The organism is Mesorhizobium sp. CNPSo 4684, from assembly GCF_057784315.1.
Genome location: NZ_JBWLUX010000015.1, coordinates 167,649 through 223,376 on the forward strand (window position 1 = coordinate 167,649; position 55,728 = coordinate 223,376).

A 55,728-nucleotide genomic window follows, 5' to 3' on the forward strand; every position below is an offset into this window, starting at 1 on the left:
TGGCGACCGCGGAGAACAGGCCGAGCGCCAAAAGTCTGCTTTGCATGACGTAATCCTTTCCCACATGCATCGGATGGCGGCAGGATAGGGGGGCTTTTTTTCCGCTTTGCTTCGGTGTGTTGCCGAAGGTTTCCAGCAAAGGGAGATTTGTTTCGGAATGTTTCTGCCGGATTGCCGGCAACATTCGGTTGCAATTATATCTGCTGTGCGCCGGCGGCTTGCCTATAATCGGCGAGGTAAATCGGCAAAGGGCATGTCGCAGGCAATGCAATCGCAACCCCATATCCTCGTCGTCGACGACGACCGCGAGATCAGGACGCTGCTCGGGCGCTACCTCGACGGCCAGGGCTTCCGCGTGTCGATGGCGGCGGACCGCCGCGAATGCGAGCAGAAGCTCGGCGCCGGCCAGTTCGACCTGATCGTGCTCGACGTCATGCTGCCCGACGGGTCCGGGCTCGATATCTGCCGGGGCTTGCGCGACCGCAAACCGCATATCCCGATCATCCTGCTGACGGCGCTGAAAGAGGATGTCGACCGCATCATCGGCCTGGAACTCGGCGCAGACGACTATATCGGCAAGCCGTTCAACCCGCGCGAACTCTCCGCCCGCATCCGCGCCGTGCTGCGGCGGGCGGTGCCGGAGGAGTTTGCCGCACCACGCGCGCGCATCTACCGCTTCGCCAGCTACACGCTGGAGCCCGACATCCGCAAAGTGACCGACGCTGAAGGTGCCCTTGTCGATCTCACCGGCGCCGAATTCGACTTGTTGCAGGTGTTTCTCGACCGGCCCGGCCGGCTGTTGTCGCGTGACCAGTTGCTCGATCTCACACAAGGGCGCGAGCGCGAACCGCTTGATCGCTCGGTCGACGTTTTGATGAGCCGGCTGCGCCGCAAGTTCGGCGAGACCGGCGAGGGGCCCTTGTTCAAGACAGTGCGCAATGGCGGCTACCAGCTGACCGCGCGCGTCGAGGCCGTGGAGGCCGAGATATGAACTCGCTGCGCCGGCGGCTCATTCTGTTGCTGGTTGCTTCGATCGTCGGCGTGGTCGGCCTGGCCACCGCCGCCGTGATCAGCGTGCGCGGCGGCGGGCCGCCGCCGGAACTGACCGTGCCCTGGATTGCGCAACAGATGGAACTCGTGGTGCGGCTGCAGCCCGGCCCTGTCCCTGATGTGCTGAACGTGCAGCTCACCGATCATCCCGCCGGCGGCAAGGTCGCCCGTGCCGAAACGGCGATGCTCAACGACATACTGCGCCGCCGGGGCTTCGACCTCAGGGCCATCGTCAACGACAAGGCGGACGAACCCGGACAAATCGCATCGGTGCAACTGCCCGACGGCCGCTGGGCGATCATGGAGGTGCCGCACGTCAAGCCGCCAAGGCGAGAATGGCTGGTTCTGGCCGGCTGGATTTCGCTGATCGTGGCCGGCGCCACGGCGGTCTCCGTCTATTTCACGTCGGTGTTGATCCGGCCGCTGGAAATGCTGGAGGCCGCTGTCTCCAAGATCGGCTCGGACGGTGTGCTGGCGTCGGTGCCGGAAGTGGGCTCGGCCGAGGTCAAGGCGACCGCGCATGCGCTGAACCAGCTTTCCGCCCGGCTGAAGACGGCGATGGAAAGTCGCATGCGGCTGGTCGCTGCCGCCGGTCATGATCTGCGCACGCCGATGACCCGCATGCGGCTGCGCGCCGAATTTCTGGACGACGACCGCGAAAAATGGCTGCACGACCTCGACGAGCTCGACCGCATCGCCGACAGCGCCATCCGGCTGGTGCGCGAGGAGGTCAACCAGGATGCGGTCGAACCGGTCGACCTGGAAAGGCTGGTGCGCGACATCGCCGCCGAGATGCGGTCGCTGGGACACCAGGTGTCGGCCGACCACCTCGACAAGGTCTCGGTGCGGGCAGGGGCGCTCGGTCTGCGCCGGGCCTTGCGCAATCTGATCGTCAATGCCGCCACGCACGGCAAGGGTTGCAGCGTTTCGCTCACCGCTGCCGACGGCCGCGCCGTCTTGGCAATCGCCGACCATGGCCCCGGCATCCCGCCGGAATTGCTAAACAAGGCGTTCGAACCATTCTTCCGCGTCAACCCCGCCCGCTGGCAATCCATCCCCGGCGCCGGTCTGGGCTTGGCCATCGCCAAGGAAATCGTCGAACGCTATGGCGGAACCATCACGCTGGAAAACCTGCCTGGGGGCGGGCTTTTGCAGACGGTTGGGTTTGAGGCGGTTTAGCGCGCGGCCAGACCCCTCGGCGATCCCGGTGCCGGCGCGGTCCGAATCGGCTATGCCTGCGCCATGCAGGAAACGTCTCTCTACGTCCCGGTGAAGCGGTTTCTCGAAAGCCTGGAATTCACGGTCAAGGGCGAAATCGGCAACTGCGATATCGTCGCGGTGCGCGATGGCGAGCCGCCAGTGCTGGTCATTTGCGAACTGAAGCTGCAGTTCAACCTCGAACTCGTCCTGCAAGGCGTCGATCGCGCTGCCGCTTGCGACGAGGTATGGCTGGCGGCGCGCATGTCGGCGCGTGGCAAGGGCCGCGAGCACGACCGCCGTTTTCGCGCGCTCTGCCGGCGGCTCGGCTTCGGGCTTCTGGCTGTCAGCAGCAAGGGCGAGGTCGAATTGCTGCTTAGCCCGGCCGCCTTGCCGCCGCGCCGCGACCCGAAGCGGCGCTCGCGGCTGATGGAGGAACACCGGCGCCGGCGCGGCGATCCGGTGGTCGGCGGCGGTTCGCGCGCGCCGATCATGACCGCCTACCGGCAGGATGCGCTGGCTTGCGCCGCCGCCATGACTGATGGCCCGAAGCGGCCGCGCGATCTGAAAACGATTTCGCCACGCGCGGCCAGCATCCTTTTGGACAATGTCTATGGATGGTTCGCCAGGGCCGAGCGCGGGGTCTATGCGCTGACCGAAGTCGGTCATGCCGCCCTGCAGCGCTGGCCGCAAGTGGCGCACGACCAGGGGTGAGGATTTTTCGCAGTGCCTGCAGCGTTACTCCTTGGCGGCGCTCAACCGCCGGTAGGAGACGCCATCGAAACTTGCCGTCACAAAGTCGGTGGCCGACATCTTTCGTTTGCGGCCGTCGCTGCAGCTGTAGAGCGGCCAACCGACATCGCTGCATTCGCTGGCGGCGCAAAAGCGGGCAAGGCAATTTCCGACGGTCACCCGGAAGCCGCCAGTGCCTGCAAAACCCTGCAGCAGGCTGCCGTCCGCCGCACGCCATGTCCGCGCCCGGAATTCCGCGCGCAACGACCATGGCTCGAGCGGGACCGCCAGATTGGTCTCACCGGTGCGCCCGGCAAGGTTCAGGCGGCTGCGCGCCATGCCCGACGTGTAGGCAGTTACAAGGTCCGATTCGGCCGCATAGGCCGAGGCTGTGCTGGTGCGATCAAGCACATGCGAGACACGGTCGCCTGCCTCTGCCGGCTGTACCAAGGCCGCCGTCAAGGCAAGGAAGGCAAAGCAGGCTTGCAGACCATTCCAGCCGCCGGCCTGCCACCGGTCCATATGCGATGTCTCCCAAGCCAGCATCCTGCCGATCCCGCCCGTGGCGCCCGCCACAATCTGCCATCATCGATGAAGGCACAATGACGGCTGGATCCTGACATCCGCCGGTAAAGATGGCGTTGCCATACGACCATGTCCTCGACGCCGGTCGCAGATGGTACGCGTTTTCCACACAGGATCGGCTTCGGGATGCCGATGTCAGGGGGAACGTGGAGTTGGTTGCGCGGGGAGGCATTGGGCCGCCCTGGAATCGTTCATGACCAATGCGGTCCTGGAGTGAACTTGATCCGCCTCGCCACCAAGACGGAGGCCTTAGCCTGTGCCAAAATCGAGGCGAGGTCGGCCTCGCTCGCCGCATCGTGACAGGCCGAAGGTTGCTGAACCCGGGCACAAGGTGCGAGTTTGGTGGCACGATTTTTTCCAGGATGCCACCATGCCCATACGCCAGATTATGTTTTGCTCGGCAGCGATCGTCATTGCCCACACAAATTTCGCCGACGCCCGGCCTGACACGCGCAAAATGACGTGCGCGCAGACCCAGGCGCTGATCCAGGGCCAGCACGCCGCGGTGCTGTCCACCGGACCAAACACCTATGACCGCTATGTCCGCCAATTCGGCAATGAGTGTGATGCTCCCTCCTTGCCAATGGTTGAGTATGTGCCGGCCAGTGACGGTCAGTGCGTGGTTTATCGGTGCGAAGAGGCGTCGCCAATGGTTCCGAACTGATAGGCGGCGCCGGTTTCGCTGGGGGGGATACCTGCCGATGCTGCTTACTTGACCTGTTCGACCTCAGGAGCAGGCGCCTGGTCGGTCGAGGGCACCGGCGTGCAATCTTGCCCCTTGCACTCCTCGACGTGGTCCTCGGCCGGCGGCACGCAATTTTGCCCCTCGCAATGAACCGGCGGCTGCTCTGGTACCGCTGCGGCGTTGGGCGAAACAGGCTGATCTTCGGCGCGAACGACCGATAGTCCTGTCAGGCCGATCATGGCCGCGCACAAAAGCGCTGTTCGCAGCAAGTTCATTCCCGACCTCCACGGCTGAGAGCATGCAGAACTTACACTTTCGGACCGGGGCCGACATACCGTCACCCGCGAACGACGTTAACAGCACGTTTCCACCGGGATGTGACGCGCCACTGCCGGCGGGTGTGGCTTGTGGGCCTCGTAACCTAAGCGGCGCGCCGTTGCGGGATATGGAGACCCGAACGGGCTCGACGAGGGTCCACTGTGGTCACAATGTTGTGGTGGTGGTCGCAGTAGACACGATCCGGCGAAGTTGGCCCGGCACAAAAACGGTAGCCGCCAGGTACTGACGGGTCTTCGCTCACCGGGAAGCGGCACTGATAGACGCCGAGCTGAATGAGGGGAATGTCTCTCGAAGTTGGTCTGACATTTTCAGGCATGATGGTTTTCAGGTTCCTTGGTTCATAGCCATTTCTGGTTCATAGCCATTTTTGGCTGACAGCCGCAGTGCGACCCGTCGGGCGAGCTTCTCTCGATTTGGAAGGCTTTGGATCACCATATGGTGCTGGTCGCACCGTCAATGAAGCCCGACGCCCTGCTTTTGAAGCCAATAGTTTGCGACTTAAGGCCACACCTGCGCCACTAGTTGTGCCGCTTTTGCGTTCGTTCGGAGCAAAAAGGAATGCTGGCTTAAATCGGACATTGGTCAACCGCGGGCGGCCGACGGGATGGTAAGCGGCGCTAAAACAGTCGTGACGGTCCAGCCATTCAAAATAATCGACCTGAACTAACGAGCCCCTGCTTCGCCAAGCCTACCTTGGTGCGGAGACTCACCGACGCGGAGATGCATTTCGGGCCCCTTATCGGGTCCGCAGACACCAGATCACAATCAAGTCCTTGAAATATCTGGTACGCCCAAGGGGAATCGAACCCCTGTTACCGCCGTGAAAGGGCGGTGTCCTAACCGCTAGACGATGGGCGCGCTCAGACGAAGCGGCTTATAATTGCGTTGTTGCCAACCGGCAACCCATCAGCCGCCAGATGCGACAACTTTTTTCAAGAGGGGCAAGAACGGCTGTTCGGTGAGGCAGGCGGGCTCTGTAGTCGCGCGGAGATCGCATGTCTGTGGAGATTGGCCGAAGCGTTCCGCACGGTCGTCATCCACGGGCGGAGCAAGGAGCGCAGCGACGCGGAGCAGACCCGAGGATCCATGCCGCGACGTCTGAGCGTTGCCACGGTGCAGATTCTGCTCAGCAGTATTCTGCGGCTTGAGCCCCGGCATGGATCCTTGGGTCTGCGCTCCGCTTCGCGTCGCTGCGCCCAAGGATGACGAAGTCGCCGAGGCTCCGGCTAATCTCCAACGTTGCTCGTAGCTAGCCGGAAGGAACGGTGGACTGCTGGCAGCTCCTCAACCCGACTGCCGTGTGGCGAGGCCTAACCGCGCCGGCGGCAGCGCCAGTTCCAGTCGCGCTCGGGGCCGACGTCGACGTGGACGGATTCGGTGTGGCAGTAGGTGCCGACGCCGCCGCGGCCGGGCATGGTCCTGATGTAGCTCGCCAGTTCCCATTTGGAGACGCCCGGCACCTGGATGTCGGCGGCGGCGCAATACATGTGCAGCGAATTCTTGGCGCCGTTCGCGCGGCGGTTGCGGGCCGGGTCGCGATAGCCGGAGGTGACCATCATCTTGCGGCCGTAGTGGCCTTCGATGGTCTTCAGCACGCGCACCAGCGACGGCTTCAGGCAGGCGACGTCGACGCTTTCGTTCTGCTTCAGCAGGCCGTTGGGCGCCAGCCGGGCTAGACCGGCGGCGGAGGCCACCTGATAGGCGCCGCCCGAGCCTTCGTCCTCGTTCAGATCGACGTCGCTTTCGTCGTCGATGCCGGATTTGCGCTTGATCTCGAACAGCGCCGTCTGGCGCACGCCGGGCAGCGCATCGGCGCCGGTGATGTGGTTGCTGCTGTCGTCGCCGAGCGAGGCCAACTGAACCGGCTTGTCGGCCGAGGTGGCAGAAGCCAGCGTGACAATGGGCTTGGCGGGCGCTTCCTTGGACTGGGCAGCAACCGCAGGCTGTTCGCCCGAGCGGGAGTTGATTAGCGGAGCGGGTGCAGCCGAGGCTGGTGCCGTGCTGAACAGCGAAGCGAAGAAACCCTTCTTCGGCGCATCGACCTGTTGGGGTGCGGCGGCCGTCACGTAGACTTCATTGGTCGCGGGGGTCACGGGTGCTGCGGCCATCGGCTTCGGTGCGGTCACGCCGGCATCGGCAGCGGCAATCTTCTGCGCCGCGTCGTCCGTTGCGGCCGCAGTCTGTGCCGGCTGCTGCAGCGGCTGCGGCGTCTGGCCGACAATGGCTTCGGCGCCCGCGGGAACAGTGACCGGGAAGCCGGCGCCGGGCTTGGCCATCGGCACATAGGCGACCTGCTCGGGCAGCGTCGCATCGCCCGCGGCCGTCATCATCATCTGTGGCCCCGTCGACGTGATCTGCGCGGTCGATGTGACCTGCACGGTCGAATCGCTCGGCGCCGCAGGGCTGGTGCCGGAAGCCGCGGCGATGTCAGAAGCACTGGCATTATAGCCGGGCATGCCGACCGACATTGTCGGGTCGCCGGCGGACGTGCAGGACGCCAGAAGCACGGAGAAAAGTGCCGCCGCTATTGTGCGACCCTCTCTCCCCGCGAGACGCGATCCTACTGATTTCAAAACTAAATTCCCCCTCGGTGTCCGGTCTGCCTGCTATTGGTGCGGCGTCGAAACGTTCACGTCCAATAACCTTGTGTTCCCAAACCGGAAACGAGACTTGTGTCAATTCTGCAAGCCTCTGAATTAATCGCTCGTTGGAGGCGAATTGAGGCTACTTGATGGTTGACGACACCATTTCGCCCCGTTTTGCCGGTCCGTCAACTCACCAGACATTACAGTCCGTTACACACGCACCTTGACATAGGTGCCGGGGGCATCACCCAGGGTTTTCATATGCTTGCCCGGTTTGCGGGCCGGAACGAGGGTGTCGTCCTGGGTCTCGATCCAGTGCTGCCAGTGCGTCCACCAGGAGCCGGGATGCTCCACCGCATTGGCGAACCACTGGCCAAAATCGCCCACCGGCTTGCCGCCGGTCCAGTACTGATACTTCTTGGCCGCCGGCGGATTGACGACACCGGCGATGTGGCCGGAGCCGGCCATTACATACTCGACGTCGCCGCCGAAATATTGCGAGCCGAGGAATACCGAAAGCGCCGGCGCGATGTGATCTTCCTTCGATGCCAGGTTGTAGACCGGGATGGTGACGTCGGCGAGCGAGACAATGCGGCCGGCGAGTTCCATCACGCCTCGCGTGAGATTGTTCTCGAGATAGCAGTTGCGCAGATAGAAGGAATGGTTGGCCGCCGCCATGCGGGTGGAATCGGCGTTCCAGTAGAGCAGGTCGAAGGGCAGGGGATCCTTGCCGCGCATGTAATTGTTGATGACATAGGGCCAGATCAGGTCGCCCGAGCGCAGCATGTTGAAGGCGGTCGCCATCTTGGTGCCGTCGAGATAGCCCTTTTCGTTCATCGACTTTTCGACCGCTGCCACCTGGTCCTCGTCGACGAACACTTTCAGGTCGCCGGCATGGGTGAAGTCGACCTGCGTGGTGAAGAAGGTCGCCGACTTGATGCGGTTGTCGCCTTCCTGCGCCAGGAGCGCGAGTGCGGCCGCCAAAAGCGTGCCGCCGACGCAATAGCCGATGGCGTTGACCTCCTTCTCGCCGGTCGCCTTCTCGATCGTGTCGAGCCCGTATTGCAGGCCTTCGCGGATATAGGCTTCCCAGCCCTTGGCGCCGTGGCGCTCGTCGGGATTGATCCAGGAAATGACGAAGACGGTGTGGCCCTGCTCGATCGCCCAGCGGATGAAGGATTTCTGCGGGTTGAGATCGAGGATGTAGTATTTGTTGATCCAGGGCGGGCAGATCAGCAGCGGCCGCTTGAGCACGGTCTCGGTCGTCGGATCGTACTGGATGATCTCGGCGACATCGCTGCGGCCGACCACCTTGCCGGGTGAGGTCGCGACGTTCTTGCCGATCTCGAAGGGCGAATAGTCGGCTTGTCTCAGCTTCAGGTCGCCCTTGCCGGCGGCGATGTCCTCGGCCAGCATCTTCATGCCGCGCACCAGGTTTTCGCCGTTGGAGGCAACGGTTTCGCGAAACAGCTCCGGATTGGTCAGGATGAAGTTCGACGGCGAGATGGCGTTGGACACCTGCTTGACGTAGAAGCTCGCCTTGTGGCGGGTGTGGTCGTCGAGGCCTTCGGCGTGCTCGACGAGGTCGGCCGCCCAGCGCGAGGTGACGAGATAGGCCTGTTTGAGGAAATCGAAGAACGCGTTGCGGCCCCATTCGGGGTCCTGGAAGCGCTTGTCGCCGCGCTCGGGCTTGACCGCATCGTCGGGCGCCTCGGCATTCGGGCTGATGCGCTGGATGGCGTTTCCCCAGACGGTCATATAGCCGGCGAACAGCCGCGTCTGCGCTTCCAGCGCGCGCTGCGGATCGGCAAGCCAGTATTCGCTGAGCTTGGAGAAGGTTTTTACCATGTCGACCACGGGCTCGGCGACGTGATCGCGCACCTCGCCCTTTTCGCGCGGCTCGGCCCAGGCGGAGGCCGCCTTGCCGGCCTGCTCGACCATGCGCGCCATGTTCAACGCGAAGCGTTCCGGGTCTTTCACCAGATATTGCTCGACGGTCGAAGATTGATCATCTTCCGCTTTGCTCGAATCAGGTGTTTTGGACATGGCTCGCGGGGTTCCTCCCGAGGCGTTTTCTTGACATATTATCATGGGACATCTGACCGGGTCCAATGCGCTGTACCCGGCTGCCAGGAAAACAATATGACGATTAACACCGGCAAGACCATTTTTTCGGGGGCAGGCCGCTTTTGCCGCATCGCTGTTGCGACAGCTTTTCTGGCGCCAGGGCTGTTGGCGGCAGGCGGCTGCACCAGCGCCAACACCGGCAACGGGATGAATGTCGGCCTGACACAGGGCGCGCAGGACACCGGCTCCTACCCCAATCTGAACATCCCGCCGCAGGTCGCGGCAAAGCAGCTCACGCCTGAGGAGACCCAGGCCAAGCTTGCTCTGCTGAAGGGCGAACAGCAGGCGCAGGCGGGCAAGGGCGGCGGCGGTGTTCCGTCCACCAGCCCGGCGGCGCTGAACTCGCTGGCAAAGAACCATGGCAAGGACACGCTGAAACAGATCGAGGCCAAATGCGATCCCGCCCTCGACCCTACCTGCAAATAGGGCTATATGGCGCGCCGAAAGCCCACCTTTGCCAAGGTCCGCTTTGCCAAACCAACTCTGCCAAAGCCAATTCTAATCGTCTGGAACTGACATGGAAGAATTTCACAAGGTCCGCCGGCTTCCGCCTTACGTGTTCGAGCAGGTCAACCGGCTGAAGGCCAGTGCCCGTTCGCGCGGCGCCGACATTATCGACCTTGGCATGGGCAATCCGGACCTGCCGACGCCGAAGGCGATCGTCGACAAATTGTGCGAAGTGGTGCGCGATCCGCGCACGCATCGCTATTCCTCATCGCGCGGCATTCCCGGCCTGCGGCGCGCCCAGGCCGCCTACTATCAGCGCCGCTTTGGCGTGAAGCTTAATCCCGACACGCAGGTGGTGGCCACGCTCGGCTCGAAGGAAGGCTTCGCCAACATGGCGCAGGCGATCACCGCGCCCGGCGACGTGATCCTGTGCCCCAACCCGACCTATCCGATCCACGCTTTCGGCTTCATCATGTCGGGTGGCGTCATCCGTTCGCTGCAGGTCGAGCCGGATGATGGCTTCATTCCGGCGCTTGAGCGCGGTGTCCGCCATTCGATCCCGAAGCCGCTGGCGCTGATCCTCAACTATCCGTCGAACCCGACAGCGCTGGTCGCCTCGCTCGATTTCTACAAGGACGTCGTCGCCTTCGCCAAGAAGAACGACATCATCATCCTCTCGGACCTTGCCTATTCGGAGATCTACTTCGACGGCAATCCGCCGCCTTCGGTGCTGCAGGTGCCGGGCGCCATCGATGTCTGCGTCGAGTTCACCTCGATGTCGAAGACCTTCTCCATGCCCGGCTGGCGGATGGGCTTTGCCGTCGGCAATGAGCGGCTGATCTCGGCGCTGACTCGGGTGAAGTCCTATCTCGACTACGGCGCGTTCACGCCGATCCAGGTGGCGGCGGCATATGCGCTCAATGGCGACGGCGCCGACATCGCCGAAGTGCGCGAGGTCTATCTGAAGCGCCGCGACGTCATGGTCGACGCCTTCAGCCGCGCCGGCTGGACCATTCCCGCACCAGCGGCCTCGATGTTTGCCTGGGCGCCGATCCCGGAGCCGTTCAAGCATCTCGGCTCGCTCGAATTCTCCAAGCTGCTGATCGAGCACGCCGACGTGGCTGTGGCGCCGGGCATCGGCTTCGGCGAGCATGGCGACGATCATGTGCGCATCGCACTGGTCGAAAACGAGCACCGGATCCGTCAGGCGGCGCGCAACATCAAGCGCTTTCTGGCGTCCAGCGCCAAGCAGCCGAACAATGTGGTGCCGCTCGCCGCGCATCGCTAAGGTCGTCGCACATCTTAATTGAGCAGAGTTTGAGGGGCGTCGCCGGACATGGCTGAAGCGTTGCGTGTTGGAATTGCGGGTCTCGGCACCGTCGGCGCTTCGGTGGCGCGCGTGCTGCGCGACAAGGCGGCCGAACTGACGCGCCAGTGCGGCCGTGACGTCGTTGTGTCAGCCGTTTCGGCCCGCGATTCGAAGCGTGACCGCGGCGTCGATCTCGGCGCCGCCAAATGGTTCGACGATCCGGTCAAGATGGCGCAGACCGACGACATCGACGTCTTCGTCGAACTGATCGGCGGCGATGAAGGAGTGGCGCGCGCGTCGGTCAAGGCAGCACTTGAGGCCGGACGCCATGTCGTCACCGCCAACAAGGCGCTGCTGGCCAAGCACGGCGTGGCGTTGGCCGAAATCGCCGAGAAGAAGGGCGTGCTGCTCAACTACGAGGCGGCGGTCGCCGGTGGCATCCCGGTCATCAAGACGATGCGCGAGGCGATGGCCGGCAATTCGGTGACCCGAGTCTTCGGCATCCTCAACGGCACCTGCAATTACATCCTGACCCGTATGGAGGCCGAGGGCATTTCGTTCGATGCCTGCCTGAAGGACGCGCAACGGCTGGGCTATGCCGAGGCCGATCCGACCTTCGACATCGAGGGCCATGACACCGCGCACAAACTGTCGATCCTGACCAGCCTGGCCTTCGGTACCAGGATCGCCGCCAACGACATCTACATGGAAGGCATTTCCAACATCAGCCAGGCCGATATCCGCGCCGCCGGCGATCTCGGCTACCGGATAAAACTGCTTGGCGTCGCGCAGCGCACCGACAGCGGCATCGAGCAGCGCGTGCACCCGACCATGGTGCCGACCGCCTCGGTGATCGCGCAGGTGCACGGCGTGACCAATGCGGTGGCGATCGAAACCGACATTCTGGGCGAACTCCTGCTCTCCGGCCCTGGCGCCGGCGGCAACGCCACCGCCTCGGCGGTGGTCGGCGACATCGCCGACATTGCCAAGAGCCGGCCGGGCTTCCAGCACGGTCCGGTTTTCGGTCTGCCGGCCAAGGAATTGCGCCCCTACAAGAAGGCGCAGATGCGTAGTCATGCCGGCGGCTATTTCATCCGGCTGACCGTGCATGACCGCATCGGCGTCTTTGCCGCAATCGCCAAGCGCATGGCCGACAATGATATTTCGCTGGAATCGATCGTCCAGCACGCGGCCGGGCCGGAAACCGATGCGCAGAAGACAGTGATCCTGGTCACCCACGAGACGACCGAAGCGGCGGTGCGCAAGGCCGTCGACGGCATCACTAAGGACGGCCATCTCACAGACAAGCCGCAGGTCATCCGCATCGAGCGGGCTGGGTAGCCTCTTTTTGTTTGACGCAATTCCCAAGGGAAAGCGCTACGCGCTTTTCCCGGGAAAACCGCCTTGCTCTTTTCCTGGAATTGCTTTTGAGGAAGTCATCTTTCCTCTTTAATCGATTGATATTGCTGCGATTTCGAAAAATTGACGCAGCAAGTCTTGCCCTTGTCATGGAGCTTTGACACAAGAAGCGCGCCCCTGGCGGAGGCGTGTGTGAACGAGGATTTCTCCCGATGAATGTGGCCCAGAATATTGTCGCCGGTCTCGACCGGATACTCACCATGGAAGTTGTGCGCGTCACCGAGCGCGCCGCGGTCGCGGCCGCCAGACTGCGCGGGCGCGGCGATGAAAAGGCCGCCGACCAGGCCGCCGTCGACGCCATGCGCCAGGAGCTCAATCGCCTCGCCATAAAGGGCACGGTGGTGATCGGCGAGGGCGAACGCGACGAGGCGCCGATGCTCTATATCGGCGAGGAGGTCGGCAGCGGCAAAGGTCCGGCGGTCGATATCGCGCTCGATCCGCTCGAAGGCACGACGATCTGCGCCAAGAACCTGCCCAACGCATTGGCCGTCATCGCCATTGCCGAAAAGGGCAGCCTGTTGTTTGCCCCCGATGTCTACATGGACAAGATCGCCATCGGCCCGGGCTATGCCGAAGGCGTCATCGACATCGATGCCTCGCCGGCCGAAAACATCGCCAGCCTGGCTAAGGCCAAGGGTGTCGCGGTCTCCGAAATCACTGCTTGCATCCTCGACCGGCCGCGCCATGAAAGGCTGATCGAAGCGGTGCGTGCCACGGGTGCTGCGATCCGGCTGATCGGCGACGGCGATGTCGCCGGCGTCATCCACACCACCGATCCGGAAGAGACCGGCATCGACATCTATCTCGGCACCGGCGGTGCGCCGGAAGGCGTGCTGGCGGCGGCAGCGCTGCGCTGCACCGGCGGCCAGATGCAGGGCCGGTTGATCCTCGAAACAGCGGAAAAAGTGGCGCGCGCGGCAAAAATGGGCATTGCCGATCCGAAGCGGGTCTATCGCGCCGAGGACATGGCGCGTGGCGACGTACTGTTTGCGGCGACCGGGGTCACCGACGGCAACATGTTGGCCGGTGTCAAGTTCGGCGGCAACTACATCACCACGCACACCATCGTGCTGCGCTCGTCTTCGCGTACCGTGCGCGAGATCAAGGCGCGTCACCAGGATCTGGAAAAGTTTTGAGACTTTCCTGTTTAGCCGTCGCATATTGCCGGAAATGACAATCTGCAGACGACCCCTCCTATGACGGGCGACAAACGCCTTTTCCTCGATGTCAGGCAGTCCGCGACCGGTGTTTCCTGGGAACACCGGTTGAGCGAGCGGCAGGACATGACGGCGCTTGCCATCGCGCAGGGCCACGGCGTGCCCGACATTGTCGCGCGCGTGCTGGCCGGGCGCGGCGTCACCGCCGACCATGCTGAGCGCTTCCTCGATCCGACGATCCGCGACCTGTTGCCGGATCCGGCCTCGCTGACCGACATGGACAAGGCCGCCGCTCGTATCGCCGAAGCGGTCATGGCCAAGGAAAAGGTGGCGATCTTCGGCGACTACGATGTCGACGGCGCCGCCTCGTCGGCGCTGCTCAAGCGCTTCCTGGCGCATTTCTCGGTGCCGTCTGAAATCTACATTCCGGACCGCATCTTCGAGGGATATGGCCCCAATCCGGAGGCCATGCGCGAACTGGTCTCGCGTGGCGCGACGCTGATAGTCACCGTCGATTGCGGCACCAACAGCGCCGTTTCCATCGACGCGGCCCAAGCCGCAGGCGCCGATGTCGTGGTGCTCGACCACCATCAGGTCGGTGGCGCGCTGCCGGAGGCGACCGCGGTCGTCAATCCCAATCGCGAGGACGATCTTTCCGGACAGGGCCATTTGTGCGCAGCCGGTGTCGTCTTCCTCGCCCTGGTGCAGACAGCCAGGATCCTGCGCAGCCGCTTGCCCGATGCCGCGCAGCCGGACCTGCTGTCGCTGCTTGATCTCGCGGCGCTGGCGACCGTCTGCGACGTCGTCCCGCTCGTCGGCGTCAACCGCGCCTTCGTCGTCAAAGGGCTGCAGATGGCGCGTCAGCAGAAGAATGAGGGGCTGGCCGCCCTGGCGCGGGTGTCGCGCATCGGCGAGCCGATCAGCACCTTTCATCTCGCCTATCTGATCGGGCCGCGCATCAATGCCGGCGGCCGCATCGGCGACGCAGCCCTTGGCAGCCGGCTGCTCGCCACCGACGATCCGGTCGAGGCAGGCACGATTGCCGAGACGCTCGACCGGCTCAACCAGGAACGCCAGCAGATGGAGCTGGAGATGCTGGCCGCGGCGCGCGCCGAGGCCGACGCCGAGCTTGCCGGCGGCAATGGCCCGGCCGTCATCGTCACCGCCAGCACCAATTGGCATCCCGGCATCGTCGGGCTCATTGCATCGCGGCTGAAGGATCATGCGCGCCGGCCGGCCTTTGCTATCGCCTTCAACGCCAATGGCATCGGCACCGGATCGGGCCGTTCGGTGTCGGGCTTCGACCTCGGACGGCTGGTGCGCGAAGCTGCCGATGCCGGGCTGATCGTCAAGGGCGGCGGCCATGGCATGGCGGCCGGCATCACGGTGGAGCGCGCAAAACTCGGTGAACTCAGAGCCTTCTTCGAGGAGCGCGCGGCGGCCGAGGTGTTCCGCCTGCAGGACGAGGAAAGCCTGGCCATTGACGGTGCGCTCGCCGCCGAAGGGGCGACATTGAGCCTGCTCGATGCACTGGAGAAGGCCGGTCCGTTCGGGGCCGGCCATGTCGCGCCGGTGTTCGCGCTACCACGCCACCGGCTGGCCGACGCGCGCGCAGTCGGCACCAACCACATCCGCGCCGACCTGCAGTCGGAGAGCGGCGGCCGCATCCAGGCGATCGCCTTTCGCGCGGTCGATACCGCGCTCGGCGAATTCCTGTTCAAGAACCGGGGCAAGACGATCCATGTCGCCGGTTCGTTGTCGGGCAATTACTGGAACGGCAACCGCTCGGTGCAGTTTCGCATCAGCGATGCGGCCAAGGCCTGAGATTACTGGATTGGTTTAGGCCAGAACCGTCTGCAGCCGCTTCAACTCGCCGATCTGCGCCATCGTCGCGTGGTAGCCGAGGCTGATGGCCTCGTCGGCGCGGTGGAATTCGGTCAGGCCGATATGGCTGAGCTTCGGCTGCAGCGACATGTCGGGCGGATCGCCGGCCAGCCTCGCGCGCGAAATCCGATCCTGGATGATGTTAAAGGCCTCGACCATGACGCCGGTGATGCCGAGGCGCGTCTGGTGCGCCTGGTGGTCGGGGTCGGCCTGGCCCGGCCGAGGCGCGTCCTTCTCGATGAGCAGTTCGCCGGCGCTGTGCTTGATGACGGCGGCGCGGCCGAACAGATCGTAGTGAAGGTTGACCGCGACGACCAACGGCTGCTCGTAGGCGCGGCAGACCGAGACCGGCACCGGGTTGACCAGTGCGCCGTCGACCAGCACGCGGCCGTTGCAATTCACCGGTTCGAACACGCCGGGCAACGCATAGGAGGCCCGCATGGCGGTGATCAGCGAGCCGCTCGACAGCCAGATCTCATGGCCGGTGCGGATTTCCGCGCCAACGGCGACGAAAGGCTTTGTCAGGTCCTCGAAGCGGATGCCGGCCATGTGTTCACGCAGCCTGGCGTCGAGTTTCATGCCGCCGAACAGGCCGCTGCCGCGCAGATTGAGATCGAGCAGGCCGAAGAGGCGGCGCTTGGTCAGGCTGCGGGCGAATTCCTCGAGCTCGTCCAGTTTGCCGGCAATGTAGCAGCCGCCAACCAGTGCACCGATCGAGGTGCCGGCGATCATCGAGACTTCGATGCCGGCCTCATCCAGCGCGCGCAGCACGCCGATATGCGCCCAGCCGCGTGCGCAGCCACCGCCCAGCGCGAGCGAAATGCCGGTCTTGCCCGCAGGTTGCGGGTCAGGCGCGCCGCCGGACGATGAGGGGCCATTAGCCTCCCGCACGTCTGGTCTGCTGCGCAATGACGCCCATTCGAGCATCATGATCTCCCATGTCCCATGTCCGTTCTAAAGGAAGGACGTTTGAAAATAGTGAATATGAGTGGTTTGTGACTGTTGAATGGTTCACTTTCGATACGTCTGGTCCGCATCGAACAGCGGTTCACTGCCATCGTCGGCAAGCGTCGCCTTGCCGTCGTTGAGCCCCACCGTCCGATAGAAGCATGAACGCCGGCCGGTGTGACAGGTTGCGTCGTGGCCCAACACTTTCACGCGAAGCCATATGGCGTCCTGATCACAATCCGTGAGCATCTCGACGACGGTCTGAAGATTGCCCGATGTTTCGCCCTTCTTCCACAGTGCGTTGCGCGAGCGCGACCAGTAATGGGCAATGCCGGTCTCCAGCGTCAGCGCCAGCGCCTCGGCATTCATATGCGCGACCATCAGCAACATGCCGTCAGCGGCGTCGGTGACTACGACCGTGACGAGACCGCTGGCGTCAAAGCGCGGTGAAAACACCGCGCCTTCTTCCAGAGCCTTCTTGTCCGATGGAGCTTTGGGGAATTCCAGTGCCGACATCGCCGGTCCTTGATCTAGCGATGCCGACGAGGGGCCCCGAGGCCGCGCACCATGGTGACGAAACGGACCTGTTCCTCGGGCGTGTCCTTGAACACGCCGGTGAAGGTCGAGGTCAGCGTGGTGGAGCCCTGCTTGCGGATACCGCGCATAGCCATGCACATATGCTCGGCCTCGATCATCACGGCGACGCCGCGCGGATTGAGCACGTCCTGGATGACGCCGGCGATCTGCGCGGTCATCGCTTCCTGCGTCTGCAGGCGGTGGGCAAAGATATCGACGACGCGGGCGATCTTGGACAGGCCGACGACCTTGCCGTCCGGCAGATAGCCGACATGCGCCTTGCCGATAATTGGCACCATGTGATGCTCGCAATGCGAATGGAACTGGATGTCCCTGACGATGACGAGATCGTCATAGCCGGCGACTTCCTCGAAGGTGCGGCCAAGTTCTTCGGCCGGGCACATGTCGTAGCCGTTGAACATTTCGAGGTAGGCCTTGGTAACGCGCTTGGGCGTGTCGATCAGGCCTTCGCGGGTCGGATTGTCGCCGGTCCAGCGCAACAGCGTGCGCACGGCGGCCTCGACCTCGGCTTCGCTCGGCCTGTCGGTGACGGGCTTGTCCAGGTAGTCGGAAGGGGGCATGATTTTCTTGATGACGGCATCCATAAAGGCGTCTCCCGTAGTTCCTCTCTCAGGAGGAACGAGTTGAACGGACCACGACCTTTCGGGTGCTGGAAATTCGCCCGGCTTCCAGCCCGCAAGCGGCGTGAACGAATGGGCAAGGACGGCGGCTTTGCGTTGCCTTGTCGATACCCGACTGCCAGCATTATATATGGTCGTGCCCAGCGAATGAAAGACGCCATAGCGGCAATCGCTGTTCGCTTGGCGGCGACGGATTGGAAAAATATGATTGACGACGTCTACAATGCGAAAATTCTGGGTTTTGCCGGAAACATCGCACGCATCGGCCGGCTCGATGATCCGGACGCGACGGCACGTGCCCATTCCAAATTGTGCGGCTCGACGGTGACTGTCGACCTCAAGATGGACGATGGCGTCGTCACCGATTTCGCCCATGACGTGAAGGCCTGCGCGCTTGGCCAGGCCTCGTCCTCGATCATGGCTCAGCATGTCATCGGCGCCAGCGCTGACGAATTGCGGGCCGTGCGCGACACCATGCTGAAGATGCTCAAGGAAAACGGGGCGCCGCCAGACGGTCGTTTCGCCGATCTGAAATATCTGGAGCCGGTGCGCGACTACAAGGCGCGCCATGCCTCGACCATGCTGACCTTCGATGCCGTAGTCGATGCCATCGGCCAGATCGAGAAGAAGAAACGCGCCGAAGAAGCCGCCTGACCTTGCCGTTTGACCGCCAGAGCCTGGTGTTTTTGCTTCGAGCCTTGCTGGCTCGCTAACTAGCCGGTGGCTCCAGCCTTCGTTTCCTGAGTCCTTCTGCTTTCGGCAAATTCGCTTCTCACCCAGTCGGCAAAAGCCTTGGCCGGTTCCGGCAGGTCATTCAAACTCCTGGCCACCAGCCAGTAGGCGCCGGATGCGACATCGATGTCGAACGGCTTGATCAGCGCGCCGGACGCGATCTCCTCACCGATCTGCAACAGGTCGCCGAGCGCCACGCCGTGTCCGAGCAGGGCCGCCTGCTTTGACAGCGACACATCCGCCAACATCGGGCCGCGCGCCGGAATGGCGTCGGCGGCCACGCCGGCTGCCTCGAACCAGCGCGCCCAGCCTTGACGGTTTTCCTCATGCAACAGCGTGTAGCCGGCGAGGTCGAGGGGCTTTTCGAGAGAAGGGCCCGACGCCAGCAAGGCCGGCGACAGGACCGGTGAATCGACGGTCGAAGCGAGCCATTCGGCTTCGCTGCGCGGCCATGATGTGGCGCGCGCACTGAAGCGCAAGGCAAGCTCGGGCTGATCGCTGCGGAACTCGATCGGCCTTGGGTCAACTTCGAGGGAAACGTCGATATCGGGCCGCAACTGGCTGAAGCGGTTGAGCCGCGGCAACAGCCATACCGAGGCCAGCGAAGGCTCGACGCTGACGCGAACCACGGACTGCGCCGGGGCCGCCACCAGGTCCGAAAGCAGCCTGTCGATGTCGTCGAAACTTCTGACCAGCTGATCGAGCAGGCGCTGGCCCGCCTCGGTGAGTTCGACCCGGCGATGATGACGGTGAAACAGGGGTTGCCGTAGGAACTGCTCGAGCTCGCGGATCTGCCGGCTGATCGCGGCCTGCGAGACGAACAGCTCCTCGGCGGCCCGGCTGAAACTCAATTGCCGGCCGGCTGCCTCGAAACTTCGCAACGCTGTCAGGGGCAGCCGGCCGCGCTTCATTCGCATAACCCAAAGTTATCCGAAGCGGAAATTATACTCGTTTGAAGGCGAAGACCAGTGGGCGTCTAATCCGTCTCAAAGGAGACACGGACATGATCCAGTTTCTGGAAATCTTTGGCGATGTGATGCGGATCGCGACGTTTCAATGGCGTGGCGACAGGCGGCATCACGCCCCGCGCATCGAGGAACGGCCGGCCACCCGCTGGGCGAGTCCAACGGAGCGGCATCCCTTTCGTCGCTCGCGACTCTGATGCCGACAGGGAAGCAAGAGCGTGAACGGGATTGCGTTTGCCTGCCGAAGCTCACATCTATCGGCTTGGAAGCGCAAGCCGATCCCGAAAAACGGGTTCGGATCACGTTCAGAAAGAGTTCGCCGTGGGCGACCAGCACCGGCATGTGCATGCCACCGGACAGACCCAGCGCGGGCGCAACTGGCCCGGTCCCTGGCGCAGGACGCCCGGCCGCATTTTCGGCACGTCGCTGGTGCGGCTGTACCAGCTGACGCTGTCCGGCTTTGTCGGCAACTCCTGCCGGCATCTGCCGACCTGTTCCGAATACGCGCATGAGGCGATTGCCCGGCACGGCTTGTGGGCCGGCGGCTGGATGGGGTTGTTTCGCGTGCTGCGCTGCGGGCCGTTCGGAACGCATGGCATAGACCGTGTTCCGGAGGTGCTCGCCCCACGCTATGTCTGGTTCATGCCCTGGCGGTACTGGCGGATCGGCAAGAAGCGCGGCGAGGCCTGACGGCGACGCTCTTGGCCCTTGATTCAGATCGCCAAGGCCGCATTTCTTTACGGTCCGGTAGGGTTAACAACGGCCTGCACAAAGACTGCGCATTTGAGTCAAAATCGAGCCAAGACAACTCGCTAAGCGCCTCTTGTCATTCCCAGGAGAGCTCACATGCGTCGGATCGAAACCCATCCCTTTATCATTGCCGCGGTCCTGTTCCTTCTGGCCTGGTTTTTGGGGTTTCCGATGCGGGCGCACTCGGCGCCGCTCGGCGATGTCGCATGCACGCTTATCCAGGACGCGGCGAGCGGCGAGACGCTCTATCAGAACGGCGTCTGCGACCAACGCGTCAGCCCGGCTTCCACGTTCAAGGTGCCGCTGGCGCTGATCGGTTACGACAGCGGCATCCTGAGTGACGCGCATACGCCGAGCTGGGTCTACAAGCCCGAGTTCAAGGCCGTGAAGCGCGACCACAAAACCGTCGACCCGACGATCTGGGAGCGCGACTCGATCGTGTGGTATTCGCGCGAGATCGTGCGCCGGCTCGGCGCGAAAAGCTTTGCCGGCTACGTCTCGAAATTCGGCTACGGCAACATGGATGTCTCGGGCGATCCCGGCAAGGACAACGGGCTCACGCAATCCTGGATAAATTCCTCGCTTGAGATATCACCGGTCGAACAGACAGCCTTCCTGCGCCAGCTGCTTGCCGGCAAGATGCCTGTTACGGCCAAGGCGCATGAGATGACCCAAGCCATCCTGCCGAGTTTTCAGGCCGGCGACTGGACGGTGCAGGGCAAGACCGGCAGCACAAGGCTCGGCAACAGCAAGGACAAGCGCTCGCTGGGCTGGTTCGTCGGCTGGGCCGAAAAGGGCGGACGCCGGATCGTCTTTGCCCGGCTGGTGGTCGATACCAAGCCGGTCGACACGCCGAAAGGCCCTGCGACGCGCACGGCGTTCCTGAAGGATTTGCCGCAGCTGGTGAAGTGACCTTGCGTGGCTTAAGCGCTCCGGCGGGCACGGATGAGGTGGCCGCCGGAATTCCTTGCCTCTGCCTTTGGCGCCTTGGAGAAGCGGGCGGCGATGTCGCCGCTTTCCAGATCTTCGATCTCATCGAAGCCGAGCTCGCGCAGTGATTGTGCCAGTGCGGCGGGTACGAAGAAGCTGATCCAGGGCTCGCCGACAGCGGCGACGCGCGCTGCATGGAAGGACAGGGCAGCCTGTCCCGCCGCATCGCGGTTCTCGGCCGGCTCGCTATAGTCGAAGACGACCTCCGAACCGGGCATGCCGGCAATCCAGGACAGGGTGCTGAAGATCGCTTCCTGGCTCAGATACGGAACGACGCCGAGCCAGATGAAGAAATTGGGCTCGGCTGGCCTCAAGCCGGCTAATGCCAGTTCGTCCGCCGGGTTCTGCCGCTCGAAATTGACTGGCACGAACGTGGTGGCCGGCGGTTCGGCAAGGCCAGCATCGGCGAGGCATTTGCGTTTCCAGGCCTGCGTTGCCGGATGATCGACTTCGAACACCGCGACATCCGGGTATGGATTGCGCAGCGAGAAAGTGTCGAGACGGCGCCGAGCACCACCAGTTGCCGAACGCCCCCGGCGCACCGCCGCAGCCAGCCAGTCCTCGGCGAGACGGGCACGCGAGGCCACGAACAGGCGCATGCGCCGGCTGCGCTCATCTTCCTGCTCGAGCTCCTTTGCCGTCGGTGCGGCATCGCCCAGAATCGCACTCGCATATGGGTCGCGAAACAGCGCCGCCTGCGGCGAGAACTGATGGAGAGCCCGCAGGCGCGCGACGCCCAGTGCGGTCCGGCTGGGTTTTGCGTCTTCCATGCCGGGGATTCCAACCTCGTGTCGGGGAAATTCGCAAGCCTGTGCGACTGGCCTGCGACATCTGTCCCGCCAATTCCTGACGGCTGCGCCAACGACGGCTCTTTACCTCTTACCGTGCTGCCTCTAAAACCCGCCCGCTGCCGGATGCCTCCGGCTTCACACCACGACCACCCGCGCTCGTTTGCGGGACTGGATAGGAGAATACCTGATGCTTAATTCCGTTTCCCTGACATTTCCCGATGGCTCCGTCCGCGACTACGACGCGGCGATGACCGGTGCTGGGCTGGCCGAATCGATCTCGAAGTCGCTGGCCAAGAAAGCCGTCGCCTATGCCATCGACGGCACTGTGCGTGATCTTTCCGACCCGCTCGGCAAGCCCGGCAAGGTCGAGATCATCACCCGCACCGATCCGCGCGCACTGGAGCTCATCCGCCACGATGCGGCGCACGTGCTGGCGGAGGCCGTGCAGGAGCTGTGGCCGGGAACGCAGGTGACCATCGGGCCGGTGATCGAGAACGGATTCTATTACGACTTCGCTCGCAACGAGCCGTTTACGCCGGACGATTTCCCGGTGATCGAAAAGAAGATGCGCGAGATCATCGCGCGCAACAAGCCGTTCACCAAGGAAGTCTGGTCGCGCGACAAAGCGAAAAAGGTCTTTGCCGAGAAGGGCGAGCGCTACAAGCTCGAGCTGATCGATGCCATTCCCGAGGACCAGGATCTCAAGATCTATGCCCAGGGCGACTGGTTCGACCTCTGCCGCGGGCCGCACATGGCCTCGACCGGGCAGATCGGCAACGCCTTCAAGCTGATGAAGGTGGCCGGTGCCTATTGGCGCGGCGATTCGAACAACCCGATGCTGACCCGCATCTACGGCACGGCGTGGGCCGACCAGGCTGAGCTCGATGCCTACCAGACGATGCTGGAGGAGGCGGAGAAGCGCGACCACCGCAAACTCGGCCGCGAAATGGATCTGTTCCATTTCCAGGAAGAGGGACCGGGCGTCGTCTTCTGGCACGCCAAGGGCTGGAAGATGTTCCAGAACCTGGTCAACTACATGCGCCGCCGCCTCGACGAACAGGGCTACCAGGAGGTCAACGCGCCCCAGGTTCTGGACAAGAGCCTGTGGGAGACGTCGGGTCACTGGGGCTGGTATCGCGACGCCATGTTCAAGGTGACGGTGGCCGGCGACGACACCGATGACGACCGCGTGTTCGCGCTGAAGCCGATGAACTGTCCGGGCCACGTGCAGATCTTCAAGCATGGGTTGAAATCCTATCGCGATCTGCCCGTAAAACTTGCAGAATTCGGCAATGTGCATCGCTACGAACCGTCCGGCGCGCTGCACGGGCTGATGCGCGTGCGCGGTTTCACGCAAGACGATGCGCATATCTTCTGCACCGAGGATCAACTCGCCGCCGAGTGCTTGCGCATCAATGACCTGATCCTGTCGACCTATGCCGATTTCGGGTTCGACGAGGTCTCCGTGAAGCTGTCGACGCGACCTGACAAGCGCGTCGGCACCGACGACGCCTGGGACCACGCCGAGGCGATCATGAACAGCGTGCTGGATACGATCAGGACGCGGTCGGGCAACCGCATCAAGACCTCGATCAATCCGGGCGAGGGCGCCTTCTATGGGCCGAAGTTCGAGTATGTGCTGAAGGACGCCATCGGCCGCGAATGGCAGTGCGGTACCACGCAGGTCGACTTCAACCTGCCGGAGCGTTTTGGCGCTTTTTACATCGGTTCGGATTCGGAAAAGAAGCAGCCGGTGATGGTGCATCGCGCCATCTGCGGCTCGATGGAGCGCTTCCTCGGCATTCTGACCGAGCACTATTCCGGCCATTTCCCGCTGTGGTTCGCGCCGCTGCAGGTGGTGGTGGCGACCATCACGTCCGATGCCGACGACTATGCCCGCAAGGTTGTCGCGCAATTGAAGGCGGCAGGGCTTTTGGCCGAAGTGGACCTGCGCAACGAGAAGATCAACTACAAGGTGCGCGAGCATTCGCTGGCCAAGGTCCCGGTGATCCTCGTCTGCGGCAAGCGCGAGGCGGAGGAGGAGACGGTCAACATCCGCCGGCTCGGCTCCCGCGACCAGGAATCGCTCAAGCTGGCCGATGCGCTCAAGCTGCTGTCCGACGAGGCCACTTCGCCCGACCGCAGACGGCGCGCGGCCTGAAACCATCGATCTCTCCAGGAAATGGCGGTGGAGCGATCCACCGCCATTTTCACATGCCTGTCACGCCAACCCTGTAACGAGCCCACATGCTCAAGCTGAAAATGCGGGAAAGACCGTTTCCCGAGCTGTCCTACGCCAATGCGAGCCAGCCGGCGCTGACGCGCTGGTTCATCCATTCCATTGAAGGCCTGTCGGGGCGCGACCGCTATGCCGCGCTCTACGATTTCTGGCGCCGCCAGGTGGCGCCGACCGGCGAGCGCGTGTTCAGCCGCATGTTGGAGCTGATCGACGTCAAGGTGCGCAGCGCCGATCAATGGCCTCCTGCCAAGCTGCCTGACACACCGTTGGTGATCGTCGCCAACCATCCGTTCGGCATCGGCGACGGCATTGCCGTGCTGTCGCTGGCCGAGCAGCTCGGGCGTCCGTTCCGCGTCATGATCCACAAGGATCTGCTCAAGATCCGCGAGATGGAACCGTACTCGCTGCCGATCGACTTTTCCGAGACCAAGGACGCGGTGAAGAACAACATGGCGGTGCGCCATGAGGCAGTGCGGCTGTTGAAAGAGGGCGTCACCATCGTCGTGTTTCCGGCCGGAGGCGTCGCCACCGCGCCGAAAGGCTTTGGCCGGGCGCGCGATCTGCCGTGGAAGATGTTTCCGGCGCGCCTCGTGCAGGATGCCAAGGCGTCGGTGGTGCCGATGCATTTTTCCGGACAGAACGGCCGGCTGTTCCATCTGGTCAGCGGCCCGATGAACATGGCCGAGCGTGAGGGACGGGTGGCGAAATTCGTCGGCAAGGCGTCGCTGACGCTGCGCCTTTCAATGCTCATCCGCGAATTCGCACGCCTGTCCGGCAAGGCGATCGACGTGCGCGTCGGCAACGTGCTGCGCTGGGACGAACTGGAGCCGCTGCGCGACCGCAAGGCCTTGCTCGACCGTCTTCATCGCGGCGTCTTCGATCTGGCGCCCGATGCGCCGCGTGGCCGCGTCCATTTCCTGCCGCGCCGCCTGCGCAAGGCCGCCTGAGAAACGCTAACTAGGGCGTGTACTCATAAACGACGATCAGTCAATCAACGTTTCGACCAATCTCGGCCCTTTTGCTCAATAGCTCCTAGGGCAGTGGGAGCGGTTTGTCGCTGAGTGTACGCAAGTAGGCGATCAGGTTGACCCGTTCGGTCTCGTCCGGGACGCCAGGCACCTCCATGTAAACACCCGGCGTGGTGAGCATGGGCTCAAGCAGATATTTGTTCAGGTCCTCGTACGTCCATACACCCTCCAAGGCCAGCAAGGTGTCGGAGTAACGCATATTTGCCATGGATGCCTTGTCGCGGCCGACGACGCCCCATAAGTTCGGTCCCGTTTTGATCCCTCCCTGTGGCTCGGCATTGTGGCAACCGTGGCACACATGTGTGAAGTAGGTTCGGCCTTTCTCGACATCGGCAGCAGCCAACTTCATCGAGATCGGAGCTGGTGTTGGCAAGACGACGCCGTGCGACATGAGATAGTCGGCGACTTCGCGTTGCCCCTTGAATTTTGCCAGATGGAGCGGTGTCTTGCCGTCCTTTGTCTTCGCATTCACGTCCGCGCCGGCCTCAACCAGTGCTTTCACGCAATCGAGGCAACCGAGATTGACCGCGATGTGGATAGCGTTTTCGCGGCTGCGCTTCGAATTTGGATTTGCGCCCCCGTCCAGCAACAGATTGATCAAATCGGTCCTGCGTTTTGCCAAAGCCAGCATAAGGGCAGGACCCAAACGCGGGTCCGGGACGGCGTTGACGTCGGCACCGCGTTCAATGAGCAGTTTTGCCGCTGCAAAATGACCGCCTTTGACCGCAAGATAGAGTGGTGTCGTGCGCCCGTCGCTCTCATCGACGCCGGCACCAGCGTCGAGCGCTGCCGTGATAGCCGCAACATCGCCCTTCATGGCGGCGTCGTGAATATCGGCGGCATGCGATACAATCGGTGCAAGCAGTAGTGGAATGAAGAGCAAGGACATGCGCATTTGGCATCTCCCAAGGCAAACCGCGGTTCGCGTCGCTTTCAAGGCGGCAAAAACATACCACGAATGCCTGATCGTAGCCACTCCAACCGGTGCCCAGAAACGAATCGCAAGGTCCATCCGTCCGGCTTCGGGTTTATGAGTCCACGACCTAGTCGGCGCCTTCCTCGGGATCGATCGCCGAGGCCTCGGTGGCCAGGACCTCGATCTCCTGGTTCTGTCCGGCAACGACGGTAAAATCCTTCTGGTAGATGCGGTCGCGGTTCTTGGCGATGATGGTGTATTGGCCTTCGGCCAGCACCATCGAGGCGAAGGCGCCGACGGCTTCTTTGATCGGATCGCCGGATTCGTTGAGCAGCGACCAGGATGTATCGGCGATGGCTTCGCCGCCGGTCTCGCGCACCAGCTTCATGGTCATTTCAGCCGCACGATGCTCGACTGTGGCTTCGGTCAGCTTGCCGGCCTCGACGCGTATGTCGGAGCGAATGACGGCATTCACCGCGCCATAGGTGGAGACGACATGGTAGACGCCGGCGTTGAGCCGCACGACGCTGTTCGGCTCGACATCGGGGATGATCAAAGCGCGGTCGCCATTGGCCTCCGCGGTGCCCTCATAGATGGAAAAGCGCAGCTTTTTCGGTGGAATGCGCACGCCGCCCGACAGCACCGCGTCGAGCTTGAGGCCGCCGGCATCGAGCACCAGGCTTTCGCGCTTGGCGTCCTTGCCGACGGTGATGCGCTTGGTGGCGCCGGCGCGTCCGTAGGAGGCGTGCACCAGATAGCTGCCCGGTTCGAGCTGGAACACCGCGGTGCCGCCATGCGCGGACGCCACCATCGGCAGCTTGCCGTCGCTGGCGGCCTCGGGCTTGAACACGCGCCAGACGATGCCGCGGGTGATATCGGCGCCCTTGTCGGTAAGTTGGGCCGACAGCGTTATGGCGCCACCGCCACTAAGCGCCAGCGACGTCCCGCTTTTGGGCGATGTATAGCTCGAAATATCGGGGAGTTTCAGATTGGAGATGCCGTCGGCATTCTGCGCCATGGCCATCGAAGCCGGCACCATCAACAGCGCGGCGGCGAGCCAAATCAGGAAAAGGCGCAATGTCCCCTCAAACATGCCTTGCGTTGAAGCCCAAGGCGGTGGCAATTTCAAGGCTTAAGAGTCCGGTCCGCCTTGGCAACAGGCTCTTTCGTCCGGCGCGTCCGCGCCAATGCCCGAGCCGCCCCGATCCGCAATGGCGCGCTTCAGCTCAAAATCGAGTGCTTTAGGAGACCAGGCCCCCATGGCGTCGCCGATCATCGACTTCCTGCTGACCCGAAATTCCGCACCGATCCCTGAATTGAAGGAGCCGGCGCCCAGCGATGCCGATATCGCGACCATGATCGCGGCTGCAAGCCGTGTGCCTGATCACGGCCGGCTGGAGCCCTGGCGCTTCATCCTCTATCGCGGCCAAGCGCGCGTCGAGATCGGCAGGAAGCTCGCCGCCCTTGCCGAACAGCGCGAAGGACCGCTGCCGGAAAACCGCCACAACCAGGAGCTGGCGCGGTTTTCGCGTGCGCCGCTGGTGATCGGCGTGGTGTCGGTTCCGAAGGACAACCCAAAAATCCCGCAATGGGAAATGTTCCTATCCGGCGGCATGGCGGCGATGAACCTGATGATCGCGGCCAATGCGCTGGGCTACGGCACCAACATGATCAGCAACTGGTATTCCGACGTGGCCGAGGGCAGGGTACTGCTGGGGCTGGCGCCGCAGGAACGCGTCGTCGGCTTCGTCCATATCGGCTCCTACCAGGGGCCGGCGCCGGAACGGCCGCGGCCCGATCCGGCAAAGCTCTACGCCGACTACACCGGGCCGTGGAAGGCTTGAACGCGTGCCGTCGTGAGCCGGCGCATCCGTGCCGACGAGCGGCCGTTGGGCGGCGCTACACTCAACGGGACTAAGTAGAAACGCCCGCAGCGCCGGCCCGGGCCAGGAGCCGTTCGGCCAGCCGCAGATGTGGCCGGTCGTACATCTTGCCGTCAATGCCGACCACGCCGGGATTTCCGGCAGCTTCGAACGCTGCGACGATGGCCTGCGATCGTTCAATCGCCTCGGCCGATGGCGTGAAAGCAGCGTTGATGATCGGCACTTGCGCCGGATGGATCGCCATCTTGCCGGTAAAGCCGTCGCGCTCGGCCTCGGCGCATTCGGCTTCGAAGGCAGCCATGTCACGAAAGGCGGGGAAGACAGTGTCGATCGCCGCGACTTCGGCCGCGCCGGCGGCGAGGATGGTCATGGAGCGGGCAAGACGGAAGACATCGGTATAGCGGCCGTTGTCGTCGCGCGCGGCGCGCGCACCGATCGCAGCCGACAGGTCTTCCGCACCCCAGGTGAGGCCGGCAAGCCGGGCGCTTGCCCCCGCATAGCTCGCGGCGGCAAGCACGCCGGCAGCGGTCTCGGTGATGATCGGCAGGATTTTTATGCCGCCGTCCGGCAATCCGTTTTCGGCTTCGTGCACGCGGAGCTTTGCGGAGAGCTGCTGAACATCCTGGCCGCTGTTCGACTTCGGCAGCATGATGCCGTCGGGTTTGACTGCCACCAGCACTGCAAGATCATCGTCGGTCAATCCGGTCGAGAGATCGTTGACTCTGATATAGATGGCGGTTGTCTGCTGCCTGTTGCCGGCAATGAAGCGTGCCGCGATCTCTCGCGCCGCCACCTTGTTTTGTGACGCGACGGAATCCTCGAGGTCGACGATGACCACGTCGGCGCCGGCGCCAAAGCCTTTCTCCAGCTTCTTTTCGGAATCGCCGGGCACAAACAGCAGCGAGCGCATCAGATCGCCTTTTTCATCATCATCGCCTGGCGCGTGCATTTGGCGACAAGCACATCGCTTTGATTGTAGGCGCGATGCTCGAACTCGACGATGCCGCGGTCCGGTTTCGATTTCGAGTCCCGGACCGAGAGCACCGTCGTCTCGACACGGATGGTGTCGCCGTGGAAAACCGGGTGGGGAAACACCGTCTCCTTCATGCCGAGGTTGGCGACCGTGGTGCCGACGGTGATGTCATTGACGGAAATGCCGATCATCAGGCCGAGCGTGAACAGTGAATTGACCAGCGGTCTGCCCCATTCGCTTTTGGCGGCGAAGTCGAAGTCTATATGCAGCGGCTGCGGGTTCAGCGTCATCACCGAAAACAGCATGTTGTCGCTTTCGGTGACGGTCTTTCGCAGCGTGTGCCTGAAGACATGGCCGACGACGAACTCTTCGAGATAAAGCCCGGCCATTATCGTCCTCCTCTGCTGCCTGACGGTTGATAGGCGCTGCCCATGCCACCCGCAAGCCAGTTAATAAACATGGTGAACCGTTCGTAAACCATTTCTGCCTAGGGTCCTCGTGGGGCCGGAAACCTTCCGGCAAGGGGCAAAAGCAGGCGGCATGGTCGTTGTTTCGCATTTCCTGAAATGGATCTACACCGCCAAGGTATCGGAGCGTGCGGCCGCGGCAAGCGCGCTGGCCCGCGCCTATATCAACGCCGAACTGCCCTTTGAGGACCGCTGCGCTGCGGAGGCGGCGCTGACGCTGCTGCTTGACGACGCCTCGTCGAAGGTGCGGCTGGCGCTGGCCGAGGCACTGTCGATGAGCCACCACGCCCCGCTGCAGATCATCAGCGCGCTCGCCTCCGACCAGCCGGAAGTGGCAGCCCTGGTGCTGGCGCGCTCGCCGCTGCTTACCGATGCCGACCTGATCGACCGCGTTGCGGCCGGTCACAAGGCGACGCAAAAGCTGATCGCCGACCGGCCCGTCGTCTCGATGGCGGTTGCCGCGGCCATTGCCGAGATCGGCGAACCGGAAGCATGCGCCGCGCTGCTAGCCAATGACGGCGCCGATATAGCATCGCTCAGCTTTCGCCGTATGGCCGAGCGGCATGGCCATATCGCTCATTTGCGCGAGGCCATGGTCACCGATAGCAGGCTGCCTGCCGACTGCCGGCACATGCTGCTGGTCAAGCTCGGCGAAACGCTGAAGGGCTCACCACTGGTGATGGCGCTGATGGGGGCGGCCAGAGCCGAGCGCGTCACGCGCGATGCCTGCGTCAAGGCTTCGGTGCGGCTGGTCGAAGGCACGCGCACGGAGGAACATGCCGCACTCATCGAGCATCTGCGCCTGCGCGGTGACCTGACCGCAAGTTTCATCATCCGCACCATTGCCCATGGCAAGGTCGACTTCTTCGGCTCGACGCTGGTCGCGCTCAGCCAACAGTCGGAGCAACGGGTGCGGGCGCTGCTTGCCGGCGGCCAGGACGTTGCGCTGCAGGCGCTGTTTCGCGGCGCCGGCCTTGCCGCTCCCACCCACGCCATCATCCTGCGCGCGCTCAAGATCTGGCGCGAAGTCGCCAACGGCAAGCGCGTCGCCGGCGTGCAGGAAGTCAGTTGGCTGATGTTGAAGGAACTCGGCGGCCAGTCCACCGAGGGCGATCTCGCCGGCCTGGTCAAGTCGATCCATCTCGACGCCCTGCGCGAAAATGCGCGTGGGCATGCGCTGGCGATCGCCGCAGCATAACTGCTTAGCCCCGATCCTTGGCGAAAAAATCCGGAAAGTCCTCGATTGCGGCGGCGATGATGCGCAGCGAGGCTGCGATCTGCAGCGTGTCGGGACTGCCGCTGCACTCTGAGAGGCCGGCCGCATATTGCCGGGCGACGGCGATGGTTGCCGTCTGCGGATCGCCGGGTGCGCGAAAGAGCAGTTCACGCGCCAGGCCGCGCAGGAAATTGCCGATCGAAAGCGCGGTTTCGGAAGGAGTGGCCGTGCTCTGCTGCGCGGTGCGCAGGCGCAGGATTTCGAGGCCGACGGTGACGGCGGCGACGCCGCCGCCGAGGACGGCATCGCCTTTCCTGCCGGCATTCTGCAGGAGCGGCATCAACTGGTTGATGCGGTCATAGGCCAGGCTCTCGAAGGCAGAACGCCGCGGCACCCGCTCATGCAGGCAAAGCCGCGCCAGATCCTCGCGCATGGCGCGCACGATGCGGTTGGCCGCGAGCCATGGATCGGCGGGCAGCACGACGATGAAGACGCCGATCGCCAGCAGGATGCCGACCAGCACTGAAGCCGAGCCGGCGAAGAACGGGCCTGGAGCATAGGTCATCGCCTGATGCGGGCTGAGGAAGGCGAGGAAATTGATGGCAAAGGCGGTCGCCACGCCGACGGTGCGCGGATTGGCCATGCCCAGCGCCGTCGGTATCAGGATCGGCACCACAAACAGGGTGAACCAGCCGAAGCCGGGCAAAGCGGGCAGGGCGACCTGGCCGACAAGAAAGGCAAAGGGCAAAGCCAGCAGCGTTCCCTTGAAGAAGCCCCAGGACACCTGCACCGGGTCAGGACGCGCGGCGAAAAGACTGGAGACGACGGCAACGAGAATGACGGTGCCGGCCGCGTCGGACCATTTCGTCGTCAGCCAGAAGGCGGCGACCGCCAGCGTGGCAATGGCGGCGCGTATGGCATTGCGCGAGGCACCGGGGTAGTCGCGGTGCACCACCAGCGCAGGCTGTTGCCTGTTGCCCCGGCCAGGGCGCGTCATCGGTGAGCGCAAAGCGTCGAGGCCGCGCAGCACCTGCTTGAAGGCTTCGGCGAAATCGGCGGCGATGGTGAGGCGCGTTATGGTGCCGACCCTGTCGCTGCCTTGATCGATCGAGGCGTCGGGCATTTGCCGGGCCTTGACGGCGATCGCGTCGAGCCGCGTCACCCAGGGTGACGTATCGTCCAGTGCTTCGGGCATAACTGCCAGTTCGCTGACCAGCGACTGCAGTTCGGAGCGCACCGGGATAAGTGCTGCGTTTTTCGGCGCGGCGTGCGAATGCAGCGCGCGTGCCGCCGACAGCGCCGACAGGAGTTGGCCGATGGTGCGGCGGACCGGATGGGCGCGGGTGGCGAAGCTTGGCGCTTCGAGCCTGGCATAGGTGCGCATCTCGGCCAGCGTCTGGGCGTCACTGATCAGCTTGCCATGCAGGCCGGCCAGCGTCGCCGGGTCGCCGCCGGAAAAAGCGCCGCCTGCATAAATGGCAAGGTCGAGGATGCTGCGCTTGAGCCTGGAGATGATGGCGTCGGCCGCCAGCTTGGGCAGGATTAATCGGCTGGTCAGCCCGGCACAGACGATGCCGAGCACGATCTCGGCGCAGCGCGCGACAGCGAGATCGACGATCACATGCGGTTGGCCGAAGGCCGGCAGCCCAATGATCATCGCGGTATAGCCGGCAAGTGCGGCGCCATAGGCTTCCGGGTTGCGCAGCAGCGACGAAACCAGCGTGCACAGGCCGATCCAGACGGACAACGCCGTGACCAGCAGCCAGGGGTTGGTGCCGAAAACGGAGGTGATGCCGATCGCCGCAAGCCCACCGGCCAGCGTGCCGAGCAGCCGGTAAAAGCCTTTCGCCAGCACCATACCGGCGACCGGCTGGGCGACGATGAAGACTGTCATCATCGCCCATTGCGGGTGTTCGAGTTTTAGCGCGTAGGCAACGAGAAGCGCGATCAGGCCGGCCGAAACGGTGCGCAGCGCGAAAATCCAGTCCGAGCGTGTCGGCTGAGTCAGCCCCGCCAAACCGGCTTCGAAATAGCTCTTCAGCCGCGCCCAGATCACAAGCTGGTCTCCGTATCGGAAGCGCAGGCTAGACCGGCTGACGCTCAGATATCCAGCACTTCCGTCGCGGCGAATTCGGCGCGTTCCTGGATGAAGCGGAAGCGGGCCTCAGGCTTGGTTCCCATCAGCGCGTCGACCGCATCCTTGGTCGCCGCCACGGCATCGATGACATCGACCCTGAGCAGCGTGCGCTTCCTCGGGTCCATGGTGGTTTCCTTGAGCTGCGCTGCCATCATCTCGCCCAGGCCCTTGAAGCGGCCGATCTCGACCTTGGCGCGGCCGGTGAACTCGGTGCGCAAGAGCTCGTCCTTGTGCGCATCGTCGCGGGCGTAGGCGACCTTGCCGCCTTGCCGGATCGAATAGAGCGGCGGCACAGCCAGATAGAGATGGCCGCCATTCACCAGGTTCGGCATTTCCTGGTAGAAGAAGGTGATCAGCAGCGAGGCGATGTGGGCGCCGTCGACGTCGGCGTCGGTCATGATGATGACGCGGTCGTAGCGCAGATCCTCGTCGCGGTATTTTGAGCGCGTGCCGCAGCCGAGCGCCTGGATCAGATCCGAAATCTGCTGGTTGGCGGCCAGCTTGTCGTTGCCGGCGCTGGCGACGTTGAGGATTTTACCGCGCAGCGGCAGGACGGCCTGGCTGGCGCGGTCGCGCGCCTGCTTGGCCGAGCCGCCGGCCGAGTCGCCTTCAACGATGAACAACTCGGCGCCGGCTGCGGCATTCTGCGTGCAGTCGGCGAGCTTGCCGGGTAGCCTGAGCTTGCGCACCGCGCTCTTGCGCGACACTTCCTTTTCCTGACGCCGGCGCACCCGCTCGTCGGCGCGCGCGATCACCCATTCCAAGAGCTTGGAGGCTTCCTGCGGATTGTCGGCCAGCCAATGGTCGAAGGGATCGCGGATGGCGGTCTCGACAATGCGAATGGCCTCGATCGTCGCCAGCCGATCCTTGGTCTGGCCGACGAATTCCGGCTCGCGGATGAACACCGAAAGCATGCCTGCCGCCGAGATCATGACGTCTTCGGAGGTGACGATCGAGGCGCGCTTGTTGCCGACGAGATCGGCATAGGCGCGAAGCCCGCGTGTCAGCACATTGCGGAAGCCGGCTTCGTGCGTGCCGCCTTCGCCGGTCGGGATGGTGTTGCAGTAGGAGTTGATGAAGCCGTCGCCGCCGAACCAGGTCACCGCCCATTCCAGCGAGCCGTGGCCGCCCTGCTTCTCGCTCTTGCCGGCGAAGATTTCCCGCGTCACCTGGAAGTCGTCGCCGAGCGATGCCTTGAGGTAGTCCTTCAGGCCGCCGGGGAAATGGAACTCCGCCTTGGCCGGCGTCTGGTCCTTTTCCTTGATCAGCGACGGATCGCAGCTCCAGCGGATCTCGACACCGCCGAACAGGTAGGCTTTCGAGCGCGTCATGCGATAGAGCCGCGCCGGCTCGAAGGCTGCGCCCTTGCCGAAGATCTGCTCGTCGGGATGGAAGCGGATCTTGGTGCCGCGCCGGTTGTGCACTTCGCCGAGCTGCTCCAGCCCGCTCACCGGAACGCCACGAGAGAATCTTTGGCGGTAGAGCTGGCGGCCTCGCGCCACTTCGACTTCGAGATGGTCCGACAGCGCATTGACGACGGAGACGCCGACGCCGTGCAGGCCGCCCGAGGTCTCATAAACCTTGGAGTCGAATTTGCCGCCCGAATGCAGCGTCGTCATGATGACTTCGAGCGCCGGCTTCTTGAATTTGGGATGCGGATCGACCGGGATGCCGCGGCCATTGTCGGTAACGGTCAGAAACCCGTCGGCCGAAAGCTCGACGTCGATGAAGGTGGCATGGCCGGCGACCGCCTCGTCCATCGAATTGTCGATGACCTCGGCGAACAGATGGTGCATCGCCTTGTCATCGGTGCCGCCAATATACATGCCGGGACGGCGCCGCACCGGCTCCAGCCCTTCCAGCACCTCGATGTCGGCAGCGCTGTAGCCTTCGCTGCCATCCTTGGTCGCAACGGGACGCTTCGCGGCCTGCACAAGCGGATCAGCTGGACGCGCCGTTGTCCGGGTCGGTTGGGGCTGCTTTTCCAGATTGCCGAAAAGATCGTTGTTGTCGTCCATGCCTGCCATAGAATCCGGTGCCGCGAATCACCCGCCGATACTGCCACGCTTTTCAGCGCCAAGCGACGGAAGTTCCTGTTACGTTCGGGATTAACCCCTTCTTATCCTAAAACCTTTCGATAACCAAGCCGGCGGAAATAGGTCCGTGCGGACCGGCCGGGATTCCTGAATCTTTAACCAAGCGGCCTAGTGTGGGCCTCAATAAACAAAAGACCATCAGGGTGTCAGGGGTTAGTTGTGAGGGGCAAGGCCATAACTATGATCGGAATCGCCGCCGTCTTCGGCGCGATCTCGATCTTTGCCGCGGATTTCTGGGTCAAGAGCCAGGCCAGGACCGATGCCGAGGAAAAGACGGCGGCGATCCCGGCGCCCGTGACCCCAAAAGTTGAGTTCAAGACCATTGTGGTGGCCAACACACCGCTGCGTTACGGCATGGAACTCGACCGCGCACAGCTCAGTGAAATCCCATGGTCGGAAGAGTCCGTGCCGCAGGGCGCCTTCACCACCATCAACGCATTGCTTGCCGAAGGCAGCCGTGTTGTGCTGTCGCCGATCGAGATCAACGAGCCGGTGCTGCTCAGCAAGCTGTCGGGGCCGAACGGCCGCGCGACGCTGTCCAACATGATGACGCCCGGCATGCGGGCGGTGACCATCCGCACCGACGAGATCGCCGGGGTCGGGGGCTTCGTGATGCCGGGCGACCGCGTCGACGTGGTGCTGACACGCGATGCCGGCGAAATCCAGGAAGTGGCCAAGAATGCGCAAGGCGCGGCCGGTTCGACCGTTACCTCCGAAATCGTCGTCTCCGACGCCAGGGTGCTGACCGTCGGCCAGGGCGCCGACGAGCGCCAGACCACGCCGCAGATCGCCAATTCCGTAACCATCGAGGTAACAACGGACGGCGCGCAGAAAGTGGCGCTTGCCCGCACCGTCGGCACCTTGTCGCTGTCGCTCCGCTCCTCCGCCGACGGCGGTGCCGCAAAGGACGGCGTCACCACCATCTCATCCTTCGGCGGGTCGGTCGCGTCCGGCGTCCAGGCTGCTGCCGGCGCGCTGTTCACGGCCGCGACCAAGGAGCCTGAGAAGCCGAAATTCAAGACGATCATCGTGACGCGCGGCACGCAGGTCGAGGAATACCAGGTTCCTGCGCGGGACCAGCCATAACTGCCGGTGGGGACCGGGCGAGGGACGGGACAGATGTCGGGACTTCATGCATATCGGATGACGAAAGGGCTGCGCCCAATGCGGGCGCTTGCGATGGCGGCTTGCCTCGCCGCGGCCGCAATGCTCGGCCTCAGCGCGCCGGCCAGGGCCGACAACGACATCGTCTACGTGTCGTCGACCAAGAATGCGTCGATCAAGGTGGCCAAGGGCAAGCCGAAGACGATCATGACCAATGCCGCCTTCTACCAGATCGTCATCGGCGATCCGGAGATCGCCAACGTCAATCCGCTGACCGACAAATCCTTCTATGTGCTGGGCAACAATCTCGGCACCACCGGCGTCGCGCTGTTCGACGAGAACAAGCAGCTGGTCGGCACCATCGACATCGAGGTGACGTTGGACACCGACCAGCTGGCCAGCACCATCCGCGCCAGCGTGCCGGACGCCAAGATCAAGGTCGGCTCGGCCAATGGCCGCGTCGTGCTGTCGGGCGAGGCGGACGACGCGGTCGCCGCCGAGAAGGCGAGCAAGATCGCCAGCCGCTTCTCCGGCAATGAGGAAGTGATCAATTCGGTCAACATCTCGTCCTCGCAGCAGGTTCAGCTCAACGTCCGCTTCGTCGAGATCAACCGCCAGGCCGGACAGGATCTCGGCGCCAAATACAGCGCCAATTTCGCTTACGGACTTGGCGGGCGAGACGTCACCATCGAGCCGGGCTCGTTGCCGGCGGCGGGCAATGGCGAGATCATCGGCCGGCTGCTGTCGAACGGCCTGTCGATCGACGTTGCCATCAAGGCGCTGGAGGAGCGCGGCCTTGCCAGGCGGTTGGCCGAGCCGAACCTGATCGCCCGTTCGGGGCAGACGGCGAGCTTCCTCGCGGGCGGCGAGTTCCCGATCCCGGTTTCCGAGGACAATGGCAAGATCTCCGTCAGCTACAAGAAATACGGCGTCAGCCTGGATTTCACGCCAACCGTGCTGAAGGACGGGCTGGTCAGCCTCGACATCGCGCCGGAAGTGTCTTCGATCGATGCCTCGGCCTCCTACAATATCGGTGAGATTTCGGTGCCGGGCTTCATCGTGCGCCGCGCCAGGACGTCGGTCGACCTGAAGAACGGCCAGAGCTTCATGATCGCCGGTCTGCTGCAATCGCAGAACGACATCACCACGTCGCGCCTTCCCGGCCTCGGCAAGCTGCCGGTGCTCGGCCCGCTGTTCTCCTCGAAATCCTATCAGCGGCGCGAGACCGATCTGGTGATCATCGTCACCCCCTATCTGGTCAAGCCGGTCGATCCGTCGAAGAAGTTGCTCGAGCCGACCGACGGCACGCAGCCGGCAAGCAATGTCGACTATTTCCTCAACAACACCGAAGAAGTGAAGGCGTCCGACGCCAACCGCGCAATGGCAATGGCCAGCGGCAGCACGGCACAGCCGGCTCCGGTCACCACGGTCGGGCATTTCCTCGACCTGCCGAAGGATTGAAGCCATGCGCGTGGGACCATCCATTGCCCTGCTGCTCGCCGGCCTCGTCAGCGGCTGTACCAGCGACGACTATGTCCGCAGCGAGGGGCCGACGACCGGCGCCGGCAACGCGCAAGCTGCCAATACGGCCATGCAGATGGTCGATCCCTGGACATACGGCGTCCAGAACACCAGGCTGCTGGTGCCGGCGCAGCGCAGTGACGCGGCGATCAACGCCGCCGATCAGGCGGCTGCCGCCAAGGCCGTGCAACCAACAGCGACAACCGATTGATTTGCCTGGCGATTTGACCGGGAATGACCTGACAGGCTGACAAAATGGCAAGCGGCATCAAGACCAAGAAAATCCTGCTGGTGTCCAGCGACCGGACCTTTGTGCAGGATACGCGCACCGCATTCGCGGCCTCGGAGGTGATCCAGCTTTCGACCGTCGAGAAGAACATTACCGAACTGCGCGGCGAGGTCCAGGAAGCCGATTTCGGCGCGCTCATCGTCGACATGGATGCGGCGAAGCTGGAAGAGATCGAGTCGCTGCAGCGCATCATGCGCCGGCTCGAAGGCCGGGTTCCGGTCGTCGTCGTCACCCAGGAGTTCAACGCCGCCGCGGTGCGCATCCTGGTGCAGCTCCAGGTCGCCGATTTCCTGGTCAAGCCGATCACCACCGCAGACCTGGTGCGCTCCGTCATTCGCGCGCTGCAAGGGCCGGGACGCGAGGAAAACACCGAGTCGCAGATCTACACCTTCATGCCGGCCGCCGGCGGCGTCGGCACCACGACGCTGGCGTTGCAAACCGCCTTCCAGCTGCATCATTCGGTGACGCGCGGCGCGTCGACCTGCGTGGTCGACCTCAATTTCCAGCAGGGCGCCTGCGCCGAATATCTCGACCTTGAGCCGCGCTTCGACATCACCGAAATCGAGAACCAGCCCGAGCGCCTCGACCGGCAGCTGCTGGATGTGATGCTGTCCAAGCATGCCAGCGGGCTCTGCGTGCTGGCCGCCCCCACACATCCATCGGAAATGCGCTCGTTCAAGACCGATGTCGTGGTGCGCATGCTCGATCTCGTCTCGGCCTATTTCGACAATGTCGTCATCGACATGCCGCGCACCTGGTTCCCGTGGACGGAGACGGTGCTGCTCGGCTCCAACAAGCTCTACATCGTCGCCGAAATGACGGTGCCGTGCCTGCGCCACACACAGCGGCTGATCCAGGCGGTCTACGAGACGGCCGGCAAGGAAGTGAAGCCAAATGTCATCGTCAACCGGTTCGAGCAGAAGATGTTCGACAACGGTATCAAGCAGGCGGATGTGCAGGAAATTCTCGGCGAGCATTTCGTCGGCGGCATCTCCAACAATTACCGGCTGGTGCGCGAAGCGGTCGACCGCGGCGTGCCGCTGCACGAGATCGACCCGAACGCCAATGTCGTCAACGATCTGAAGAAGATCATCCTGCCGGAGGAAGCCGTGGCGACGCCGGAGAAATCACGCTCGCTGTTCGGCATCGGCAGGGGCCTCCTGAAGAGGAAAGCGGGATGACCAGTCGCTTCTCGACCCTGCAGAACCGTGACGTCCGCCCGCTGAAGCCGGCCGATGCGGCGCCGGTCGCGCATCATGCGGTGGTCATTCCGACGATCCGCAAGGCCTCACCGCCGAAGCCGGATACAACACCGGGAAAAAGCGCCAACAAGGTGCTCGACGCCCGCGTGCGCATTCACCGTCTGTTGCTCGAGGAAATCAACCTTGTCGCGCTGGAGCGCCTGCCCAAGGAAGAGATGCGCCGGCAGGTGCAGGAATTCGTATCGGAAAAGACCCGCCAGGAGCGGATGGCGATCAACACCGTCGAGCTCGAGTCGCTGGTCGACGACATCGTCGACGAGATGGTCGGCCTCGGTCCGCTGGAGCCGCTACTCAAGGACCCCGACATCAACGACATCCTGATCAACGGCCACCAGAACTGCTTTGTCGAAAAACGCGGCAAGCTGCAGCAGGTCCACATCCCGTTCAAGGATGAGGCGCACCTGTTGCGCATCATCAACAAGATCGTCGCCGCCGTCGGCCGCCGGGTCGACGAATCGCAGCCGATGGTTGACGCCCGCATGCTCGACGGCTCGCGCTTCAACGCCGCCATCCGGCCGGTGGGCGTCGACGGGCCACTGGTGTCGATCCGCAAGTTTTCCAAGAACAAGCTCGGCCTGCACAAACTGGTCGAGTTCGGCGCCATCACCCAGAACATGGCCGAGGTGCTGGCCGCCGCCGTGCATGCCCGCAAGACCACCATCATCTCGGGCGGCACCGGCACCGGCAAGACGACGATGCTCAACGCGCTGTCGGCCTTCATTCCGGAAGACGAGCGGCTGATCACCATCGAGGACGCGGCCGAACTACAACTGCAGCAGCCGCATGTCGCGCGCATGGAAACGCGCCCCGCCAACATTGAAGGTCATGGCGAGCTGAAGCAGCGCGACCTGGTCAAGAACGCGCTGCGCATGCGCCCCGACCGCGTCATCCTCGGCGAGTGCCGCGGCGAGGAGGCCTTCGACATGCTGCAGGCGATGAACACGGGCCATGAAGGTTCGATGGCGACCATCCACGCCAACACGCCGCGCGACGCCATTTCACGCCTCGAGCAGATGCTGGGCATGACAGGCATGCCCATGACGGTGCAGTCGATCCGCAGCCAGATCGCCAGCGCGCTCGACCTTATCGTCCAGCTGACGCGCCTCTCCGACGGCAAGCGCAAGGTGACCAGCGTCGCCGAGGTGACCGGCATGGAAGGCGACGTCATCCAGATGCAGGAGATATTCCGCTTCGTGCGCACTGGCATGGAAGCCGACGGCACCATCCTCGGTCACTACGAGGCGACCGGCATTCGCCCGCGCTTTCTTGAGGATCTGCGCAATATGGGCATCGAATTCCCCGGTAAATATTTCGAACCCGGCCGACCGCAGGAGTAGGCTGGTGTTCGAGAGTTTCAGCCCGATCTATGTCGTCTATGCCGCGGCAGCGCTGACCGGCATCATGATCGCCGAAGGCTGTTATCTGCTTTATGCCGGCCGTAGCGACAAGCGCCTGGCCATCAACCGGCGCATGAAGCTGCAGGAAAACAAGATCAGCCAGGAACAGGTGCTGATCCAGCTGCGCAAGGAGCGCGGCCTGGACGCCGGCACCTCACTGTTCTCGCCCGATCGTTTTCGCGCCTTGCGTACGCAGTCGGGCATGGTGATGCCGTTGCCGAAATTCCTGATGATCACAACGTGCGTGGCGCTGGCGATGATGCTCACCGCGCTCTGGTACGGTCTGCCGCTGCTGCTCGCCATCTTGCTGTTTGTGATGCTCGCGCCACTGCTGCCGGTGCTGGTGCTGCGTAGCAAACGCAGCCGCCGGGTCAAGCGGTTCGGCGTGCAACTGCCGGAAGCGCTGGAGTTGATCACGCGCGGCCTTAAAGCCGGGCATCCGGTCCCGGTGGCGATCTCCATGGTGTCGCGCGAGATGCCTGATCCGATCGGCACAGAGTTCGGCGTTATCTCCGACGAGGTGACCTATGGTTCCGACCTGGTCTCGGCGTTGAACTCACTGTTCGACCGGGTCGGCCAGGAGGATCTGCCGCTGTTCGTCACGGCGGTGTCGATCCAGACGAGTTCTGGCGGCAATCTGCGCGAGATCCTCGACGGGCTGTCAACGACGATCCGCGAGCGCGGCAAGCTGCGCCGCAAGGTGCGCGCCATTTCGACGGAAGGCCGCATGTCGGCCTATATCCTGACTGCGGTGCCCGCGCTGCTGTTCGCCGCCATCATGGTGCTGATGCCGCAATTTTACAGCCAGGTCTGGGATGTGCCGAAGACCTGGTACCTGCTGGGCGGCTCGGTGTCATGGCTGATGCTGGGCAACATCATCATGTTCAAGATGTCGAACTTCCGGTTCTGAGATGGAACAGGTGATCCAGTTCCTCGCCTCGCTGGCGCCGACCTCGATGATGCCGGTGGCTGCGCTGCTCCTGGCATTGGGCGGCGGCGCGGTGGCATGGCCGCTGGTGTTAGCCAAAGGCGACCGCAACGATCTCAAGCGCCGGCTCAAGGTCGACGACAAGAAGGCTCCCGAACAGGTCGAGGCGGCGCCGAAGAAGAGCCAGAGCGTCGTGCGCGAGAAGGCGGTGAAGCGGGCGCAGGAATTCTACGCCAAGAGCGATCCGGAAAATGTCGCCCGGCTGCGCATGAAGCTGATCCAGGCGGGCTATATGGAGCCGCGCGCGGTCGGCACGTTCTTCCTGATCCGCTTCGCCTGCCTCGTGGGCGCGGCGATCGGCGCGTTCCTGGTCAATCAGTGGATGGCGAGCGCCGATTCCACCGCGACCAGCCGCTGGACCTTCATCATCCTGTCGGGAGCCGCCGGTTATTTCGTGCCCGGCCTGGTGCTCAGCCAGAAGGTGCGGGAAAAAATGCGCGAATACCGCAACGGCTTTCCCGACTTCATGGATTTGATGATCGTCTGCTCGGATGCCGGCATGAGCATGGAAGCCGGCATCGAGCGCGTCTCGAAGGAACTGGCCAAGACCTATCCGTCGCTCAGCCAGAACCTGCAGTTGGTGTCGCTGGAACTGAGGGCCGGCCGCAGCCTCGACGATGCCCTGAAGGCGCTCGCCGACCGCCTCAGCCTTGACGAGGTGCGCTCCTTCGCCACGCTCCTGCAGCAGTCCAAGGAACTCGGCACCAGCCTCGCCGGGGCGCTGCGTGTGTTCTCCGACGAAATGCGCCACAAGCGCATGTCGCTGGCGGAGGAAAAGGCACATGCCTTGCCGGCCAAGATGTCGGTGCCGGTGGTGGTGTGCATCCTGCCGGTGGTGCTGATGATCGCCGTCATTCCGATCATCGTCAAAATGACTGCCGCGCAGTAGATACGTCGGAGCCGCCCGGCGACTTCCTGCGGTTACTCACTTCAATTAGCCCTGCCTGGATTTCGCGGGGCCCGGCCAGTGCGGCTGCTTCGGCAAAACCAGCAAATGAGTGATCAGCCAATGCGAATAATCTTGAGCACCGTCTTCCTCAGCCTTGCCACGGCCGGCTTGTCGCCTGCCCAGGCTGCGGCCGGCGACTGCGGCGATGCTGCCGCTCTCGTGCAACAGGCCTATCCCAAGGCTCGCAAGAGTGCTGACGGCACCTCGTTCACACTCGAGCCCCATACCAGCATCGCTCAAACCCTCCGGGACGGCGATACGCCGTTCGGTCTCGTCTGCAAGGTCTGGCCCGCCCATGACGAATTGTTGCTGGTCGCGGTGCCACTGATTGATAGCTCCCAATCCAGCGACGACCGACACGTCGGCGATATCGAGTTGCTGGTGGTCGACCGGAACAGCCTGCAGGTGCGCCAGCGGTTGCTCCAGCCTGATCTGATGACGGATGACGCCATCGCAATCCGCGAGATCGAGTTCGACACCGGCCACTATGGGCTGGCCCCTGGTATCACCGCCTTCGGCCTGCGCATCGAGATGGCAAACCATTCGCAGCCGAATCCCTTTAGCGAGACCGATCTGCGGCTCTATGCGGTTGACGGCAACGGCCTGCGGGTGGTGCTCGCTGGCATGATGGTGGCAGGCAGTGGCGGCGAGGGCGATACCAACTGCGCAGGATCGTTTCATTCCACTCAGGTGACGCTGACCATGGGCCGGGCGATACATCACGGCTATCACGACATTCACGTGGCCGAGCGATCGGATACCGATAATCCATTTCCTGATGCGAACGGGGAGTGCCAGTCCCATCCCGGCAAGTCCACAGGCCATACCTACCGGCTGCGTTATGACGGCAGCCGCTATCCGGTTCCGGCGGCGCTCAACGCCTTGGAACCTTGAGGCCGCTCGCGTCGGTGCCGATCGAAGGCTGCGCCTGGTGGTTAATGGACGGTGTGCCGGGAACCAAATTTTCAGCGCATTTCAGCACCGAAGCTTAATCGCTCTCCTGTACACATGATCCCCAGAGAATGACCCGGTAAATCGGGCGACTGGGGCAGGGGCATGCGTCACAGAAGTTTCACGGCAATGGCCGCGCTAGCGGCCGTCTTGGCGGTCAGCGGTTGTACGACTGAGAATGTCGACAAGACCAAGACCACATCTATCCAACCGGCGGCAAAGGACGTCAGCACGTCCGACCTGGCGCAGGGCAAGGCGCAGTTCCGCGACGCCAATTACGGTCTTGCCGAACAGCATTTCCGCAAGGCCGTGGAGCTGAAGGCCGACAGTGCCGAGGGATGGATGGGGCTGGCCGCGTCCTACGACGAGCTCGGCCGCTTCGACTTCGCCGACCGCGCCTACGACCAGCTGTTGAAGGTTGCCGGGCGCAAGCCGCAGATCGTCAACAATATGGGCTATTCGCAGCTGCTGCGCGGCAACAAGAAGAAGGCAAGAGCCCTGCTGATGGAAGCAAGGGCCGGCATGGCCGACCCGACCGTGGTCAACGCCAATCTGGCGCTGCTCAACAAGGGGTGAGGCTTCGCAACCGTCGTTTGCGGTATCTGCCGCGATCTATCGACGGTTTGTAAACCCTGTCGGAAATTTGCACTGCAAGCCCGGTCAAAAACGGTATCTCGAAGCGGCCGCTCGCCTATGATGCGGTGCAACCGACGATCCCTGAAGGCTGTCGTTCACCCATGCTGGATTTCAGTTCGCTCCTGCTGGCGGCTGCGCTGTCGGGCACATGCCTCAGCGTTACCATGTTTGCGATCTGGTTCACGGCGCCGCGTGCGCGCTTTGTGCTAACGGTGGCGTGCGGCATTCTGGTCCTTGTCGCCCATGTCATCGTGTTCTGGCGCTACACAAGGGAGCCCAACCCTTGGCTTTGCCAGACGGCATTAGCACTTCTCAGCCTCGGGTTCCTGGCCCTCTCGCTTTCGGCCATGCAGTATCTCGGTGTGCGCGACCACAGTCGAGCCGTCCTGCCGACCCTGCTTGCGATGGCGATCTGCGCCGGCGTGACCTATCTCGGTTTCGACGGTGTCGGTTTCATCCTCACCTATACGACGGTAACGGTGCTGCTCGCCTCGATCGGGGTGATGTTCTGGACCAAGGGCGGCGGTCATGATCGCGGCATTCTTCTGGTCGTCTCAGCTCTGAGCGGTGTCTGCGGGCTGTCCTTCGGGCTCTGCGGTGCGGTGCTTCTGGTCAAGGGCCAGTGGGTGCTTGGCGTCGCGCCCGACAATTGGGCCGAGCGGCTGAATTCGGTCGTCGCGGTCGCCTGCATGACGGCGCTCGGCGCGCTGACGCTGTCGCTGCACCATTTGCAGGCGCAGATCGAGTTGAAGGCCGAGACCTTGACCGACCCGCTGACCGGCCTGATGAACCGGCGGGCTTTGAATTCACTCTATGGCGAGCGCGTCTTCGGTCCGTTCATGTCGGTCGCCATGTTCGACCTCGATCATTTCAAGCGGACCAACGATGTCTATGGCCATCCGGTCGGCGACCGGGTGCTGTGCCGCTTCGCCGCAATCATCAAGAAGTATGACAGGGCCGGCGTCGATGCCTTCCGGCTGGGCGGCGAGGAGTTCGCGCTGGTCATGTCGCGGATGACCGAGGACAAGGCCTACGATCTCGCCAGCAAGATCGGCGTCGCCTTCGGTACGGACGTAGTGCCGACGCCGCGCGGTCCGCTGCGCAGCAGCGTCAGCGGCGGCATCGGCTTCGGCGCGGAGGGCGGCAGCAGCCTCGACGAGGTGCTGGCCGAGGCCGACAAGGCGCTCTACGCGGCCAAGCACGCCGGGCGAAACCGCGTGCTGATCCTGGACAAGACGAACAAGGCCGACGGGCCGGCCTTGCGTTCTGCTTGATCCATTTGCTTTTCCGCAATTCCCAAGGGAAAGCGCTGCGCGCTTTTCCCGGGAAAACCGCGTCGCATTTTCCCTGCTTGTAGCCTCTACTCGGCGGCGCCGAGATATTCCGACAGCGGCGGGCAGGAGCAGACGAGGTTGCGGTCGCCGGCGACATTGTCGATGCGCGACACCGGCGGCCAGTACTTGGCTGATGTATCGGCGTCGCCGGCAGGGTAGGCCGCTTCCAGCCGCGAATAAGGATGGGTCCACTGGCCGGCAAGCGTCTCGGCCGCCGTGTGCGGCGCGTTGACCAGCGGGTTGTCCTCAAGCGGCCATTCTCCCTTCGCCACCTTGGCGGCCTCGCCGGCGATGGCGATCATCGCCTCGCAGAACCGGTCGAGCTCGCGCTTGGGCTCGGACTCGGTTGGCTCGACCATCAGCGTGCCGGCGACCGGGAACGACATGGTCGGCGCGTGAAAACCGTAGTCGATCAGGCGCTTGGCGATGTCGTCGACACTGATGCCGGCGCTTTCCTTGAGCACGCGGGTGTCGAGGATGCATTCATGCGCGATGCGATCGTGCCTGCCCTTATAGAGAAGCGGGAAGTACGGCGCGAGCCGCGTCGCCACATAGTTGGCCGAGATGATCGCCGTCTCCGTCGCCTGCTTCAGCCCGCCGGCGCCCATCATGCGGATGTACATCCAGGTGATCGGCAGGATGGAAGCGCTGCCGAACGGTGCGGCCGACACGGCATGCGCCGAGCCTTCGGTGACATGACCCGGCAGATAGGGCTTGAGATGCGCCCTGACGCCGATCGGACCGACGCCCGGACCGCCGCCGCCATGCGGAATGCAGAAGGTCTTGTGCAGGTTCATATGGCAGACATCGGCCCCGATGTCGGCGGGCCGCGCCAGGGCGACCAGCGCATTGAGGTTGGCGCCGTCGAAATAGACCTGGCCGCCATGCTCATGGATCAGGGCGCAGAGGTGGCGCGCGCCTTCTTCGTAGACGCCGTGCGTCGAAGGATAGGTGAACATCAGCGCTGCGAGATTCTTCGAATGCTCGTTGGCCTTGGCCCGCATATCGTCCATGTCGATATTGCCGTCCTCAAGGCAACGCACGACGACGACGCTCATGCCGGCCATGGCCGCACTCGCCGGATTGGTGCCATGCGCGGAGGAGGGGATCAGGCAGATGGTGCGATGGCCCTCGCCGCGCGCGCGGTGATAGGCGCGGATGGCAAGCAGGCCGGCATATTCGCCCTGGCTGCCGGCATTGGGCTGCAGGCTGACAGCATCGAAGCCGGTAATCTCCGACAGCCATCCCTCCAGTTCGCCGACCATGGCGCGATACCCCTGCGAATGGCTGGCCGGCGCGAAGGGATGCAGATTGGCGACGCTCGGCCAGCTCACCGGCATCATTTCGGCCGCGGCGTTGAGCTTCATGGTGCAGGAGCCCAGCGGGATCATGGTGCGGTCGAGCGCCAGATCCTTGTCGGCCAGCCGGCGCAGCAAGCGCATCATGTCGGTCTCGGAGTGGTTCTCGCGGAAGACCGGCTGGGTCAAAAACTCCTTGCCGCGCGGCTTGCCGGGCATTGCGCCGGCTTCGGCGGTGCCTGGCTTGGTGCCGAACAGGGCGGCGATCGCCTCGAGATCGGCTTCGGTCGAGGTTTCGTCGAAGGCGATGCTGATGCGGTCGGCATCGATGATGCGCAGCAGCCGGCCACCCTTTTCAGCGGCAGCCGCAATCGAAGCAGCCTTGCCTTTCACGTCGGCCGTCACTGTGTCGAAACGGCGTAAGCCGAGCACCGAAACGCCTGATGCCTTCAGGCCTGCCGCGAGGCGATTGGCGAGCTCATGGATGCGCGCTGCAATCGCCTGCAGTCCGGCGGGGCCATGCCAGATCGCATAGGCCGTCGCCATGTTGGCAAGCAGCGCCTGCGCGGTGCAGATGTTGGAGGTCGCCTTGTCGCGGCGGATATGCTGTTCGCGTGTCTGCAGGGCAAGACGATAGCCCGGGCGGCCTTTGCTGTCGGTGGACTGGCCGACGAGGCGGCCAGGCATCAGCCGGGTCAGTTTGTCGGAGACGGCGCAATAGGCGGCGTGCGGGCCGCCAAAGCCCATCGGCACGCCAAAGCGCTGCATCGGGCCGACGGCGATGTCGGCGCCGAGCTTGGCCGGGGCATCGGTCAGCGTGAGCGCGAGCGGATCGGCGATGAAGACGACGACCGCACCGGTGGCGCGGGCCTTGTCGATCGCCGCCTTGTGGTCGCCATAGACACCAAATGTGTCCGGCCAGGAGACGAGCAGAGCGGCTGTGTTGTCGTCGATGGTCTCGCCGTCGATCTCGATGCCGAGCGGCTCGGCGCGGGTACGCACGACGTCCAGCGTCTGCGGGTGTGGCGTACCGGCCAGCGCCACCTTGGTGCGCTTGTCGCGATGATGGCGCAAGGCGATGCCGACGGCTTCAGCCACCGCCGTCGCCTCATCGAGCAGCGAGGCCGAGGCCACGGGCAGCCCGGTTAGTTCGGTGACCAGGGTCTGGAAATTGAACAGCATTTCCAGGCGGCCCTGGCTGATCTCGGCCTGGTAGGGCGTATAGGCGGTGTACCAGGCCGGGTTCTCGAACAGGTTGCGCTGGATGACCGGCGGCACATGGACGCCGTGATAGCCGGCGCCGATGAAGCTCTTCAGCACCGTGTTCTTCGCCATGGTCGCCGACAATTCGGCCAATGCTTCGGCTTCGCTCGCCGGTGCGGGCAGGGTCAGCGGCAGGTCGAGGCGGATCGACTGCGGCACGGCCTGGCTGATCAGCGTCTCGACGGAGGGAACGCCGATCACGGCAAGCATGGCTCTGACATCATTGACATCAGGGCCGATATGGCGGGCCGAGAAGGGGGTAAGTGCTGCGCTCATCGTTTTTAAGTCCTGTTATCAGCCGATATGGGCTTTGTAGGCGGCGTCATCCATGAGGCCGGCGAGCTGGCCTTCGTCGGCAAGCTTCATCTTCCACAGCCAGCCGTCGCCGGTCGCCGCCGAGTTGACCAGCGACGGGTCCGAGGACAGTGCGCCATTGGCGTCGGTGATCTCGCCATCGACCGGCGCATAGACGTCGGAGGCCGCCTTGACGGATTCGACAACCACGGCCGTATCGCCCTTGCTCAGCTTCGTGCCGATTTGAGGCAGTTCGACGAAGACCAGATCGCCAAGCTGTTCCTGCGCATAGTCGGTGATCCCGACGGTGGCGATGCCGCCCTCGACGCTCAGCCATTCGTGATCTTGTGTGAAATAGGTTTTTGCCATCGGGATTATCCTTTGCGGTAGCGATGAGGAGTGAAGGGCAAGGAACTGATATCGATCGAGATTTTCGTCCCGCGAACGTCGGCGAACAGTTTCGTGCCGGGCTTGGCCAGAGCTGTCGGGACGTAGCCCATGGCGACAGGGTGGCCGACCGAAGGGCCGAAGCCGCCTGAGGTGACATGGCCGGCCGGATTGCCGTCGGCGTCGAACAGGGCAGCACCGGCGCGCACCGGTTGGCGGCCGTCCGGCTTCAGGCCGACGCGCTTTTGCGCCGCGCCACGCTCCAGGATCGCCCGCAAGGCGTCGGCGCCGATGAAGGATCCGCTGGCACGGAGATCCTTGGGAATCGCCCACATCAGGCCGGCGCCAGCGGGGTCGATTTCCGGCGTGATGTCCTGGCCATGCAGGCACAGCCCGGCCTCCAGCCGCAGCGAGTCGCGTGCGGCTAGGCCGATCCACAACACGCGCTCGTCCTCAAGCAATTTCGCAACCAAAGCCCGCGCATCCGCTTCCGGCAGGCCGATCTCGAATCCGTCCTCGCCGGTATAGCCGGAGCGGCTCATGAACCAGTTCTGCTTCGGCTCGATGCCGTGCATGAACAGCAGCGAGCCGGTCTCGATGCCGGCACGGGACAAGGCAGCCCAGGCTTCGGGTCCCTGGATGGCGAGAAAGACGCGGTCAAGCGCCTCGACCTTCACATCGAAATCCGCCGCCAGCGCGCGCAAATGCTTCTCGTCCTCGGCAGCATTGCCGGCATTGGCGACCACCATGAACCTGGTATCGCCGAGCCGGGTGACGATCAGGTCGTCGATGATCCCGGCGGCCTCATTGAGGAAAAAGGTGTATTTGGACTGCGAAATGTCGAGCGCGCCGGCATCGAGCGGGCAGGCGCGGTTGAGCAGGGCGCCGGCGCCGGGGCCGCTGACTTCGAACAGCTTCATATGCGAAATGTCGAACAGGCCGGCATGTTCGCGGGTGTGGAGGTGCTCCTTCATCACGCCGGCCGGATAGGTCAGCGGCATCGACCAGCCGGCAAAGGCGCCAAAGCGCGCGCCGGCGGCGGTGTGCAGGTCCTCGAGGGGAAGGTGTTTGGTATCGTCGCCCGTCATGTCATCTCCAGAGTCGCACGCAATCGGCCGCTGCTGGCGACCAGTCCGTGCCCCTCTGTCTGAAGCCTGAGAGACTCGCGCAACCGGAACTCTGTCGGCGACGCTTACACCTTCGGCGCGGGGGCAAGCCCCGACTTTCCAGAGTGTCTTTCCCGTCTACGGTTCTTTTGCCTGAGAGATTTCGGGCGATTTCCCCTTCGGCGGCAGCTCGCGCTGCTCTCTCCCGCAAACAGGTAGGACTCAGACCCTGAGCCCTCGACGCGCCATCCATAGCTTGTCGGCGACACGTTGTCACCTGGCAGCGACATCTTCCTGACAAGTCTTCGCTAACCACGCCGTTTGCCGGTTTTTCAAGACACTGCTGATAGTTTGGCCGGTAGTTGGGTTAGCACGACGGACGGGGACTGACAGATGGGCGAACGGATCGGGAGCGCACCGGTGGCGGGGCTGGCCTCTAAAGACCGCATCATGGCGGAAGACGTCGTCATGTTGCGCCGCGAAGTGTTCGCCGATGGCGTGGTGAGCCGTGGTGAGGCCGAGGCGCTGTTCGCGCTTGACGCCACGGCCAGGGACAAATCCCCGGAATGGCCTGAATTCTTCGTCGAGGCCGTCACGGATTATATCGTCCACCAGGAAAAGCCGGCGGGCTACATTTCCGAGGACAATGCCGACTGGCTCATCAGGACGATCTCGCGTGACGGCATGGTCGACAGTCTCACTGAGCTGGAGCTGCTGGTGCATGTGCTGGAAAAGGCGAAATCATCGCCCGGCCGGCTGTCCGCCTATGCGCTGGAGCAGGTCGCCAATGCGGTAGTCGACGGCAAGGGACCGCTGATGCTCGGCGGCGCCCTGGTTCCCGGACTGGTCGCCAAGGCCGAAGTCGATCTGTTGCGCCGCATCCTCTATGCCTATGGCGGCGACGGTAACATCGCCATCACGCGCACTGAGGCCGAGGTGCTGTTCAGGATCAACGAGCAGACTGCGGCGGGCGACAATGATCCGTCCTGGAACGAACTGTTCGTCAAGGCGCTCGCCAATTTCGTCATGTGTTCGGCCGGCTACGAGGCGCCGACGCGCGAGGCTGCCTTGCGCCGCGATGCCTTTTTCGAGCAGGCCGAGCCGGAGGTTAGCGGCTTCTTCAGCCGCATGGTGTCGGGCGGCCTTGCCGGCATCATGGAGGCCTATCGTTCGCCAGGCGACATAGAGGCCGAGTGGGAATCGAAGAACCGGGCCGCCGAGGCGCTCGCCCGCCGCGCCGAGACGATCGACGCCAGCGAGGCGAAATGGCTGGCCGAGCGCATCGGCGCCGACCGCCCGCTGCATGACAATGAACGCGCGCTGCTGACGCTGATCAAGCACGCCTCGCCGGAGATCCATCCGGCGCTCAAGCCACTGCTGGACAAGGTCGGGTGAACTCAGGCTCGCTCAAATGCCGCCATACCAGTCGTAGCCATTGTCTTCCCAATAGCCGCCGCGGCCGCCGCCGACAGCGGCAAAACTGTCTACGAGTTCTATTTTGTAGAGGTATTTCGGCATCTTGTAGCCGAGCTGGCGCTCGACGCGCACGCGCAGCGGCGCGCCGTTTTCGACCGGCAGCGGCTTGCCGTTGAGGCCATAGGCGAGGATCGTCTGCGGGTGGCGGCCGTCGATCAGGTCGATGCTGCCGTAATATTTGATCTCGCCGGAGAGGCTGCGGTCGATCGTGTCGAGGCAGTGGAACATGACGTAGCGCGCCTCAGGCTTGACGACAGCCTGATCCAGCACCAGCGACAGCGGCGTTCCGGTCCATTTGGCGATGCAGCTCCAGCCTTCGACGCAGTCATGCCGGGTGATCTGGGTGCGGCTCGGCATGTTCTGCAGCTGCTCGCGGCTGAGCGACAGCGGCTTTTCGACCAGGCCCGTCACTTCCAGCCGCCAATCGGCGAAATTGTTGGCGAGCAGGCCTTTGTAGGTGTCGTCGTCGGGCGCGGTCACGCCATTCGGCCGCTGCGGCTGGCGGATGTCGGCCTCGGAAAATTCCGGCGCCAGCGCGTCGCGACCGGCCAGCAGGCGCTGCGCGCGATAGGTCAGGCCATTGGCGTTTTCGAGGAAGCTGCGCAGGCCGTCGCCCATGCCGAGCTGGCTATCAAAGGCATCGCAGCCCGACAGCATGATGCCGGAAACACCGAGGCTGGCACCGGTCAGGAATTTGCGGCGGCTGATCTGGAATTTGGCCATGTCAGAGGCTCCTCTCGGCGGATTTGTCGTCATGCGTGGGAGGATCGGTGCGGTACCAGCCGGTGATGATCGAGCGCAGTTCGTTGATCGGGCCGGCAGCAAGGATCATCAGCATGTGGATGATGAAAAACCCGACCAGCAGCACCATCACCGTGAAATGGATGGTGCGCGCCGTCTGCCGGCCGCCGAGCACCTCGTTGAGCCAGGGCAGCACCGAGTTCATGCTCGGCGACATGGCAAGACCGGTGATGATCATCAGCGGCAACAGCACGAACAGCACGCCGCCATAAGCCATTTTCTGCAGCGTGTTGTATTCACGGGTGTGGTGAAACCTGAGCTTGGCGTGGTCGATAATGTCCTGCGGCAAGCGCTTGAGGTCGTCCAGGCGCGGAGCCAGATCACGGCGCAGGTGGCCATTGACCAGGCTGGCGACCAGCCAGACGACCAGGGTGGTAGTCAGTATCCAGGCAAAGAAGAAATGCACGACGCGGGCGGTGCCGAGGTCGTAGTAGGACGGGATCGTCGCCCAGGACGGGAAGGCGCGCGAGGTCTCCTGGCCGGCCGGTCCCGACCAGCCGAGCACGCCGGTGGTGTCGAAGCGATGGCCGAAGATCTCGGTATAGCCGCGCGGACCGGTCGTGGTGTTTTCGGCGCCGATGGCAAAGACAGTGTTGTTGTATTCGAAGCCGGATTGCTTGCCGATGTAGAGCTGCGGGCGGGCGTTGAAGATCTGCAGACCGGACAACAGCATGAAGAATAGCGAAATCGCCCACAGCCAGTGCGTCAGACGCGTCCAGCGCGATTGCCGGTAGATCAGTGTCGTCTCCTTCGGCGTAGTGGCGTCAGCCGCGATGCTGGGCTGGGTCATGGCAACGGATTCCATGTTTCCTGGTCTCCTGGCTGCGCGATCTCGCGCTTGTCGTTCTCCTCCCAATACGTCCCTATCGAAAGCGATGTTTCATGCGATCACGTTTTTATTACGAGCACGTTTTTGATACGGGGACGGATTGCTATGGGTTGCCGAGGCTGACGGCGAGATTGACGACGGCAGCGACGATGACGGTGTTGAAGAAGAACGACAGGATCGAATGGACAAGCACGACGCGGCGCATGTGTGAGGTCGTGATCGCCGTGTCGGCGGTCTGCGCGGTCATGCCGATCACCGTCGCGAAATAGAGAAAGTCCCAGCCATCCGGCCGTTTGCTGCCGGGAAAATCGAGGCCGCCGACCGGCATCTTCTTCTTGGTTTCGGCATCGATTGCGTCGCCGTCCATCCAGTAGACATGAGCATAGTGAAGCGCCGCCAGGGAGTGGATGGTGAACCAGCCAAGCGGGATCGACAACATCGCGATGCCAAGCTCGAAGGGGTCGCGGTCCTTGTGGTTGATCAGCTGGAACAAAAGGACGATGGCGATGCTGACGACACCCAGCGTAATGGCAAAGATGCCCAGCACCGGCAGGTCGACCTCGCGCGCATTCTTGCTGAGATAGCGACCGGACAGCAGCGGCATCTTGGCGAGGACGAGTGCGATGAAGACGACGAAGAAGGCGTCGGCAGCGATCGAGACGGAATAGGCAAGCGGCAAGCCCGCGATCAGCGCGATAACCAATGCCGGCAGACCGACGCATGCCGACACCAGGAATTGCTTGTGCCGGTGCAGCGGGTTCGTGATGGGGATGTCTGTTGCCATGGTCCGGCCTCGGGCGCCGTTTTATTCCGGTGTGACGGATTTCAGCGCGAGCCGCAAGATACGGTCGAGTTCGCCCAGGAAGCGCGAGCGGTCCTGCGGCGCAAAGCTGGCATTGTAGCCTTTGCTCTCGCCGGTCTCGCGCAAATGCTGCTTTAAATCGCGCATCGCCACCGCCATGCCGATGGTTTCGGGCGTGAAAGGGCGACCGGTTGGCCCAAGCACATGGGCGCCCAGCGCCACCGCGCGGGCGGCAAGCGGAATGTCGGCGGTGATCACGATGTCGTTGGATTTCGCGTTGTCGACAATCCAGTCGTCGGCGGCGTCAGCACCCTTGGAAACGACGACGTTGCGGATCATCGGATCGCGCGAGGGGCGAAGCCCGCCATTGGAGACGTAAGTGACGACGACGCCATGGCGCTCGGCGACCTTTTCGACCTCGGCCTTCACCGGGCAGGCGTCGGCGTCGACGTAGATGGCGGGTGCGGGCATTGTCTCTCCAAAACGAACATGGGGCCGGCATATTACCCGGCCCCATGCCAGAAATCTCGTTTTTGTCAGGCCGGCAGCGCGCCCGACTTCTTCGCCGTCCAGGTGGCGATATAGTCCATCAGACCGGGGTTGAGGCAGTCATAAGGCTCGAGCCCGATCGACCTCAGCTGGCCGCGGATGCCGTCCATCCGCTTGGGGTCGACACCGGATTCGATGATCGACGACACGAAAGCGGTGAAGCCTGGCGGTGACCAGCCGTCCTCCTCGAAACGCTCCGGATGGATGAAGGTCAGGCCCTTGAACGGGTGATCGCGCTCGACTGGGCCATGCATGTGGACGCCACAGCCGGTGCAGGCATGGCGCTGGATGAGCGCTGAGGGATCGACCACCTTCAGCTTGTCGCCGTTCTCGGTGACGGTGACGTCGCCGGTGCCGGCGACCGCCACGACCGAGAACACCGCGCCTTCTGGTTTCCAGCACTTCGTGCAGCCGCAGGCGTGGTTATGGGCGATCTGGCCCTTGACCTTTACCTTCACCGGCTTGCTGGTGCAGGCGCAGACCAGCGTGCCGCCGGTAAAGCTCGCGCTTTCCTTGGGCAAGCCATTGTCGATTTTCGGATGCAGTTTTTCAGGCATTTTCTTCCTCCCTTGTTGAACCCGTGCAACTTCAGTCGCTGGCCTTCGGTCGGCGGCTTTTCTCCTCAGTAAACGACGACGCTCCGGATCGACTTGCCTTCGTGCATCAGGTCGAAGCCCTTGTTGATGTCTTCCAGCTTCAGCAAATGGGTGATCATCGGGTCGATCTGGATCTTGCCGTCCATGTACCAGTCGACGATCTTCGGCACGTCGGTGCGGCCGCGCGCGCCGCCGAAGGCGGTGCCCATCCAGGTGCGGCCGGTGACCAATTGGAAGGGTCTGGTCGAAATCTCCTGGCCGGCGCCGGCGACGCCGATGATGACCGACTTGCCCCAGCCGCGATGCGAGGCTTCCAGCGCCTGGCGCATCACCTTGGTGTTGCCGGTGCAGTCGAACGTGTAGTCGGCGCCGCCGATCTGGTCGGCGCCGCGCTTGGTCATGTTGACGAGGTGAGGGACGATGTCGCCGTCGACCTCCTTCGGATTGACGAAATGCGTCATGCCGAAGCGCTCGCCCCAGGCTTTCTTGTCGTTGTTGAGATCGACACCGATGATCATGTCGGCGCCGGCCAGCTTCAGGCCCTGGATGACGTTCAAGCCGATGCCGCCGAGGCCGAAGACGACGGCGGTTGCGCCTTGCTCGACCTTGGCCGTGTTGATGACGGCGCCGATGCCGGTGGTGACGCCGCAGCCGATGTAGCAGATCTTGTCGAAGGGAGCGTCCGGATTGACCTTGGCGACCGCGATCTCGGGCAGCACGGTGAAGTTCGAGAAGGTCGAGCAGCCCATATAGTGGAAGATCTTGTCCTTGCCGACCGAGAAGCGCGACGAGCCGTCCGGCATCAGGCCCTGGCCCTGCGTGGCGCGGATGGCGGTGCACAGATTGGTCTTGCGCGACAGGCAGGACGGGCACTGGCGGCATTCCGGCGTATAGAGCGGGATGACATGGTCGCCCTTCTTGACCGACGTCACGCCCTTGCCAACGTCGACGACGACACCGGCGCCCTCGTGGCCGAGGATCGCAGGGAACAGGCCTTCCGGATCGGCGCCCGAGAGAGTGAACTCATCAGTA

General features: G+C 63.6%; 54 protein-coding genes, 1 tRNA gene and 1 riboswitch (2 of these 56 running past the window's edge). Of the genes, 29 read left to right on the top strand and 26 right to left on the bottom strand.

What is annotated here, in order from left to right; genetic code table 11:
* From AC04SG_RS16410 to AC04SG_RS16425, 4 genes are all read left to right on the top strand, one after another.
* On the top strand, positions 1-88 hold the final stretch of the coding sequence (locus tag AC04SG_RS16410; RefSeq protein ID WP_488551882.1) for a hypothetical protein. It extends 524 nt beyond the left edge of the window; only the last 88 of its 612 coding nucleotides appear in the window; the start codon falls outside the window, past its left edge; its stop codon occupies positions 86-88.
* 177 nt (positions 89-265) lie between these two features.
* Positions 266-991, top strand: a complete 726-nt coding sequence (locus AC04SG_RS16415; RefSeq protein WP_477341787.1) for a response regulator — start codon at positions 266-268, stop codon at positions 989-991.
* Positions 988-2,229, top strand: coding sequence for a sensor histidine kinase (locus AC04SG_RS16420; protein ID WP_488551883.1), 1,242 nt, complete (start codon positions 988-990; stop codon positions 2,227-2,229). Before AC04SG_RS16415 ends, AC04SG_RS16420 begins: the two co-directional genes overlap by 4 nt.
* Before the next feature lie 63 nt (positions 2,230-2,292).
* On the top strand, positions 2,293-2,961 hold the full coding sequence (locus tag AC04SG_RS16425) for a DUF2161 domain-containing phosphodiesterase (protein ID WP_477238547.1): 669 nt from the start codon (positions 2,293-2,295) through the stop codon (positions 2,959-2,961).
* Between the two features lie 24 nt (positions 2,962-2,985).
* On the opposite strand, the gene AC04SG_RS16430 is transcribed toward AC04SG_RS16425, so the two are convergent.
* Positions 2,986-3,501 carry a hypothetical protein gene (locus tag AC04SG_RS16430; protein WP_246750057.1) on the bottom strand — a complete coding sequence of 172 codons (516 nt, stop codon included), beginning with the start codon at positions 3,499-3,501 and terminating at the stop codon, positions 2,986-2,988.
* A gap of 433 nt (positions 3,502-3,934) precedes the next feature.
* Between AC04SG_RS16430 and AC04SG_RS16435 the strand changes: the two genes are divergently transcribed.
* The gene (locus tag AC04SG_RS16435) at positions 3,935-4,228 is read left to right on the top strand and encodes a hypothetical protein (RefSeq protein ID WP_488551884.1); all 294 of its coding nucleotides are present in this window, start codon (positions 3,935-3,937) and stop codon (positions 4,226-4,228) included.
* A 44-nt stretch (positions 4,229-4,272) separates the two neighbouring features.
* Here AC04SG_RS16435 and AC04SG_RS16440 read toward each other — a convergent pair whose 3' ends face one another.
* The 5 genes from AC04SG_RS16440 to phaC form a co-directional block, all read right to left on the bottom strand.
* Entirely contained in the window at positions 4,273-4,524 is a 252-nt protein-coding gene (locus AC04SG_RS16440; protein ID WP_488551885.1) for a hypothetical protein, read from the bottom strand.
* A gap of 146 nt (positions 4,525-4,670) precedes the next feature.
* Positions 4,671-4,904, bottom strand: a complete 234-nt coding sequence (locus AC04SG_RS16445; protein ID WP_192257217.1) for a GcrA family cell cycle regulator — start codon at positions 4,902-4,904, stop codon at positions 4,671-4,673.
* A gap of 467 nt (positions 4,905-5,371) precedes the next feature.
* Positions 5,372-5,446 (bottom strand) — tRNA-Glu (locus tag AC04SG_RS16450).
* Between the two features lie 452 nt (positions 5,447-5,898).
* Positions 5,899-7,056 (bottom strand): YcbK family protein, encoded by a 1,158-nt coding sequence (locus AC04SG_RS16455; RefSeq protein ID WP_488551886.1) that lies wholly within the window; start codon positions 7,054-7,056, stop codon positions 5,899-5,901.
* 327 nt (positions 7,057-7,383) lie between these two features.
* Positions 7,384-9,219 (bottom strand): class I poly(R)-hydroxyalkanoic acid synthase, encoded by a 1,836-nt coding sequence (gene phaC, locus AC04SG_RS16460; protein WP_436260208.1) that lies wholly within the window; start codon positions 9,217-9,219, stop codon positions 7,384-7,386.
* Positions 9,220-9,315: 96 nt separating this feature from the next.
* Here phaC and AC04SG_RS16465 point away from each other — a divergent pair, with 96 nt between their 5' ends.
* The 5 genes from AC04SG_RS16465 (at position 9,316) to recJ (ending at position 15,456) form a co-directional block, all read left to right on the top strand.
* Positions 9,316-9,726, top strand: a complete 411-nt coding sequence (locus tag AC04SG_RS16465; RefSeq protein WP_203279972.1) for a hypothetical protein — start codon at positions 9,316-9,318, stop codon at positions 9,724-9,726.
* Positions 9,727-9,817: 91 nt separating this feature from the next.
* Positions 9,818-11,035 carry an LL-diaminopimelate aminotransferase gene (locus tag AC04SG_RS16470; protein WP_142865034.1) on the top strand — a complete coding sequence of 406 codons (1,218 nt, stop codon included), beginning with the start codon at positions 9,818-9,820 and terminating at the stop codon, positions 11,033-11,035.
* 48 nt (positions 11,036-11,083) lie between these two features.
* On the top strand, positions 11,084-12,397 hold the full coding sequence (locus tag AC04SG_RS16475) for a homoserine dehydrogenase (RefSeq protein ID WP_488551887.1): 1,314 nt from the start codon (positions 11,084-11,086) through the stop codon (positions 12,395-12,397).
* 230 nt (positions 12,398-12,627) lie between these two features.
* A complete protein-coding gene (gene glpX / locus AC04SG_RS16480; RefSeq protein WP_488551888.1) occupies positions 12,628-13,611 on the top strand; it encodes a class II fructose-bisphosphatase in 984 nt (327 codons plus the stop codon).
* A 60-nt stretch (positions 13,612-13,671) separates the two neighbouring features.
* Positions 13,672-15,456, top strand: a complete 1,785-nt coding sequence (gene recJ / locus AC04SG_RS16485) for a single-stranded-DNA-specific exonuclease RecJ (protein WP_488551889.1) — start codon at positions 13,672-13,674, stop codon at positions 15,454-15,456.
* Between the two features lie 15 nt (positions 15,457-15,471).
* On the opposite strand, the gene AC04SG_RS16490 is transcribed toward recJ, so the two are convergent.
* The 3 genes from AC04SG_RS16490 to folE form a co-directional block, all read right to left on the bottom strand.
* Entirely contained in the window at positions 15,472-16,443 is a 972-nt protein-coding gene (locus tag AC04SG_RS16490) for a patatin family protein (protein ID WP_352557578.1), read from the bottom strand.
* An 84-nt stretch (positions 16,444-16,527) separates the two neighbouring features.
* A complete protein-coding gene (gene hisI / locus AC04SG_RS16495) occupies positions 16,528-16,980 on the bottom strand; it encodes a phosphoribosyl-AMP cyclohydrolase (RefSeq protein ID WP_488551890.1) in 453 nt (150 codons plus the stop codon).
* Positions 16,981-16,994: 14 nt separating this feature from the next.
* On the bottom strand, positions 16,995-17,645 hold the full coding sequence (folE, locus tag AC04SG_RS16500) for a GTP cyclohydrolase I FolE (protein ID WP_488551891.1): 651 nt from the start codon (positions 17,643-17,645) through the stop codon (positions 16,995-16,997).
* A gap of 240 nt (positions 17,646-17,885) precedes the next feature.
* On the opposite strand from folE, the gene AC04SG_RS16505 reads away from it, so the two are divergent.
* A complete protein-coding gene (locus tag AC04SG_RS16505; protein ID WP_488551892.1) occupies positions 17,886-18,335 on the top strand; it encodes an iron-sulfur cluster assembly scaffold protein in 450 nt (149 codons plus the stop codon).
* 59 nt (positions 18,336-18,394) lie between these two features.
* On the opposite strand, the gene AC04SG_RS16510 is transcribed toward AC04SG_RS16505, so the two are convergent.
* Positions 18,395-19,324: a LysR substrate-binding domain-containing protein gene (locus AC04SG_RS16510; RefSeq protein ID WP_488551936.1), complete on the bottom strand. Its 930-nt coding sequence runs from the start codon at positions 19,322-19,324 to the stop codon at positions 18,395-18,397.
* A 92-nt stretch (positions 19,325-19,416) separates the two neighbouring features.
* Between AC04SG_RS16510 and AC04SG_RS16515 the strand changes: the two genes are divergently transcribed.
* The 3 genes from AC04SG_RS16515 to blaOXA all read left to right on the top strand — a co-directional run bounded on the left by AC04SG_RS16515 (position 19,417) and on the right by blaOXA (position 21,040).
* On the top strand, positions 19,417-19,575 hold the full coding sequence (locus AC04SG_RS16515) for a hypothetical protein (protein WP_488551893.1): 159 nt from the start codon (positions 19,417-19,419) through the stop codon (positions 19,573-19,575).
* 124 nt (positions 19,576-19,699) lie between these two features.
* Positions 19,700-20,068, top strand: a complete 369-nt coding sequence (gene yidD, locus AC04SG_RS16520) for a membrane protein insertion efficiency factor YidD (protein WP_352557520.1) — start codon at positions 19,700-19,702, stop codon at positions 20,066-20,068.
* 156 nt (positions 20,069-20,224) lie between these two features.
* A complete protein-coding gene (gene blaOXA, locus AC04SG_RS16525) occupies positions 20,225-21,040 on the top strand; it encodes a class D beta-lactamase (RefSeq protein ID WP_488551894.1) in 816 nt (271 codons plus the stop codon).
* A gap of 11 nt (positions 21,041-21,051) precedes the next feature.
* Here the strand turns inward: blaOXA and AC04SG_RS16530 are convergent, their stop codons facing one another.
* Positions 21,052-21,888, bottom strand: coding sequence for an SAM-dependent methyltransferase (locus AC04SG_RS16530; RefSeq protein ID WP_488551895.1), 837 nt, complete (start codon positions 21,886-21,888; stop codon positions 21,052-21,054).
* Between the two features lie 208 nt (positions 21,889-22,096).
* Between AC04SG_RS16530 and thrS the strand changes: the two genes are divergently transcribed.
* Both thrS and AC04SG_RS16540 read left to right on the top strand, forming a co-directional pair.
* Positions 22,097-24,070, top strand: a complete 1,974-nt coding sequence (thrS, locus tag AC04SG_RS16535; protein ID WP_488551896.1) for a threonine--tRNA ligase — start codon at positions 22,097-22,099, stop codon at positions 24,068-24,070.
* An 86-nt stretch (positions 24,071-24,156) separates the two neighbouring features.
* A complete protein-coding gene (locus AC04SG_RS16540; RefSeq protein ID WP_488551897.1) occupies positions 24,157-25,095 on the top strand; it encodes a lysophospholipid acyltransferase family protein in 939 nt (312 codons plus the stop codon).
* 85 nt (positions 25,096-25,180) lie between these two features.
* Here the strand turns inward: AC04SG_RS16540 and AC04SG_RS16545 are convergent, their stop codons facing one another.
* Both AC04SG_RS16545 and AC04SG_RS16550 read right to left on the bottom strand, forming a co-directional pair.
* Positions 25,181-26,071, bottom strand: a complete 891-nt coding sequence (locus AC04SG_RS16545; RefSeq protein WP_436260197.1) for an ankyrin repeat domain-containing protein — start codon at positions 26,069-26,071, stop codon at positions 25,181-25,183.
* A 148-nt stretch (positions 26,072-26,219) separates the two neighbouring features.
* On the bottom strand, positions 26,220-27,185 hold the full coding sequence (locus AC04SG_RS16550) for a hypothetical protein (RefSeq protein WP_488551898.1): 966 nt from the start codon (positions 27,183-27,185) through the stop codon (positions 26,220-26,222).
* 166 nt (positions 27,186-27,351) lie between these two features.
* Here AC04SG_RS16550 and AC04SG_RS16555 point away from each other — a divergent pair, with 166 nt between their 5' ends.
* Complete coding sequence (locus AC04SG_RS16555; protein ID WP_488551899.1) at positions 27,352-27,936, top strand: nitroreductase family protein; 585 nt, start codon at positions 27,352-27,354, stop codon at positions 27,934-27,936.
* Positions 27,937-28,006: 70 nt separating this feature from the next.
* Here the strand turns inward: AC04SG_RS16555 and AC04SG_RS16560 are convergent, their stop codons facing one another.
* Positions 28,007-28,885, bottom strand: a complete 879-nt coding sequence (locus AC04SG_RS16560; RefSeq protein WP_488551900.1) for an HpcH/HpaI aldolase/citrate lyase family protein — start codon at positions 28,883-28,885, stop codon at positions 28,007-28,009.
* Complete coding sequence (locus AC04SG_RS16565; RefSeq protein WP_488551937.1) at positions 28,885-29,397, bottom strand: MaoC family dehydratase; 513 nt, start codon at positions 29,395-29,397, stop codon at positions 28,885-28,887. Before AC04SG_RS16565 ends, AC04SG_RS16560 begins: the two co-directional genes overlap by 1 nt.
* Positions 29,398-29,488: 91 nt before the next feature.
* On the opposite strand from AC04SG_RS16565, the gene AC04SG_RS16570 reads away from it, so the two are divergent.
* The gene (locus tag AC04SG_RS16570; RefSeq protein ID WP_488551901.1) at positions 29,489-30,613 is read left to right on the top strand and encodes a DUF2336 domain-containing protein; all 1,125 of its coding nucleotides are present in this window, start codon (positions 29,489-29,491) and stop codon (positions 30,611-30,613) included.
* A 4-nt stretch (positions 30,614-30,617) separates the two neighbouring features.
* On the opposite strand, the gene AC04SG_RS16575 is transcribed toward AC04SG_RS16570, so the two are convergent.
* Together AC04SG_RS16575 and parE are read right to left on the bottom strand one after the other, a co-directional pair.
* Positions 30,618-32,687, bottom strand: coding sequence for an FUSC family protein (locus tag AC04SG_RS16575; protein WP_488551902.1), 2,070 nt, complete (start codon positions 32,685-32,687; stop codon positions 30,618-30,620).
* 44 nt (positions 32,688-32,731) lie between these two features.
* Positions 32,732-34,786, bottom strand: coding sequence for a DNA topoisomerase IV subunit B (gene parE / locus AC04SG_RS16580; protein ID WP_112564842.1), 2,055 nt, complete (start codon positions 34,784-34,786; stop codon positions 32,732-32,734).
* Between the two features lie 258 nt (positions 34,787-35,044).
* Here parE and cpaB point away from each other — a divergent pair, with 258 nt between their 5' ends.
* The 10 genes from cpaB (at position 35,045) to AC04SG_RS16630 (ending at position 45,235) form a co-directional block, all read left to right on the top strand.
* Complete coding sequence (gene cpaB / locus AC04SG_RS16585) at positions 35,045-35,950, top strand: Flp pilus assembly protein CpaB (protein WP_488551903.1); 906 nt, start codon at positions 35,045-35,047, stop codon at positions 35,948-35,950.
* Between the two features lie 78 nt (positions 35,951-36,028).
* The gene (locus tag AC04SG_RS16590) at positions 36,029-37,429 is read left to right on the top strand and encodes a type II and III secretion system protein family protein (RefSeq protein ID WP_488551904.1); all 1,401 of its coding nucleotides are present in this window, start codon (positions 36,029-36,031) and stop codon (positions 37,427-37,429) included.
* A gap of 4 nt (positions 37,430-37,433) precedes the next feature.
* A complete protein-coding gene (locus AC04SG_RS16595) occupies positions 37,434-37,700 on the top strand; it encodes a hypothetical protein (protein ID WP_488551905.1) in 267 nt (88 codons plus the stop codon).
* A 44-nt stretch (positions 37,701-37,744) separates the two neighbouring features.
* Entirely contained in the window at positions 37,745-38,959 is a 1,215-nt protein-coding gene (locus AC04SG_RS16600; RefSeq protein ID WP_488551906.1) for a CpaE/TadZ family protein, read from the top strand.
* Positions 38,956-40,377 carry a TadA family conjugal transfer-associated ATPase gene (locus AC04SG_RS16605; protein WP_192258762.1) on the top strand — a complete coding sequence of 474 codons (1,422 nt, stop codon included), beginning with the start codon at positions 38,956-38,958 and terminating at the stop codon, positions 40,375-40,377. The genes AC04SG_RS16600 and AC04SG_RS16605 overlap by 4 nt, the downstream gene beginning before the upstream one ends.
* Positions 40,378-40,381: 4 nt before the next feature.
* Positions 40,382-41,347, top strand: a complete 966-nt coding sequence (locus tag AC04SG_RS16610; protein WP_488551907.1) for a type II secretion system F family protein — start codon at positions 40,382-40,384, stop codon at positions 41,345-41,347.
* A gap of 1 nt (position 41,348) precedes the next feature.
* Positions 41,349-42,314 (top strand): type II secretion system F family protein, encoded by a 966-nt coding sequence (locus AC04SG_RS16615; protein WP_488551908.1) that lies wholly within the window; start codon positions 41,349-41,351, stop codon positions 42,312-42,314.
* Positions 42,315-42,446: 132 nt separating this feature from the next.
* The gene (locus AC04SG_RS16620; protein WP_488551909.1) at positions 42,447-43,268 is read left to right on the top strand and encodes a PA3715 family protein; all 822 of its coding nucleotides are present in this window, start codon (positions 42,447-42,449) and stop codon (positions 43,266-43,268) included.
* Positions 43,269-43,454: 186 nt separating this feature from the next.
* Positions 43,455-43,901, top strand: a complete 447-nt coding sequence (locus AC04SG_RS16625; RefSeq protein WP_477308386.1) for a hypothetical protein — start codon at positions 43,455-43,457, stop codon at positions 43,899-43,901.
* Positions 43,902-44,062: 161 nt separating this feature from the next.
* Positions 44,063-45,235, top strand: coding sequence for a GGDEF domain-containing protein (locus AC04SG_RS16630; RefSeq protein ID WP_488551910.1), 1,173 nt, complete (start codon positions 44,063-44,065; stop codon positions 45,233-45,235).
* An 86-nt stretch (positions 45,236-45,321) separates the two neighbouring features.
* On the opposite strand, the gene gcvP is transcribed toward AC04SG_RS16630, so the two are convergent.
* The 3 genes from gcvP to gcvT are packed head-to-tail and all read right to left on the bottom strand — an operon-like array spanning position 45,322 to position 49,625.
* Positions 45,322-48,132: an aminomethyl-transferring glycine dehydrogenase gene (gene gcvP / locus AC04SG_RS16635; protein ID WP_488551911.1), complete on the bottom strand. Its 2,811-nt coding sequence runs from the start codon at positions 48,130-48,132 to the stop codon at positions 45,322-45,324.
* Positions 48,133-48,150: 18 nt separating this feature from the next.
* Positions 48,151-48,519: a glycine cleavage system protein GcvH gene (gene gcvH, locus AC04SG_RS16640; RefSeq protein WP_112564620.1), complete on the bottom strand. Its 369-nt coding sequence runs from the start codon at positions 48,517-48,519 to the stop codon at positions 48,151-48,153.
* 5 nt (positions 48,520-48,524) lie between these two features.
* Entirely contained in the window at positions 48,525-49,625 is a 1,101-nt protein-coding gene (gcvT, locus tag AC04SG_RS16645; RefSeq protein ID WP_488551912.1) for a glycine cleavage system aminomethyltransferase GcvT, read from the bottom strand.
* Positions 49,626-49,774: 149 nt separating this feature from the next.
* Positions 49,775-49,861: riboswitch (glycine riboswitch) on the bottom strand.
* Positions 49,862-50,036: 175 nt separating this feature from the next.
* On the opposite strand from gcvT, the gene AC04SG_RS16650 reads away from it, so the two are divergent.
* Positions 50,037-51,038, top strand: coding sequence for a hypothetical protein (locus AC04SG_RS16650; protein WP_488551913.1), 1,002 nt, complete (start codon positions 50,037-50,039; stop codon positions 51,036-51,038).
* A gap of 12 nt (positions 51,039-51,050) precedes the next feature.
* Here AC04SG_RS16650 and AC04SG_RS16655 read toward each other — a convergent pair whose 3' ends face one another.
* From AC04SG_RS16655 to AC04SG_RS16680, 6 genes are all read right to left on the bottom strand, one after another.
* Positions 51,051-51,842, bottom strand: coding sequence for a molybdopterin-binding protein (locus tag AC04SG_RS16655; protein ID WP_488551914.1), 792 nt, complete (start codon positions 51,840-51,842; stop codon positions 51,051-51,053).
* A 1-nt stretch (position 51,843) separates the two neighbouring features.
* Positions 51,844-52,710, bottom strand: a complete 867-nt coding sequence (locus tag AC04SG_RS16660; RefSeq protein WP_488551915.1) for a cytochrome b/b6 domain-containing protein — start codon at positions 52,708-52,710, stop codon at positions 51,844-51,846.
* A 142-nt stretch (positions 52,711-52,852) separates the two neighbouring features.
* Positions 52,853-53,533 (bottom strand): DUF1345 domain-containing protein, encoded by a 681-nt coding sequence (locus tag AC04SG_RS16665; protein WP_488551916.1) that lies wholly within the window; start codon positions 53,531-53,533, stop codon positions 52,853-52,855.
* Between the two features lie 21 nt (positions 53,534-53,554).
* A complete protein-coding gene (locus tag AC04SG_RS16670) occupies positions 53,555-54,022 on the bottom strand; it encodes a YaiI/YqxD family protein (RefSeq protein ID WP_488551917.1) in 468 nt (155 codons plus the stop codon).
* A gap of 65 nt (positions 54,023-54,087) precedes the next feature.
* Complete coding sequence (gene gfa / locus AC04SG_RS16675; RefSeq protein WP_488551918.1) at positions 54,088-54,657, bottom strand: S-(hydroxymethyl)glutathione synthase; 570 nt, start codon at positions 54,655-54,657, stop codon at positions 54,088-54,090.
* A gap of 65 nt (positions 54,658-54,722) precedes the next feature.
* Positions 54,723-55,728, bottom strand: the 3' portion of a protein-coding gene (locus AC04SG_RS16680; RefSeq protein ID WP_203279409.1) for an S-(hydroxymethyl)glutathione dehydrogenase/class III alcohol dehydrogenase. It continues 122 nt past the right edge of the window; 1,006 of the gene's 1,128 nt are visible here — the last part of the coding sequence; its start codon lies beyond the right edge, outside the window — the gene reads right to left on this strand; the stop codon is at positions 54,723-54,725.

Excerpts from the sequence above, each read along its gene's own strand:
- AC04SG_RS16415 (WP_477341787.1), top strand. The coding sequence starts at position 266 with ATGCAATCGCAACCCCATATCCTCGTCGTCGACGACGACCGCGAGATC.
- AC04SG_RS16420 (WP_488551883.1), top strand. The coding sequence starts at position 988 with ATGAACTCGCTGCGCCGGCGGCTCATTCTGTTGCTGGTTGCTTCGATC.
- AC04SG_RS16425 (WP_477238547.1), top strand. The coding sequence starts at position 2,293 with ATGCAGGAAACGTCTCTCTACGTCCCGGTGAAGCGGTTTCTCGAAAGC.
- AC04SG_RS16430 (WP_246750057.1), bottom strand. The coding sequence starts at position 3,501 with ATGGACCGGTGGCAGGCCGGCGGCTGGAATGGTCTGCAAGCCTGCTTT.
- AC04SG_RS16435 (WP_488551884.1), top strand. The coding sequence starts at position 3,935 with ATGCCCATACGCCAGATTATGTTTTGCTCGGCAGCGATCGTCATTGCC.
- AC04SG_RS16440 (WP_488551885.1), bottom strand. The coding sequence starts at position 4,524 with ATGAACTTGCTGCGAACAGCGCTTTTGTGCGCGGCCATGATCGGCCTG.
- AC04SG_RS16445 (WP_192257217.1), bottom strand. The coding sequence starts at position 4,904 with ATGCCTGAAAATGTCAGACCAACTTCGAGAGACATTCCCCTCATTCAG.
- AC04SG_RS16455 (WP_488551886.1), bottom strand. The coding sequence starts at position 7,056 with ATGTCGGTCGGCATGCCCGGCTATAATGCCAGTGCTTCTGACATCGCC.
- phaC (WP_436260208.1), bottom strand. The coding sequence starts at position 9,219 with ATGTCCAAAACACCTGATTCGAGCAAAGCGGAAGATGATCAATCTTCG.
- AC04SG_RS16465 (WP_203279972.1), top strand. The coding sequence starts at position 9,316 with ATGACGATTAACACCGGCAAGACCATTTTTTCGGGGGCAGGCCGCTTT.
- AC04SG_RS16470 (WP_142865034.1), top strand. The coding sequence starts at position 9,818 with ATGGAAGAATTTCACAAGGTCCGCCGGCTTCCGCCTTACGTGTTCGAG.
- AC04SG_RS16475 (WP_488551887.1), top strand. The coding sequence starts at position 11,084 with ATGGCTGAAGCGTTGCGTGTTGGAATTGCGGGTCTCGGCACCGTCGGC.
- glpX (WP_488551888.1), top strand. The coding sequence starts at position 12,628 with ATGAATGTGGCCCAGAATATTGTCGCCGGTCTCGACCGGATACTCACC.
- recJ (WP_488551889.1), top strand. The coding sequence starts at position 13,672 with ATGACGGGCGACAAACGCCTTTTCCTCGATGTCAGGCAGTCCGCGACC.
- AC04SG_RS16490 (WP_352557578.1), bottom strand. The coding sequence starts at position 16,443 with ATGCTCGAATGGGCGTCATTGCGCAGCAGACCAGACGTGCGGGAGGCT.
- hisI (WP_488551890.1), bottom strand. The coding sequence starts at position 16,980 with ATGTCGGCACTGGAATTCCCCAAAGCTCCATCGGACAAGAAGGCTCTG.
- folE (WP_488551891.1), bottom strand. The coding sequence starts at position 17,645 with ATGGATGCCGTCATCAAGAAAATCATGCCCCCTTCCGACTACCTGGAC.
- AC04SG_RS16505 (WP_488551892.1), top strand. The coding sequence starts at position 17,886 with ATGATTGACGACGTCTACAATGCGAAAATTCTGGGTTTTGCCGGAAAC.
- AC04SG_RS16510 (WP_488551936.1), bottom strand. The coding sequence starts at position 19,324 with ATGAAGCGCGGCCGGCTGCCCCTGACAGCGTTGCGAAGTTTCGAGGCA.
- AC04SG_RS16515 (WP_488551893.1), top strand. The coding sequence starts at position 19,417 with ATGATCCAGTTTCTGGAAATCTTTGGCGATGTGATGCGGATCGCGACG.
- blaOXA (WP_488551894.1), top strand. The coding sequence starts at position 20,225 with ATGCGTCGGATCGAAACCCATCCCTTTATCATTGCCGCGGTCCTGTTC.
- AC04SG_RS16530 (WP_488551895.1), bottom strand. The coding sequence starts at position 21,888 with ATGGAAGACGCAAAACCCAGCCGGACCGCACTGGGCGTCGCGCGCCTG.
- thrS (WP_488551896.1), top strand. The coding sequence starts at position 22,097 with ATGCTTAATTCCGTTTCCCTGACATTTCCCGATGGCTCCGTCCGCGAC.
- AC04SG_RS16540 (WP_488551897.1), top strand. The coding sequence starts at position 24,157 with ATGCTCAAGCTGAAAATGCGGGAAAGACCGTTTCCCGAGCTGTCCTAC.
- AC04SG_RS16545 (WP_436260197.1), bottom strand. The coding sequence starts at position 26,071 with ATGCGCATGTCCTTGCTCTTCATTCCACTACTGCTTGCACCGATTGTA.
- AC04SG_RS16550 (WP_488551898.1), bottom strand. The coding sequence starts at position 27,185 with ATGTTTGAGGGGACATTGCGCCTTTTCCTGATTTGGCTCGCCGCCGCG.
- AC04SG_RS16555 (WP_488551899.1), top strand. The coding sequence starts at position 27,352 with ATGGCGTCGCCGATCATCGACTTCCTGCTGACCCGAAATTCCGCACCG.
- AC04SG_RS16560 (WP_488551900.1), bottom strand. The coding sequence starts at position 28,885 with ATGCGCTCGCTGCTGTTTGTGCCCGGCGATTCCGAAAAGAAGCTGGAG.
- AC04SG_RS16570 (WP_488551901.1), top strand. The coding sequence starts at position 29,489 with ATGGTCGTTGTTTCGCATTTCCTGAAATGGATCTACACCGCCAAGGTA.
- parE (WP_112564842.1), bottom strand. The coding sequence starts at position 34,786 with ATGGACGACAACAACGATCTTTTCGGCAATCTGGAAAAGCAGCCCCAA.
- cpaB (WP_488551903.1), top strand. The coding sequence starts at position 35,045 with ATGATCGGAATCGCCGCCGTCTTCGGCGCGATCTCGATCTTTGCCGCG.
- AC04SG_RS16590 (WP_488551904.1), top strand. The coding sequence starts at position 36,029 with ATGCGGGCGCTTGCGATGGCGGCTTGCCTCGCCGCGGCCGCAATGCTC.
- AC04SG_RS16595 (WP_488551905.1), top strand. The coding sequence starts at position 37,434 with ATGCGCGTGGGACCATCCATTGCCCTGCTGCTCGCCGGCCTCGTCAGC.
- AC04SG_RS16600 (WP_488551906.1), top strand. The coding sequence starts at position 37,745 with ATGGCAAGCGGCATCAAGACCAAGAAAATCCTGCTGGTGTCCAGCGAC.
- AC04SG_RS16605 (WP_192258762.1), top strand. The coding sequence starts at position 38,956 with ATGACCAGTCGCTTCTCGACCCTGCAGAACCGTGACGTCCGCCCGCTG.
- AC04SG_RS16615 (WP_488551908.1), top strand. The coding sequence starts at position 41,349 with ATGGAACAGGTGATCCAGTTCCTCGCCTCGCTGGCGCCGACCTCGATG.
- AC04SG_RS16625 (WP_477308386.1), top strand. The coding sequence starts at position 43,455 with ATGGCCGCGCTAGCGGCCGTCTTGGCGGTCAGCGGTTGTACGACTGAG.
- AC04SG_RS16630 (WP_488551910.1), top strand. The coding sequence starts at position 44,063 with ATGCTGGATTTCAGTTCGCTCCTGCTGGCGGCTGCGCTGTCGGGCACA.
- gcvP (WP_488551911.1), bottom strand. The coding sequence starts at position 48,132 with ATGAGCGCAGCACTTACCCCCTTCTCGGCCCGCCATATCGGCCCTGAT.
- gcvH (WP_112564620.1), bottom strand. The coding sequence starts at position 48,519 with ATGGCAAAAACCTATTTCACACAAGATCACGAATGGCTGAGCGTCGAG.
- gcvT (WP_488551912.1), bottom strand. The coding sequence starts at position 49,625 with ATGACGGGCGACGATACCAAACACCTTCCCCTCGAGGACCTGCACACC.
- AC04SG_RS16650 (WP_488551913.1), top strand. The coding sequence starts at position 50,037 with ATGGGCGAACGGATCGGGAGCGCACCGGTGGCGGGGCTGGCCTCTAAA.
- AC04SG_RS16655 (WP_488551914.1), bottom strand. The coding sequence starts at position 51,842 with ATGGCCAAATTCCAGATCAGCCGCCGCAAATTCCTGACCGGTGCCAGC.
- AC04SG_RS16660 (WP_488551915.1), bottom strand. The coding sequence starts at position 52,710 with ATGACCCAGCCCAGCATCGCGGCTGACGCCACTACGCCGAAGGAGACG.
- AC04SG_RS16665 (WP_488551916.1), bottom strand. The coding sequence starts at position 53,533 with ATGGCAACAGACATCCCCATCACGAACCCGCTGCACCGGCACAAGCAA.
- AC04SG_RS16670 (WP_488551917.1), bottom strand. The coding sequence starts at position 54,022 with ATGCCCGCACCCGCCATCTACGTCGACGCCGACGCCTGCCCGGTGAAG.
- gfa (WP_488551918.1), bottom strand. The coding sequence starts at position 54,657 with ATGCCTGAAAAACTGCATCCGAAAATCGACAATGGCTTGCCCAAGGAA.